This window comes from Pseudomonas baetica (genome assembly GCF_019733355.1).
Taxonomy (GTDB): domain Bacteria; phylum Pseudomonadota; class Gammaproteobacteria; order Pseudomonadales; family Pseudomonadaceae; genus Aquipseudomonas; species Aquipseudomonas baetica_A.
In genome coordinates this window covers 1-57,671 of record NZ_JAIHLQ010000030.1, presented here as the reverse complement: position 1 = coordinate 57,671, position 57,671 = coordinate 1, and the positions used below count along the sequence as shown (strand labels likewise).

Below are 57,671 nucleotides of genomic sequence, written 5' to 3'. Positions count from 1 at the left end.
GATCACCGTCACCGCATCGCCAATCTGGCGCAACGCGGTCACCGCTTGTCCCACCTGCTCGACACTGCCCTGCGCCTGACGATGGCTGTTGCCCATCGAACCCACCACATCCTGTGTGCCGTTCTGCAACTGCTCGATGACTTGACGGGTTTCCTCGACCGACTCTTGCGTGCGGCGGGCGAGGTTGCGTACTTCGTCAGCGACCACGGCGAAACCGCGTCCGGCTTCACCGGCGCGGGCGGCTTCGATGGCCGCGTTGAGTGCCAGCAAGTTGGTCTGTTCGGCGATGGCGCGGATGGTTTCCAGTACCGTGCCGATTTTCTCGCTGTTGGCGGCCAGGCCTTCGACCTGGACCATCGCAGCGCTCATGTCACTGGCGAGTGTGTCGATGCTCGCCGTGGTGCGGTCGATCACCGTCAGGCCCTCACGGGTTGCGCGATCGGCATCCTTGGCGGCTTCAGCGGCCTGGGCGGCGCTGCGGGCGACGTCCTGGGCGGTGGCGCTCATTTCATGGGAGGCGGTGGCGACCTGATCGACCTGACGGTATTGCTGCTCCATGCCGGCGCTGGTCTGGGTGGCGATGGCCGAGGACTGGTCGGCGGTGTTGCGCGCGTCCTGTACCGAGCGTTTCACTTCGGCAATGATCGGCTGCAACTTGTCGAGGAAGCGGTTGAACCAACCGGCCAGTTGACCGAGTTCGTCCTTCTTGTCGTACGCCAGGCGACGGGTCAGATCACCTTCGCCGCTGGCGATGTCTTCCAGCATGTGCGCCACGCCGAGGATCGGTTTGGTCACACTGCGCGCCATCAGCCACACCAACAACAGGCCGACCAGCGCGGCCAGCACGCCGAGGCTCAGTTCGATCAGCGTGCCCGAGGTGTTGCTCGCATCCAGTTGTTGTTTGAGCGCTTCGGCGCGGCTGACCAGGACTTTCTCCGGCACATCGAGCAATACACCCCACGACGGCCCACCTGGAATCGGCTGGAACGGCGACAGCACTTTCAACTGGCCTTTGCTGTGCAGGCTGCTGACGCTGCTGCTGGAGGCGAGCAGGCGCAGCAGTTCGGCGCCGCTGGTGGTGTCGACGGCGTCCAGGCGCTGGCTGAGTTTGCCGGCATCCGGACTGTAACCGGCGAGCAGGCCGGCGGGGCTGATGATGCTCACGGCGGTCTGGCCGTCATAGAGCTTTTTGCTCGCGCCCTGGCTGATCGCTTGCAGGCTGTTGAGGTTGATGTCCACCGACAGCGAGGCGATGACCTTGCCGTTGACCATCAGTGGGAAGACGATGCTGGTCATCAGCACCTTCTGGCCGTCGATCACGTAGAAGTACGGTTCGATCACGCACGGCTTGAGGGTCGTGCGCGGGCAGGTGAACCAAGCGTTGGCCGCTTGGCCACTGGGGCCGGTGCTGGTGTCGGCCATGTCGCTTTCCGGCAACGCCATCGACGTGACTTTGCCTGGCACAGGCTGCGACCAGTACAGGGCGAAGCGGCCCTTCTCGTTGCTGCCCAGTTCCGCTTGCCCGGCGAACAGTTCGTCCTTGCCGTCCAGCCCATTGGCTTCGAACACCAGCGACAGGCCAAGCAAATCCGGGTTGGCTTGCAGCGCGGACTTGACCTGACGGGTCATGTCTTCGCGCAGATCGAAGGCATCGAGAAAGCGCTTTTCTGCCTGTTCACGCAGGAACAACACCTGTCGCGAGAAACCGTGGCCGTATTGATAGGCGTCCATGAACTGCTGGCGAATGCCCGCCGCCTGCACTTCTCCCTGGGATTCGATGCGCGCCTGAGCCGACTCGGTGAGCATCTCCATGCTTGAAGCCTTCACCAGCTCGGAACTGTGCTCCATGCGATACAGCGAAAGACCGACCAACAGGGTCACGATACCGGCCAGGCAAAGCCCGGCGAGCAGGGTGATTTTCCATTGGATGGAAAGTTGTCTTAGCCACATGGAGACGTCCTTATTCGATAAATATCTGAGACTTTGCACTGTAGCGGCCTGACAGCAGCTTTCTTGAGCTGCAAGCAACAAGCTGCAAGCGGAAAACACAAAAGCTTGCCGCTAGTGACTTGCAGCTTGCCGCTGCTTCCTTCAAAGTGCGCGCCCTTCTAATAAGACCCTCTTTGCAAATCCGCCGGTGCTCCGTGGGCGGACTCAACCTGTCTGGCGGTGACTATTGCACCGCAGTGATTTTGAGGTAGTGAAATGAATGCAGTGATTGCAGCCGTCGGCGTGATGCTGATCCTGAGTCTGTCCCGCGTGCACGTAGTGATCGCTCTGATCGTCGGTGCGCTGGTCGGCGGTCTGTCCGGTGGTCTGGGCATTGATGCCACGCTCAAGGCGTTCAATAGCGGTCTGGGCGGCGGGGCGACGGTGGCGTTGTCCTACGCGTTGCTCGGCGCTTTCGCGGTGGCGATTGCCAAGTCTGGCTTGGCCCACGCGCTGGCCGACAAGGTTCTGGTAATGGTTGATCGCCAGCATTCGACCGGCGGCGGTAACGTCAAATGGGTGCTGATCGGCATGCTGTGGGTGGTCGCGATAGCCTCGCAGAACATCCTGCCAATCCACATTGCGTTTATTCCGCTGCTGGTGCCGCCACTTCTCTATGTACTGAGCAAGTTGCAACTGGATCGCCGATTGATTGCCTGCGTGATGACGTTCGGTCTGATCACCCCGTACATGTTTCTGCCGGTGGGCTTCGGCAACATCTTCCTCAATGAAATCCTGCTGGCTAACGTTGCCCGCAGCGGTGTCGACATCAGCGGCATCAATGTCACCCACGCCATGGGCATTCCGGCATTGGGCATGGTGTTCGGCCTGGCGATGGCTTTCATCAGCTACCGCAAGAAGCGCGTTTACGACCTGGCGAAAATCGAGCAGGTCGAGCAGGTGGCGGTGCAGTACAACCCGCTGAGTCTGATGATTGCCGGTGTGGCGATTGCGGCGGCATTCGTCGTTCAGTTGTTGCTCGACTCGATGATTATCGGGGCGCTGGCCGGTTTTCTGATTTTCTCGGCCTCCGGTATCGTCAAGTGGCGCGAGACCGATGACCTGTTCACTCAAGGCATGAAGATGATGGCGATGATCGGTTTCATCATGATCGCCGCCTCCGGGTTTGCCGAAGTGATGAAGGCCACCGGGCAGGTGCAGACCCTGGTCGAGTCGTCGGCGACGTGGATCAACCACAGCAAGGGCGTGGGTGTGTTGCTGATGCTGTTGGTGGGTTTGTTGGTGACCATGGGTATCGGCTCGTCGTTCTCCACCGTGCCGATTCTGGCGGCGATTTTCGTGCCGTTGTGTGTGCAATTGGGTTTCAGCCCTCTGGCGACCGTGTGCATTGTCGGTACCGCCGGTGCGCTGGGCGACGCCGGTTCACCGGCCTCGGACTCGACGCTGGGCCCGACCTCCGGCTTGAACATCGACGGCCAGCATCACCATATCTGGGACACCGTGGTGCCAACGTTCCTGCACTACAACCTGCCACTGCTGGCGTTCGGTTGGGTCGGGGCGATGGTGCTGTAACACCACAAATCCCCATGTAGGCGCGAGCCTGCTCGCGAAAGCGGTGTATCAGACACAGAATTGCTGACTGACACGACGCCTTCGCGAGCAAGCTCGCTCCCACAGGGGGTGGATTGAATCGTTTGCTCAACTTTTGATCTGGCGTGCCGTTAAAGCCTTTAACCACGCCAATAAAACCAAGAGAGTGAGCCCCCCATGCGCCTGAGTCTCAAGGCTAAAGTCCTTTCCCTTGCCGTTCTTCCGGTGTTGCTATTTGCGCTGGTGATCAGCCTGACCACGCTGTTCATCCTTCAGGACCAGGCCAGCAAGGAAGTCGAAGAAACCCGCCAGCGTCTGCTCAGCGATGCCAAAGCCACACTGCAAAGTTACGTCGCCGTGGCCATGACCGCGATCAAGCCGTTGTATGACGCCGCCGCTCCCGGCGATGAAGCGGCGCGGGCGCAAGCGATCAAACTGCTGTCGGGTATTCGCTACGGCAAGGATGGCTACTTCTTCGGTTACGACTCCGAGACCGTGCGCCTGTTCAAGGCCAATGATCCCGAAGGCGTGGGCAAAAGCTTCAAGGACAAACGCGATCCAAATGGCGTCTACGTCAACCGCGGTCTGGTGAGTGTGGCGAAGGACGGTACTCACTATCTGCAATACAGCTCACCGCTGCCAGGCAATGCCAAGGTACTGGTGCCGAAACTCGGCTACACCGAATACCTGGCGAAGTGGGACATGGCCGTCGGTTCTTCGGTCAACCTTGACGGCATCGAGGCGCAGGTGGCGGTGGTCGAAGCCAAGGTGCAGGAGCGTATGCAAGGCGTGGTGCTGAGCATCGTTGGCGTAGCCGTGGTGATGCTGCTGCTCATCGCCGTGGCGGGGATGTTGCTGGCCAACGCCATTCTGCGCCCGCTGAACCTGATGAAAGCCAATCTCGATGACATTGCGGCGGGCGAGGGTGACCTGACTCGCCGACTGAACATCACCAGCCAGGATGAACTCGGCGAACTGGCCGGCTCGTTCAACCGTTTCGTCGACAAGATTCATGGTCTGGTGCGCCAGATCACCGAGATGACTACGCAACTGACCGGGTTGGTGACACAGGTGTCCGATCAGGCACAGCGCTCGGATCAAGCGATGGAGCGTCAGCGCCACGAGACCGATCAGGTCGCCACGGCGATCAACGAAATGTCCGCTGCCGCGCAGGAAGTCGCCAAGAGCGCGCAGAACGCTGCCGTCGCTGCCCAGCAGACCGACGAAGAAGGCCAGAGCGCCAAACGCGTGGTGGCCGGCAGCATCAAACAGATTCATGCGCTGGTGGACGACATTCGCAGCAGTGGCGTGTCGTTGGACAGTCTGCAACAGGATGTGTCGTCGATTGTCGGCGTGCTGGGGGTGATCCGCTCGATTGCCGAACAAACCAACCTGCTGGCACTGAACGCGGCGATTGAAGCGGCGCGGGCCGGTGAGGCCGGGCGCGGCTTTGCGGTGGTGGCCGATGAGGTGCGGGCGCTGGCCAGTCGTACGCAGATCAGCACGCAGGAAATCCAGGGGATGATTGATCGCTTGCAGGCCGGGACGCAGTCGGCGGTCGAGGCCATGCGCCGTTCCAGTGAGGCAGGTGATGGCACCTCGGTGCAGGCTAATCAGGCCGGGGCTTCGCTGGATGCGATGGCTGAGTTGATTGCGACAATCAACTCGATGAACGCGCAGATTGCCAGCGCTGCCGAAGAGCAAACGGCGGTGGCCGAAGAGATCAACCGCAGCGTGCATCAGATTGCGGTGGCGGTGGATAACGTGGCGGATGAAACGCAGTTGGGGGCGCAGACTTCACGCAGCCTGGCGGATTTGGGCCAGCGGTTGGGCAAGCTCGTAGGCCAGTTCCGTATCTAGAACGCTACGCATAACCTGTGGGAGCGGGTTTGCTCGCGAAGGCGTTGTGACAGTCAGTATTTCTGTCTCTGACACACCGTCTTCGCGAGCAAGCCCGCTCCCACATTGGGTTTTGTGTGTGGCTTAAGGTCTGTCCCAATAGGGGATTTCGCCGAAGCATTCGATGAAGAAGTCGATGACTGTCCGCACCTTCACCGACAGCCGACGGCTCCCCGGCCACAGCACTGCAATCTGCTGCGGCTCCAGGCTGTTGGAGACCTGATATTCCCTCAGTACCGGTACCAGCCTGCCTTCGCGCACCGCCTCACCAATCAGCCAAGACGGAAACATCACCAGCCCCAATCCCTGCTCGGCGGCTTGCGTGAGGGTGTCGGCGTGGTTGCCGGTGATCGGGCCTTTGACCGAATACGGCGTCCAGTCTTGCCCGTCACGGCGAAAAAACCAGCGCTGTTGGCCGGTCGCGCCTTTGTAGGCCAGGCACTGATGCTGCGCCAGATCATCCGGATGTTGCGGGGTGCCGTGGCGTTTGAGGTAAGCGGGGCTGGCGGCGACGTGGAATCGATGTGGCGCCAGAGTCCGCGCTTGCATGCTGGAGTCGTGCAGCGGGCCGATGCGAAACAGCAAATCGGCGCCTTCCTGCAGCGGATCGACGTAATGGTCAGTCTGTTGAATATCCAGTTGCAGCTTCGGATAGCGCGCGCATAACTGACCGAGCCACGGCGTCAGATGGCGTTGGCCGAACACCACGGGGGCGTTGATTCGCACCAGGCCCGTGGGTTCGCTTTGCTGTTCCTGCAACGCCTGCTCGGCTTCTTCCAGTTGCACCAGCACCAGCCGCGCATGATGGCCGAGCATGCGTCCGGCCTCGGTTGGCGTGACCGCCCGGGTGTGGCGGTAGAGCAATTGCTGGTTGAGCGCCTGCTCCATCAACTGGATCTGCCTTGAGATCGAAGAGGGCGCCACGCCTTCGCGGCGGGCGACTTCGGAAAAACTGCCGTGGTCGAGTACGGCCACAAACAGCCTTAGCGCTTTGAATCCCAGTTCGTTAAGCCCGTGCATGCGATGTCCTGCTGTGCGTATTGCGCAAAAGTGTTGTCAGGATGCTCCCATTTATCGCACAGCGGCGCCAGCCGATAATCCGCGCCATCGTTTATTGGCCTGGATGTTTGTGATGCAGACGTTGGATGAAGTGAGTGTTGCGCCGCCGGCGGTTAAACCGGGGTTGCGCTTGTTGTTGCTGCCGCTGGTGATTTTGGCGGGGATGGGTTTGTCGGTAGAGGCCGGTTTGCTCGGGCCGTTGGGTGTGCAGGTCGGGCATTTGTGGGCGACGTTGAGCATTTTCGGCGTGGGCTCGGCGATTCTGTTTTTGCTCCTGTTGTTCAGCGGCCCGCAACAAGGGCCGGCACTGAACACATTGCCGCGCTGGCAGTTGATCGGTGGTGTTCTCGGGCCGATCTACGTGGTGGTGCTGACGCTGGCGACCCCGCACATTGGCATCGCCATGACCATGATCGCGATTCTCTCCGGGCAGGTTGGCAAGAGTGTGTTGATCGACCACTTTGGTTGGTTCGGCGCGGTTCGTAAAAAGGTCAACGGTGAACGTTGGCTGGCGCTGCTGCTGATTGTCGCCGCACTTGTCTTGATTGCTCGGGGTTGATGATGAATCTGATTATTTTGTTGGCCGTGGTGGTTGCGGCAGGCGCGGTGTTGAGTGTTCAGGCTGCGATCAATGGGCGTTTGGGTGAAACCGTTGGGGTTTTGCGCAGTAGTTTGCTGACGTTTGCCGTGGGTGCGCTGGTTACCGGGTTGCTGATTCTGTTCTTTGAACCGGCCCACGCGGTGAATTTGCTCGACGTGCCGAAATGGCAGCTCAGCGGTGCTTTGTTTGGCGTGGTGTACATGATCGTGATGGTTGGTGCGGTGCCACGGGTGGGGACGGCGGTGGCGACGGTAGCGGTGATTGTCGGGCAGTTGGGGATGGGGATGTTGATTGATAACTTTGGCTGGCTTGGCAACCCGGCTATCGATTTGTCTGCTAACCGGATTTTGGCGATGGTCTGTTTGGGGTTGGCTTTGGTGTTTATGTATCGCAGTAGTGTTCGGGGGGCTGACTGACTGGCTGTTTGATTGAGTGAATATCCGTTGCTGCGGTAACGGCTTCTTAAGGTTGCGCCCTGACGTTCGGCCCTCGCTGCTGGATTGATCCGGGGGCATTCGCCTGCGGTTTGCTTAGCTGCACCTCCTCTCGATGTGTTCGACTCCGTCGAACGGTCGCTGCGCTCCCACCACCGGATCAATCCCTGCTCTCAGCCTGCCGACGGGCCTTTGAGATCAAGAGCTTTACTCGAGCTAACGCTCATTGTGATGAGTGGTGGAAGAGCGTGCGGTCGGCTTTTGATTTTCTGTGGGGGCGAGCTTGCTCGCGAAAGCGGTCTGACAGCAGAGTAAAGGGGCTGCCGATTTCCCTGGAGCTGCCGAAGGCTGCGATCTTTTGATCTGCTTTGGCTTTGGCTTTGGCTCTGGCTCTGGCTTTTGATGTTGCTTTTGCTCTTTTGCCCCATCGGCAGGCCGAGCGAAGGTGTTCATCAGGGGGTAGGCGCGCAGCGCCTTGTGGCGAAGCCGCACACATCGAGAGGAGGTGCAGCGAAGCAAACCGGAGGCGATGCCCTCGGATGGACACCGTAGCGAGGGAACACTGAGCCTCAGCGAAGTGCCGTACGCCGGGGGCAAAGCCTTTTGCTTACTTTTCGGCGTTTGGAAAAGTGAGTCGCTGTAAAAGCGAAACCGCCAGCGGCAACACCCGCAGCAACGGATATGCCCCCAACCCAACCCCAATCCAAGCATTGCCCCCTCAGCAAGCCATGCATAGCCTTGCGCTTTCGAGGTTCTTCGGCACTAGCCGACGCTAAGAAGGGAACACTGAGCTTCAGCGAAGTGCCGTACGTCAGGGAGAAGACTTTTTGGTCACCTTTTCGGCGTCTGGTAAAAGTGACCCGCTCTAAGCGCGGAACCGCCAGCCGTAACCCCCAAAAAACGGACACTCACAAAGTCCACAAGAGCATGGTCGGCCCAACGGCCGCCAAGCCCAATCAAGCAAGAAAAACGCCGACAGATGTCGGCGCTTTAGTGATCGCTGAACGTATTACCAGTTGTAGGTCACGTCGGCGGTCATGGTACGGCCTTCGCCGTAGTAGCAGTCGAGGGTGCTGTTGCACGCGGCAACGTACTTCTCGTCGGTGAGGTTCTGCAGGTTGGCTTGCAGCTTCACGCCTTTGACGTGCAGCGGCGATTTTTCCAGGTCATAGGAGACCATGGCGTCATACACGGTGTAGGACGGGATCTGGAACGAGTCCGACTCGTAGTCCGAACCGTAGCTGCTGCGCACGTAGCGTGCACCCAGACCCATACCGAAACCGGCCAGGGCAGTGGAATTGTCGAAGTCGTAGTTGACCCAAGCGGACGCGGTCAGTGGTGGACGCATCGCCAGGGTGCGACCTTCACGACCGTCGTTGTCTTTCTCCCACTTGGTCTGGTTACGCGACACCGCCGCCATTACGCGCAGGTTGCGGGTGACATTGACCTTGCCTTCCAACTCGACACCACGCGAGCGGACGGTGCCGCTCTGGGTGCTGAAGCCCGGATTGTTGAGGTCCGAGGTGAGCATGTTGTCCTGGTCGATCTGGTAGGCCGAAACCTGAATGAAGCCATCGATGGACGTCGGCTCGTACTTGATACCGACTTCGTACTGCTTGCCGGTGGTCGGTTCGAATGCGCCGCCGCCCATGTCGGTACCGGTTTGCGGCAGGAACGATTCGGCGTAGCTCACGTATGGCGTGATGCCGTTCTCAAACTCATAGCCAAGGCCGGCACGACCGGTGAACTTCTCGTCCTTCTGGTTGGTGTGGCCGCGAGTCAGTGGTTGCTTGTTGTCTGTTTCAGCGAAGTCATAACGACCGCCAAGGGTCAGGAACCACTGATTCCAGCGCAGTTGATCCTGAGCGTACAGGCCGGTCTGCGTGATGGTGTTGTCCCATTTGTACGGCTGGCGGAAATTGATCTGGCTGCCATATACCGGGTTGTACAGGTCGATACCCGGCGCGGTGCGGTCGTAGAGGCCAAGGAACTGCGAGTTGAAGTGGTAGTAGTCCACGCCCAACAGCACGGTGTGGTCGATATCGGCAGTCTTGAACTTGGCCTGGGCGATGTTATCGATGCCGTAAACCTTGTTGTGCTGCGACCAGTCCACCGCGTATCGGTTCTGGTAGCTGTTGTCGTTAAGGCCGGTGACCGGGTTGGTCGGGAACGAATAACCGTGCAGCGGCGCCACGTACTGGTCGTTGACGTCGGCGTAACGAGCGTTCTGTTTCAGGGTCCAGACGTCGTTGAGTTCGTGGGCGATTTCGTAACCGAGGACGAACTGCTCGCGGTGGTACTTGTTCACGTCCGGCTCGCCAATGAACCGGCTGCGACTGATACGCCCGTTCGAGGTGCTCTTGACCGTGCCGAACGCAGGTAAACCCTGGGCTTCCGGTACGTCGTGGTCTTTCTGGTACTGGCCGAAGACAGTGATGGTGGTGCGGTCGTTCGGCAGCCAGGTCAGGCTTGGCGCCAGCAACATGCGGTTCTGGCTGGCGTAGTCGATGGCCGAGTTGCTGTCGTTGAACACGCCGGTCAGGCGATAGAGGAACTCGCCCTGATCGTCAATCGGACCACCGAAGTCGAAGGCTCCGTATTTGCGGTCATAGCTGCCGCCACCGATCTTCACTTCGTGCAGCGCAGTGGCGGTCGGACGCTTGCTGACCATGTTGACGATACCGCCAGGCTGGTTCTGGCCGTAAAGCACCGACGCGGGGCCCTTGAGCACTTCGACGCGCTCCAGGGTGTACGGGTCGATCTGCAGCGAACCGCCGGTGCTGCCGCCGCCATAAGGCATGTGCAGGCCGTCGAGGTAAAGCGGGGTAGGGGAAAAGCCACGGGAGGTTGGCTCGTCGAAAATCTTCACCCGGTCTGCAAAACCGCCGCCGGTCATGCCTGGCGTGTAGAGCAGGGCTTCGGTCACCGACTTCGAACCGCGCATCTTGATTTCGTCTTGTGTCACGACGTTGATGGTCTGCGGAATTTCCTTGATCGCGGTATCGGTTTTCGAACCCGAGGCGCTGCGCTTGGCGACGATCCCGTCGACCGGACCCCAGGCTGATTCCGCGGAGGCGGAAATGTTGGTCGGTGCCAGATCCAGGCTGGCGCCGTTGGCGTTGCGGGCGCGCAATGCGACGTTGTTGCCCTGCACGCTGTAGGCGATGTCGGTGCCATTGAGCAACTGGGCGATCGCGGCCGTTGGTTCCAGGTTGCCGTTGACGGCGGTGCTGCGCAGGCCACTCACTTCATCCGGGCTGTACAGCACCTGAAGGTTGGTCTGGCGACCGAATTCCTGCAAAGCGCTCCCCAGCGACTGCGCAGGAATATTGATCGCCACGGCGGCGGCCTGAGCCTGGCCTGCCAATGGCAGGGTCAGAGCCATGGCGCACAGCGCTGGCAACGTGGAACGTAAGGAGCTGCGGATCAGCAGAGCCTTGGCGAGCGGGTGGAGTCCGTGCGGTGCGGGCATTGTTCTTCTACTCTTCAAAGTGTTGACTGAGAACTATTTCTATTAACTGTAAGTAAGACGTTGAGCCTTCCGAAAACCGGAAAGACTCAACGCTTTTTTTTACAAATTTTTCACAATCAGGCGGGTTGAAGCTCGGTGACCACTTTGCCGGCGTTCATGCGCACCAGTTGGTCGGCGACATCAAAGTAACGATCGTCGTGGGAAATGACGATGATGGTTTTGCCCAGACGCTTGAGGTCAGGCAGCAGCTCGGTATAGAAAATACGGCGGAAGGTCGGGTCCTGGTCGGCGGCCCACTCGTCGAACACCAGTACCGGCCGTTCTTCCAGCCACGCGTTGATCAGGGCCAGACGCTTGCGTTGGCCGGTCGAGAGGTCGGTGGTAGTGAACGAGCCATCGCGCACGCTGACCTTGTGCGCGATTTCCAGACGCTCCAGATATTTGTTGGCATCTTGCGGAATGTGCGTGTCGCCCTGCACCACGTCGTCGAACAGGTAGTAGTCGGCGAAAATCGTGGTGAACAGTTGACGGTAATCGTCACGGGTGGTGGCGTCGATGATCTGCTCGTTGAGGCGGATTTCACCTTGCTGCGGCGCGTACAGGCCCAGCAGCAGTTTGATCAGGGTGGTTTTGCCGCAGCCGTTCTCGCCCACGATGAAGATGATGTCACCCTGTTCGATCTTCAGGTTCACCGGCCCGAGACGGAATGGGATCGCGCCTTGTACGGTCGGAAAGCTGTACGAGACGTCGGTCAGCTCCAGGCTCTGCACCGTTGTCTTTTCATGGCCTTGATCGTTGAGCAGCAGGTGCGGTTCGGGTGAGGAAAACTGCTCGGACAACTCGGCGATACGGCGGAACGCGATCTGCGCGCGACTGACAATCGGCAGCGCGGCAATGATGTGTTCGAGCGGGCCTTTCATATACAGCAGCACCAGTACAAAACCGCTCATGACCGCTTTATCGGCGCTCGGCCAAAGCGATTGCAGGCCCAACGCAAGACCGATCACGACGAAGAACAGCATCGAGCCGAGCGTCTTGGCGATCACGAATATGTTCACCGATCGCACCTGGGTGTCGCAGATCTTGTGCGCCGTGCCTTCAATGCCCGAGACAAACATGCGGTGCCGGCGCGGCCGATGGATGCGCAGCTCCTTGGCGCCCTCAGCGACGGCGTGGTAGCTCTTCTGCAATTCGTCTTCGTAGTCGCGGGCCTTCATGAATCCCTGCATGCCGCGCCCGCGAGCAATGTATTGAACAACCGTGCCGATCAGAATGGCGACCACCGTCAGCAGAAACATCGGCCACGACAGCATCGCCAGATAACCCATGCACCCGAGGGTCACGGTCATCGAAATCGCCAGCGGGGCGAATGCGAACGCGAAGTCGCTGATGGTATCGACGTCGTGGGTCAACACCGGAATCAGGCGATGGCTGCGGTAGCGCTCGATCTGCTCGATCGGCGCCGAGAGGACTTTCTCGCCCAGTTCCTTGCGCAGCTTGGCGATGATGTGTTGGCCGACATAGTTGGTGCCAATGTCGGAAAAAATCGAAGTGGTCAGGGCCATCAGGCACAGGCCGGCGAAGACCGCGACCATGGTGCCGGTCAGATCGCCTTCGCTGTGCAGCACGCTGTTGATGGTTGCCAGTAATGCGGTGACGCTCAGACCACCGACCATGCCGAGCAGGATCGCGCCGGTGACGATCAGCCGAAAGGGTTTGAGCAGGGCGAACAATTCATTGATCACCCCGCGTGTTGGTTTGCTCATGGAGGTTCCCTGCTTGAGAGAGCGGCGAAGGCCGGCATTGACTCGCGGGCTTCGTCTGGATGACGTAGAGGGCGGTGGCGCGCCGTGTCGGTTGGCGCCCACCTGTAAAACGACTGGCAGGACGGCTAATTTAGCCGGGCGATAGCGCTACAGATCGCGGGCGACGCGAAAGCCGATCCAGTCGCCACGCGTGTCGGTGTAGGTCGCGTTGCGATTGCCGGAGCGCGAGAACACTGGCGCCTCACCCCAGTCGTTGCCGCGTATGCGGCGTACTTCGCATTTGCCGCTCGACCAGGCACTGCCATCGCTGGGCGCACCGACGTAGTTTTCGTTGTAGCAATCGGCTGTCCATTCATAGATGTTGCCGTGCATGTCGTAGACGCCGAAGGCGTTGGCCGGGAAGCTGCCGGCCGGCGCAGTGAAGTTGTAGCCATCGGCGGCGCCGTAGGTGTTGGCGTGTTTGGCGATGCTGTATTCCTTGCCCTCATCGAACGGGAAGGGGAAGGGGCCGCTGCTGCCGGCGCGGGCGGCGTATTCACGCAGGGATTCGCTGACCAGTCGATATTGCTTGCCGGTTTTCTTCGACAGCCACGCCACGTACGCCTCGACTTCAGGGAAGTCCATGCACACCGCCGGATGCTTGTCGGTGTACTGTTTTTTCGGGTCGCTGCCCTGATAGTCGGGAATGCCGGCCTTGCAGGCGCGACCGGGGCGGGTGTCACCGTCGGGCATGTTGTAACCGGTGTCGGTGAGGTAGGCGTCCCACTGGCTCTTCAAAATCTGAAAGCGGCTGATCGCCAGCGGGTTGGTAAACGTCACCGGGTGCATCGGGCCTTCGTCAGGTTCGCGGCCGACTTCGTCATCCGGAGTGCCCATGGTGAACGTGCCGGTGGGCAGTACGACCATTTCCGGGCAGTCCTTGCAGTCCTTGAACACCTTGCCCGGCGCAGGTGGCGTGGCGGCGTGGGCAGCGCCTGGCAGCAGGCTGATGGCGAGGGCGGTGAGCATCAGCGCCGGCATGGCCTTCAAGGAAAAACGACGCAGTTCACTGTTCATTGCGGGGTCTCGCTAAAAGGAAAAAGGGATCGCGCGGGATCAAAGGGCTTGGTCGAGCACGGCCAGCAGTCGGTCGATTTGGGCTTCGTCGTTGAGCAGCCCCGGAGCTGTGCGGATGACCGGGCCGACATCGCGGTTGACGGCATCGGCCACCACACGATTGGTCATCAGGTGCGCAGCGATCTTGTCGCTGTCCTTGCCCTTGACCCGGAAGAACGTGAAGCCGGCGGACAGCTCAGGGCTCAATGGCGTGACGAGTTCAATTGACGGGCGTTGTTGCAGGCGTTTTTTCAGGTAGCTGTTAAGCGCGTGAATGCGCGCCTCGACCTCTGCCTTGCCCAATTGCAGGTGTAACTTGAACGCTTCGTCCAGCGCCCAACGGTGTTCGAACGCGTGATAGCCACCGGGGGTCATGGTGGTGGAAAACGTTGTCGCTTCGGAGAACGTTGGAATGATCGGTGTGATGTACCTGACCTCTTCGAAACGGCTGCAAATGAGGCCGGTGCCGCGCGGGCCGAACATCCATTTGTGGGTGCCGGCGATAAAAAAATCGCAGTTCATCTGCTTGAAACTCAGGTCGTCCACGCCAAATCCGTGAACGCCATCCACCACATAAATGATTCGGTTAGCGTCACTGCGCCCACGGTTGTGTTTGTCGACGAGGGCGCCGATCTCGCCGATCGGCAGTTTCAGGCCGCTGCCCGAATGCACCCAGCACATCCCCAGCACGCGGGTTTCGGGGCGAATGGCGCTGTCGATGGCGGCCAGGATTTCAGCTTTGCTGGCGCGGTGCACATCTTTGAACAGAGGGATTTTGCGCACCCGCGTGCCGTCGCGTTCGGTGCGCAAAGCGAGGATGGTGTGAGTCGCGTAATGCTCGTGGACGGTGGTGAGGATTTCCTGATCGGCGCGCACATGTGCGCCGCCGTAAATCGTCGCCAAGCCTTCGGTGGTGCTGCCGGTCAGCGCGATCTGCTTCGCGTTGACTTGCAGGTAACGACCCGCCCAGACCCGCACGTTTTCTTCGCGCTGTTCGATCACACCCAGATCCCAGTCCATCGCCAGGCCTGGGTTTTTGTCGAGGGCGGCGCGGTGCTTTTCGATGGCGTCGCGCACGGGTTTGGGGTGCGAGGTGACCAAAAAATTGGAGAAGTGCAGGTAATCCGGATCCTGATCGAACAGTTGCTGCAACTGCGCCCACTTGTTGCGTGGCAGCGGCGCGGCTGCTGAGGCACTGGCGACACTCGGCAGGCTCGCCCCCAGTGGCAGCGCCGCCGCGAGAATCCCCGCCTGCTTCAGAAAGTCACGACGATTGCTCATGGCTTGGCGGTTTCCTGCGCCGTGGCCAGCGAAGGTTTCGCGGCTTTTTCGACCTGATCCCAGACTCGCAGGAAATTGCCTCCCCAGAGCTTGGCGATGTCGGCTTCGGAATAACCACGCGAGATCAGTTCGGCGGTGACGTTGCGGATCTCTGCCACGTTCTCGAAACCTTTGACGCCGCCGCCCTCGTTGAAATCGGAGCTGATCCCAACATGGTCGATACCGATCTTGCGCACCGCGTAATCAATGGCGTCCCCCAGATCCTTGAGGCTGGCTTTCGGCTCTTGTTCGAGGATCCCGTAGAGGCGGCCGGCGTACTGGCCGAACTTTTGCTCGGACCAAGCGGCAATGATCGGATCACCGGGCATCAGCGCCATGGCCAGGTTCGGCAGTGGCGGCAGATCAAAGTCTTTGCGCATTTCGTTGAGCTTGTTCTGGGTTTCCTGGGTCAGCGGACGCAGGTACTGCGAGAACGCGACGATCTGTACGACGCCGCCGCTGTTCTTGATCAGCTGCATTTCCTTGTCGCTGAGGTTGCGCGGGATGTCGACCATCGCGCGCGGCGCCGAATGCGAAGCCACCAGTGGCGTGCGGCTCAGTTGCGCGACTTGCTCAAGAGCCTTGGTCGACATCTGCGATACGTCGATGATCACGCCCAGATCGTTCAGGCGCTTGACCGCTTGCCTGCCCAGATCCGAGAGACCATCGAGAGCGTCCGGCGAGTCATTGAGGAACGGCAGCGGACGCGACGAATCGGCCCAGTCGTTGTTGCCGATGTAGCTGAAGCCGAACATGCGCATGCCGCGTGCCGTCCACATGTCCAGCAGGCTCAGGTCGTGGCCCAGTGGATAGGCGTTGAGCATGCTGATGAAAATCACGAACTTGCCTTCGCCGTGCAGGCGCCGGAAATCGTCCGGGGTGTAGGCGATGGCGACCTGATTGGGATAGTCACGGACCATGCCGGAAATGATCTTGAAGCGGATCTCCTGCTGGTTGCGCGCCTCTTCGACGAAGCCGGGCGTCGGTTTGTGAGGAGCATTCGGGCCGTTCCACATTTCCGGCCAGCCGAAGATGGTCAGCGCAGCGCCCGACAGACGTCCACGGTTGGCCTTGGCCAGATCGAACTGGCCGTCACCGTCCTTGTCGGCTTCGTGGCCGTCGGTGCCGAAATTTTGCGTCAGGCTGACATGGCTGTCGAAGGAGAGCATGCGTTCGTGCAGCTCATCGGCCTGTTTCATGACTTTGACCGGGTAGCCGAGGTCGTCCTTGAACCCGAGTTGCCAAACGGCAAAGCCTGCGCCGGCGCTGATTGCCAGGGCCAGTGGCAGGCCGATGAATAGAGCCTTTTTCGAACGTGGTTTTGTCATTGCCATCTCAGTCAGGTTCGCCATCGAGGTGCAGGCGCGGGGGCCTTTGCTATCTGGGAAGAACGAGCAGTCGGCAGGGAAATTTAGGCGCGTGAACCTCTGGCAAAAGCGGCGCCTTAAATTTGCCGCAGCAACAAACGTTCTAGCTTGGATAAAGCCTGCTTCATGGCTGACACAGGTAGGGCAATGAAGATTTCTCGACGATGGTTCATGGCGGGCCTGGCGCTGACGGGCGCTGCCGTGCCGGCGGCTTATTTTGGGCATCGTGAATGGACGAAGCCGGACCCGACGATCACGCCTGGCGAAGCGTCATTCGACGTCGCCGACAGGGCCGGGCAACGCTTGGCGAATGCGTTGCGCGGGGTTTGGGACATCCGTTTCGAAGGTCGTGACGCAGGTCTTGAAGGCTTGCCGCTGAAGGGGCTGCAAGTGTTTCTGGACATTGGCCAGAAGGGCCGAGGCGTGTGCGGCTTTCTCGATACGCCCGAACGCTTGCGCTCTGGTGATGGGCCTCGTTACCGAGTTCTTGGCGATCTCGCCGGGGCCGATGCCGCGAAGTTGAGTTGGCGGCTGATCGGCGCTGATGGCCAGATCAGCTATGAGCTGGAAATGATCCTCGATGAAGTCTGGGCCGACTTCGGCAATGCCGGCAGTGGCACCCTCAGCGGCAAAGCGCTACGACTTGATCGGGCGTTGAGCCTGCCAGCGCAGGACAACCGCTTCGTGGCGGTCAAACGCCTGTTTCCCGAATCGCGCGAGCGCACACCGTTGAACGCGACGTTGCTGGCCTGGCTGATCTCTCCTGAACATCGCCTGTTCCACCAGTTGTGGCATGCAACCCGGGACAAGTGGCACAAGCTTCCCGAAGACAAGCGCGAGGCCTTGCGCGGCATTGGCTGGCAACCCGGCCCGCGTGACAAGGAGCGTGATGCCCGAGGCCCGCGCAAGGATCGCAACGGTTCGGGCGTGGACTTTTTCTTCATGCACCGGCACATGCTCGGGACGGCGCGATCGATGCAGGATCTGCCCTCCTGGGAATACTTCCCGCTGCCGCAGCCGGAGTTGATCCGCGACCGCATCGGTTTTGCCCGTTACTTCGATAATCATGACGGCACGGCTTTGCCACCGACGTGGACGGCCACAGGCGATGACGAGTTCAGTCAATGGGTTAGCGACATCAAGACCGCCGAAACTTACGAAAGCAATTTCCAGGTCTGGGAGTCGCAGTACCGTGATCCGGCGTATCTGGCAAAACTCACGCTGGGGCAGTTTGGCTCGGAAGTCGAGTTGGGCCTGCATGACTGGCTGCACATGCGTTGGGCTTCGGTGCCGCGCGATCCCTCCAATGGTCAGCCGGTGCCGTTTGCCCGCGATCCGGCGGACTTCGCCGCACGCTGGTACAGCGCCGAAAACGACTTTCTTGGCGATCCGTTCTCGTCCCACGTCAATCCGGCGTTTTGGCATTTTCATGGCTGGATCGATGACCGGATCGAAGACTGGTTCCGCGCCCACGAGCGTTTCCATCCGGGTGAAGTTACGCGCCTGCAAGTCAACGGCGTGCACTGGTTCGCACCGGGGCGCTGGGTCGAGGTCGATGATCCGTGGCTGGGGCCGATCACCCATGGTTGCAGCACCACGCCGGGATTGCAGAGGGGCAAAACCGTCGAGATGGACCCGGAAACCATGAAACTGGCGCTGCGCATCACCTTCATCACCGACGAGGACAAGCTCGCCGGCCTGTTCCGTCGCGTGCCGCAACGACCGTGGTATGCGCGCAATCTGAAGCCTAAAACCAGCCCGGCTTGAGGGCTGCGTCATGGTTAATTCGCGAGCAGGCTCGCTCCCACATTTGATCGTGTTCCTTCAGCAGGAATGCAATTCCATGTGGGAGCGAGCCTGCTCGCGAAAGCGGTCTGGCAGGCCGCGAAATTACAGCGCCTGCCACCCACCGCCAAGTGCCTTGTACAACGCAATGCTCGCCTGCACCCGCGACAGCCGCAGTTGTACGTTCTGATCCTGCGCCGCATACAACGTGCGCTGGGTTTCCAGCACCGTCAGCAAGTCTTCGGCGCCGGCCTGATAGCGGCTTTGGGCGATGTTGAAGGCGGTCTGCGCCTGGCTCAATTCTTCGTTCTGCCACAACCGCTGCTCATCAAGGCGCCGAATGCTGTTGAGGGCTTTCTCCACATCAGCGAAGCCATTGATGATCGCGCCACGATAGTTCTCCAGCAGTTCTTGCTGGCGTGCCGTGGCCTTGTCGCGTTCAGCGCCGAGACGGCCGTTATTGAAAACGGGCGCGACCAATCCGGCGGTGAGGTTATAGAACGGGCTGCGGAACAGGTCGTCGAACTGGTTGGCGCCTGAGCCGAGCTGAGCCGTCAGGGTCAGCGCCGGCAGCATGGCTGCACGGGCGACTTTGACGTCGGCCTCGGCGGCGGACAGTTGTGCTTCGGCGCGAGCGATGTCCGGGCGGTGGCTGAGCAACTCGCTGGGTACACCGGCAGCGATATCTGGCCATTGCAGGTGATCGAAGGGCTCTTTTGGCGAGAGTTGTTGCACCGGTTGGCCGAGCAGCGCAGCCAGGCTGATCAGCGCGTCTTGCGCTTGCTGCTGCACACGCGGCAATTGCCATTGCTGAGCGGCCACCAGACTTTTTTGCTGGGCCAGTTCCAATGCCGTCGCCGAGCCTGACTCATAACGCGTCTGCACCAGCTTCAGCACGCTTTGTGCGTTGGCCAGATTCAGCTCGGCGATGCGGCTTTGCTCGCGCAGCGACAGGGTTTGTGCATAGGTATTGGCAACGCCGCTGAGCAGTGTCAGCTCCACGGTCGCACGATCGAATTCACTGGCCTGCAGGGTGAATTGCGCACTGTCGCGGGACGCGCGTTTGCCGCCCCAGAAGTCGATTTCGTAAGTGGCACTCAGATTGGTATCGAAGTAATCCACGGCCTTGTTGCTGCTGTTGGCGTCCAGTTGGCTATAGCCGTTACCGCGCAGCAGTTTTTGCCGATTGGCGTTGAGCCCTGCTTTGGCTTCTGGCAGCAATGAACCGCCGGCGATCACCGTGTCGGCCTGCGCCTGACGCACCCGGGCAACGGCCGCCGCGAGGTCGAAGCTGCCGACTCGTGCCTGTTCGATCAGGCTGTCGAGTTCAGGGCTGCCGAACTGCGTCCACCACTGTGCATTGTTGCGGGCGACGCGGGCGGCTTGTGGCGATTGCCACGTCGCCGGTGGCAGCAGGCCGCTGTCCGGGCGCTGGACGGGATTGGCGCAGGCGCTGAGGATCAGGCACACGGTCAACAAACTGAGGCGCGGTTTCATAGATCGATCATTCACTGGTAAGGGCCGTGACCGGGTCGAGCCGGGCAGCTTTGCGGGCCGGCATGAAGCCGAAGACAACACCGGTGATCAGGGCGCAACCGAAGGCGCCAAGCACCGCGATCAAGGAAAACGCCACGGCGACTTCGCTGAGCACCAGCACGCCGCCGACGATCAGCGCCAAGGCGATGCCGGCGATGCCGCCGACCACCGAGAGCATCACCGCCTCGGTGAGGAACTGGCGCAGGATGTCGCGCTGCCTGGCGCCGGTGGCCATGCGGATACCGATCTCGCGAGTGCGTTCGCGCACAGTCATGAGCATGATGTTCATCACGCCGATACCGCCCACCAGCAGCGAGATCGCGGCAATCGAACCGAGCATCAGTGACAGTGTGTTCTGCGTGCGCGCCTCGGCCTGGATCATCGCGGCGTTGTTGGTCAGTTCGAAATCTTTCTTGCCGTTGTGCAGGCGCAGCATCAGTTGTTCGATGGCCTGTTCGGCTTCCTTGACCCGGCGGGCGTCGGTGGCAGCGATGGCCACGTATTCGGGATCGCGGGTGCCGAACAGGCGCACGCTGGCCGCCGAATAGGGCACGGCGATGCGGTCGTCGCTGTCGGAGTCGCCGGAGCTGGCACCTTTTTCCGCCAGCACGCCGACCACCTGGAAGGGCACGTTCTCGATCAGGATGTATTGGCCGATGGGGTTGCTCACACCCTTGAGCAATTTACTGCGGACCTTGTGGCCGATCACTGCAACGGCCGCTGCGCTCGCTTCGTCGGCGTCGGTGAAATAACTGCCTTGCACCACGGGCCAGTTGAAGATTGCCGGGAAGTTTGTGTCGTTACCGCCGACATAACTCATATGGTCGACGTTGCCGTAACGTACGCCGGCCTCGGCGCCATTGACGGGCATGATTCGCTGCACTTGCGGCAGGCTCGCCAGTGCATGGACGTCGTCGAGGGTGACGATTCCCGGCGGCGTGCGCGGATTGGGCGCGGAACCGCTCAGATAAATGATGTTAGAGCCGAATGCGCCCATTTGCGCCATGACCTGGCGCTTGCTGCCTTCGCCTACCGCCAGCATTACCACCACTGACGCCACGCCAATGATGATCCCGAGCAGGGTCAGGGCGGTGCGGAAGCGGTTGATCCACATCACCCGCCATGCCGCGTGCAAGGCGTCCACCAGTTCACCTTTCCAGGAGCCGGTGGCCTCGGCGCCCTCGGCCAGACGCTTGCGCAAATCCACCGCCTGCAAGGCGCCGGGGTTGGCCGTGGTCTGTGCCTCGGGATTGTCTCGGGCGCTGTCGCTGATGATCAGACCGTCGCGGATTTCGATGATGCGTTTGGCCCGCGCCGCCACTTCGCGATCGTGGGTGATGAGGATCACCACATGACCCAGGCTCGCCAACTCGTCGAGCAGCGCCATGACCTCTTTGCCGCTGTGGCTGTCGAGGGCGCCGGTGGGTTCGTCGGCGAGAATGATATGGCCGCCGTTCATCAAGGCGCGGGCGATCGAGACCCGCTGCTGCTGGCCGCCGGAGAGTTGATGGGGGCGGTTGCCCATGCGTGAAGCGAGGCCGAGACGATCAAGCAGGGCGGCGGCGCGGGCATGGCGTTCGGCGGCGGGGGTGCCGGCGTAGATGGCCGGCATCTCGACGTTTTCCTGAGCCGAGCCGGACGGAATCAGATGGTAGCCCTGAAACACGAATCCGAAGGCCTCGCGGCGCAGCCAGGCCAACTCATCGCTGTCCAGGTCGGCAACATGTTCTGCGGCGAAGCGATACTCGCCTGACGTTGGCCTGTCCAGACAGCCGAGGATGTTCATCAGCGTCGATTTGCCGGAGCCGGAAGCGCCGATGATCGCCACGAACTCGCCGGCCTGGATCGACAGGTCGATGCCGCGCAACACATGGACTTCAGGCGCGTCGCCGCCGCCGTAGGATTTGCGGATGTCCTTCAGGTCAATCAGAGGCGTTTGCATTCAGTCTCCGCTGCCGACAGCGGGGCCGATCAGCAAGTGATCACCTTCGCTCAAACCATCGAGAATCTGCACCTTGAGCCGGTCGCTGATGCCAGTGCGCACCTCGCGGGATTCAATGTTGCCGTTGGCGGCGACTATCTGAGCGGTCTGCAGGTTGGCCGTGTCGCTGCCTTGCAATGCCGCGACCGGTGCAGTGAGGACATCTTTGGCTTGATTGGCGACGAAGAATACTTGGGTGGTCATCTCGGCCATCAAGGCGTTGTCGGTGTTGTCGACGTCGAGCAGCACGGTGTACAGCACGACGCGGGCGCTGCCGCTTTTGCTGCTGGCCGGGCTGCCGCCGCCCTGGCTGGTCTGATCCAACGGTTTGGGTGGCACCGGCAGAATCTGCCGCACAATGCTGCTCCAGCGCCGGTGGCCGCCGCTGAGGGTGGTGAAGTACGCGCTCATGCCCGGTTTGACATGACCGATGTCGGCTTCGGACACCTCGGCCCACACCGTCATTGGCGAGAGCTTGGCGATGCGCAGGATCAACGGTGTCTGTTGCTGGGCATTGAGGGTCTGGCCTTCGCGCGCATCGAGAGCGACCACGGTACCGGCCATTGGCGCATAAATGCGGGTGTAGCCAAGTTCGGCCTGATCGCTGCGCAGGCTGGCTTGGGCCTGACGGATCTGCGCCTGGAACATGTCGATGCGGGCCTGAGTGGCTTTCAGCTCGGCGCGGGCGGTCTGTACGTCTTCTTCACGGGTCGCACCGCCGGCGGCAAGATTTTGCTGGCGCTGGTACTTCTGTTGCGCCAGTTCATGCTGGGCGCGTTGTTCCTGTAATTGCGCCTTTAGATTCTCGACGGAGAAGCGCCCGGCATCGAGCTTGGCCCGCTGCGTCGACGGGTCGATTTCCACCAGCAACTGGCCTTCCTTGACTACGTCGCCGACTTCCACGTGGATCTTCTGAATCTGTCCTGAAGCTTGTGCGCCCACATCAACATAGCGACGTGGCTGCAGGGTGCCGAGCGCAGTGACGCTGCTTTCGATGTCGCCGCGTGTGACTTGCACGGTGGCAAATTTATCCCGCCCTGGCGGCATGATCTGCCACGCGGCGTAAGCGACAACGGGGATCAGACAAAGGACTGCGAGCAGGGCGCGTCGGGCGGGGCGGGGACGTTTCATGCAGGGTTCCGGCCAGTGGAAATCGGCCCGTCGTTCGGCTGGCACACGGATTCGGGCAGCGCTGAACGCTGTCGCAGGGCGCGACAGACACGGGGAGCTGTCCTGTAAACGAGGAAAGTGCAGGGGAATTTAAGCGCTGACACACCCAGTAACAGCTATAGAACAGGACTATTTATCGGGCAAAGACAAACGCTACTTTAAATCTATATGAGAATTACTATAAATTACGCACCTCACGTTGCCACTATCTTGCTACCGCTCATCGCGGGGTGATCGATCAGTGTGCTCAAGGACAGAAACCGCACCTTTTGCGGCCGGGAGTCATGTTGGAAAACTACTATCGCGAGCTGGTGTGTTTCCTGAACGCCAAGCTGGGCAACCGTCAGGTTGCCGAGGATGTGGTGCATGACGCTTATCTGCGGGTGCTGGAGCGTTCCAGCGACACACCCATCGAGCAACCCCGGGCCTTCCTTTATCGTACGGCGTTGAATCTGGTCATCGATGATCATCGACGCAACGCGCTGCGCCAGGTCGAGCCGCTGGAAGTGCTCGACAACGAAGAGCGCTATTTCACGCCTTCCCCCCATGGCACCCTCGATCACGGCCAGCGTCTGGACATGCTCCAGCGTGCGCTGGCTGAACTGTCGCCCGCCTGCCGCGACAGTTTTCTATTGCGAAAAATCGAAGGCTTGTCGCACCCGGAAATCGCTGCACAGCTCGGTATTTCCAAGGCTCTGGTGGAAAAGCACATCGTCAATGCGATGAAACATTGCCGTCTGCGGATCAAACAATGGGATGCCCATTGAGCCATCGTCGGTAAATTTTATTTCACTGTCCTCGTTCCTACTCAACAGACGACCTGCTGTCCTGCTCAAGGCCGGTCAGGTCACTTAGGCTTTCCTTTCCCCGCTGTTGAGGGGTTCATCCAGAGGACACTGGAAATGACACAGGCAATTGCACCGCCCATCGTTCACGACCTGATCGGCGTCGGTTTCGGCCCTTCGAACCTGGCGCTGGCCATCGCCCTGCAAGAGCGCGGCCCGACCCAGGGCGAGCTGGATGTGCTGTTCCTCGACAAGCAGGCCGACTACAGCTGGCACGGCAATACCCTGTCGACCCAGAGTGAGTTGCAGATTTCCTTCCTCAAGGATCTGGTGACCCTGCGCAACCCGACCAGCCCGTACTCGTTCGTCAATTACCTGAAGTATCACGGCCGCCTTGTGGACTTCATCAACCTCGGCACCTTCTACCCGTGCCGCATGGAGTACAACGACTACCTGCGCTGGGTCGCCGGGCAGTTCACCGAGCAGAGCCGTTATGGCGAAGAAGTGCTGACCATTGAGCCTGTGCTGCACAACCATCAGGTCGAAGCGCTGCGCGTGATTTCCCGCGACAGCCAGGGGCAGCAACATGTGCGGACTACCCGTTCGGTGGTGGTCAGTGCCGGCGGCACGCCACGTATTCCGCAAGCGTTCAAGGCGCTGAAGGGCGACACCCGCGTGTTCCACCATTCGCAATACTTGTCACAGATGGCCAGGCAGCCGTGCGTGAACAATCAGCCGATGAGCATTGCGATCATCGGCGGCGGGCAGAGCGCGGCGGAAGCCTTCATCGACCTGAACGATTCGTTCCCATCGGTGCAGGTCGACATGATCCTGCGCGGCTCGGCCCTCAAGCCAGCCGACGACAGCCCGTTCGTCAACGAAGTGTTCGCACCGGAGTTCACCGACCTGGTGTTCCAGCAAAACAGCGCCGAGCGTGAGCGTCTGGTCAACGAGTACCACAACACCAACTACTCGGTGGTCGACATCGATTTGATCGAGCGCATCTACGGCATCTTCTATCGTCAGAAGGTCTCCGGGATTGCCCGCCATGCCTTCCGCACCCTGACCACCGTCGAGAACGCCACCGCCACCGAAAACGGTATCGAGCTGACCGTGCGCAACAACGCCACCGGCGAGGTGACGGTGCGCCTTTATGACGCTGTGGTGCTGGCCACCGGTTACGAGCGGCAGATGCACCGCAAACTGCTGGCGCCGATGGAAGAATACCTGGGCGAATTCGAGGTCGATCGCAACTACAAAGTGATCACCGATGAGCGCTGCAAGGCAGGCATCTACATGCAGGGTTTCTGCGAGGCCAGCCATGGTTTGAGCGACACACTGCTGTCGGTGTTGCCGATCCGTGCCGATGAGATTGCCGGCTCGTTGTATGAGCATGGCAAGCATCGTGGACACAGCCGTTCGATGGCGGATCTGTTGTTGGCGACTGCCAGCTAAAATCTGCGGCGCCTGATACATCGCCTTCGCGAGCAAGCCCGCTCCCACACTGTTTTTCTGTGTACGCAGGAGAAAATGTGGGAGCGGGCTTGCTCGCGAAGGGGCCATTTGAAGCAACACAAATTCTGAATCCTGAACCCTTCCTGAAGAGCCCTGTAATTCCCCGACACACCTTCTTTTGCCGGTTTACTCTCCAGATATCGGGGCGTAAGCTTCGCGCGTTTTCATCAATAGCGGAGACCCACAGTGGGTACTTGTTCGAGTGACAGTTGTCGGCCGGTCTTGGTAACCGGCAGATTCTCGGCAAGATAACGCGCCTCTTTTGTGCCGTTGTCTCGCCGTAAATGCGAGCAGCGGCATCCCGTGCATGGCCCGTCCTGGGTCATGTCTGGACGTTCCTTCTCATCGACGCTGAACAGAGCGTGATTTCGACTCATCGTCGAGATCGCAGCCCTATCGACACGCCTGTCTTTTCTGACTGGCGCGCCAAGCCTTGCCGTGCCGGTTTTTCCGGCGGCACAGGCGCGGACGTACCTGCTTGACGGTTTCCCGGCTGACCATAGGGGCAACAGCCATGAAACTTACGCTCAAGGAATTTTTCGCAGGCTTTCTGCGGACCCGCCACTTCGCCCGGCACTTCCGTCGCCTGGCGTTGCTGGATTCCATCAACGACACCACGGTCAGCCGTGAAGTCCCCCCCACTCTGGCCAATACGCTAGTCGATGCTGCCCATTGCGACAGTGGGGCATTGCTGTCTTCACTGGGCACGCATTGCGACGGCCTCACCGACTTCGAAGTCGATGCGCTGCGTGCGCAATACGGCCTCAACGAAGTCGAACACGAGCAGCCTCTGCCATGGTGGACCCACCTGTGGCACTGCTACAAAAATCCGTTCAACCTGCTGCTGACACTGTTGGCGGTGATCTCGTGGCTGACCGAAGACCTCACAGCCGCCGTGGTGATTTTCTCCATGGTGGTGCTGTCGACGCTGCTGCGCTTCTGGCAGGAAAGCAAATCCAACCAGGCGGCTGATGCGCTCAAGGCGATGGTCAGCAACACCGCCACCGTCATGCGCCGTGATGAGCCACGCACTGAAGTGCCGATCAAACAACTGGTGCCCGGCGATCTGATCGTGTTGTCGGCCGGTGACATGATTCCTGCCGATTGCCGCGTGCTCAACGCCAAAGACCTGTTTGTCAGTCAGGCGGCGATGACCGGCGAATCGATGCCAGTGGAGAAGTTTGCGCGTCAGGCTGATCGCGACACGCGCAACCCGCTGGAGCTGGACAACATTTTGTTCATGGGCACCAACGTGGTCTCGGGCACGGCGGTTGCGGTGATTCTCACCACGGGTAACAGCACGTATTTCGGTGCGCTGGCGCAACGCGTGGGCGCGACGGATCGGGCCGTCACCTCGTTCCAGCAAGGCGTCAACAAAGTCAGTTGGTTGTTGATCCGCTTCATGTTCGTGATGGCGCCGCTGGTGTTGTTCATCAACGGTTTCACCAAGGGCGACTGGACCGAAGCGCTGCTGTTTGCGCTATCGATTGCCGTGGGCCTGACTCCGGAAATGCTGCCAATGATCGTCACCTCGACGTTGGCCAAAGGCGCGGTATTCCTGTCGCGCAAAAAAGTCATCGTCAAACGCCTCGATGCGATCCAGAACTTCGGCGCCATGGACGTGCTGTGCACCGACAAGACCGGCACCCTGACCCAAGACAAGATCTTTCTGGCGCGCCACGTAGACGTCTGGGGTGAAGACTCGGACGACGTGTTGGAAATGGCTTATCTCAACAGCTATTACCAGACCGGCCTGAAAAACCTGTTGGATGTGGCGGTGCTGGAACACGTGGAAGTCCACCGTGAACTCAAGGTCGGCACGGCATTTCGCAAGGTCGATGAGATCCCTTTCGACTTCGACCGTCGGCGCATGTCTGTGGTGGTCGAAGGGCGTGGTCAGGCGCATCAATTGATCTGCAAAGGCGCGGTGGAAGAAGTGCTGGCGGTGTGCACTCGTGTGCGCCACGCCGACGTCGATGAAGCCTTGAGCGATGAATTGCTGACTCGGATTCGTCAGGTCACCGCAGGATTCAACGCTGAAGGCTTGCGCGTGGTAGCGGTGGCAGCCCGCTCGATGCCTGAAGGTCGCAACACCTATAGCCTGGCTGATGAAGCGCAGCTGACGCTGATCGGCTACGTGGCGTTCCTCGATCCACCGAAAGAAAGCACCGCGCCAGCGCTCAAGGCCTTGGCTGAACATGGCATCGCCGTGAAGGTGCTGACGGGCGACAACGAACTGGTGACCGCAAAAATCTGCCGCGAAGTCGGCCTGGCGCAACAGGGCCTGTTACTGGGCAACGACGTCGAGCGCATGAGCGATGCCGAACTGTCGGTGGCCGTCGAGACCACCAACGTCTTCGCCAAACTGACGCCGTCGCACAAGGAACGCATCGTGCGCATCCTCAAAGGCAATGGTCATGTGGTTGGTTTCATGGGCGACGGCATCAACGATGCGCCAGCACTGCGCACCGCTGACATCGGTATCTCGGTGGACAGCGCGGTGGACATCGCCAAAGAGGCAGCGGACATCATCCTTCTGGAGAAAAGCCTGATGGTGCTGGAGGAGGGCGTGCTCGAAGGGCGCCGAACCTTCGCCAACATGCTCAAGTACATCAAGATGACCGCCAGTTCGAACTTCGGCAACGTCTTCTCGGTGTTGGTCGCCAGTGCGTTCATTCCGTTTCTGCCGATGCTGCCAATGCATCTGCTGGTGCAGAACCTGCTCTACGACATTTCGCAGATCGCCATCCCGTTCGACAACGTCGATGAGGAGATGCTGAAAAAACCGCAACGCTGGCAGCCGGGCGACGTCGGGCGTTTCATGCTGTTCTTCGGCCCGATCAGTTCGATCTTTGACATCACCACGTTCGCCTTGATGTGGTACGTGTTCGATGCCAACACCCCCGATCACCAGACGCTGTTCCAGTCCGGCTGGTTCGTGGTCGGGCTGCTGACCCAGACGCTGATCGTGCACATGATCCGCACGCCGAAGATTCCGTTCCTGCAAAGCCGTGCAGCCATGCCGCTGCTGGTGATGACCGGGATCATCATGGCGGTCGGCGTCTTCCTGCCGATGGGGCCGTTGGCGCATTACTTCAAACTGCAGGCGCTGCCATCGCTGTACTTCGTGTTCCTGCCGGTGATTTTGCTGGCGTACATGGCCCTGACCCAGGCGGTCAAAGGCTTCTACATCCGCCGGTTTGGCTGGCAGTAACACCACCGTACCTGTGGGAGCGGGCTTGCTCGCGAAAGCGGAGTGTCAGTTGAACGTATTTGACTGACACGACGCCTTCGCGAGCAAGCCCGCTCCCACAGGAGGGATGCGTTCTCAAGGAGGACTTCATCATGCAAGCCATCAACAACCTCAACCTCACCTCGCTGCTCGACACTCTCGTCAGCCTCAGCGCGGCTTTCATTCTCGGTGGCCTGATCGGCTTCGAGCGCCAGTACCGGCAACGCACCGCCGGCCTGCGCACCAATGTGCTGGTCGCCGTTGGCGCGGCAATTTTCGTCGACATGGCCAACCGTCTCGCCGGCGCTGAAGGCGCGGTGCGCGTGGTTGCCTACGTGGTGTCCGGTATCGGTTTTCTCGGTGCCGGGGTAATCATGCGCGAAGAGGGCAACGTGCGTGGCCTGAACACCGCCGCGACCCTGTGGACATCGGCTGCGGTCGGCGCCTGCGCCGGTGCCGATCTGCTGGCCGAAGCGGTGCTAGGAACGCTGTTTATCCTCGCCGCCAACACCTTGCTGCGACCGATCGTCAACAACATCAACCGTCAGCCGCTGGACGTGGTCTCGGCCGAAGTCACCAACATCGTCTACGTCATCGCCCGACGCTCGCAGCAAAAAGCCGTATTTGCCTTGCTCGAAGCGGAGCTTGAACGCAGTAACTACCCGGCCAGCGATGTAGACGTGCATGCCTTTGGCGCCGATGAAATCGAGATCGAGGCGACGCTGGCAACCACCTCGGTCGACGGTGACGAGCTGGACGCACTGGTGGCGCGGATCTCGACGTCGACGCTGGTGGTGCAGGCTTTCTGGAGTCCGAGTACAACCGATTAGCGCTGGGAAATATCCTACATTTCGGAGGGAAAAAACTTACATTTTCACGCGTAGGCATCACTCATTATTTTCCCCGGAGCAGAGATGCCCTGCGTCCTGAATAATCAGTGAGGCATTACTTTTTTCACAACTGTTGGGCCAGGAAAATACCGGCGGCGATGGCCAAAAGTATGGGGGCTTCAGTTGTCGGAATAAGCCATGGTTTATTTGTTACAGCGATAAGCCAGATTGCCGCTCGTGAGTTATTTGGGAAGCCAGGCCGCTGGGCCTGATAAATAACTATCCCTAGAGATGCCTACGATGAATAAGTTTTTCGCTGTGACTACCGCTGCTGTTGCCATGAGTCTTGCTTCTTTCGCCAATGCTGCGCCAGCAACCGGCAACCCAGGCACCGTGCGTTTTATCGGTGAAATCGTTTCCGGTGCATGTGGTATCGACGCCAGCTCCCTTGATCAAACTGTTTCGCTGGGTCAGGTCCCATCGAACCGTTTCAAGGCTACGGGTGATCGCTCCGACCCGGTCAAGTTCGACATCGTCCTGACCGACTGCGACACCACCACCCAGAAGAACGCCCGCTTCACCTTCAGCGGCGTGCAGGATCCATCGGTTCCTGCACTGTTCGCCACCACTGGCCTGGCCCAGAACGTCGGCATTCGCCTGCAGGCAAGCGCCGGTGAAATGCTCGATAACGGCAAGGAGCAGGTTGCGCCAGTCGTTCTGCAAGACGGCAACAACACCGTGACCTTCGCGGCGATGTACGAAGCCACCGCGGCTGCTGTGACCACCGGTGAAGCGGACAGCGTTGCCAACTTCACCGTTGCCTACAACTGATACGCCCGTATTGATTGTTTTAAGAAAAAGGGGCGATAGCCCCTTTTTTCTTATCTGTCAGAGCACTGTTTAAAGGGTATTGCCCGTGTACTGCCGCACACTTTTCGTGTCTTGCGTATTGATCCTCTCTGCGCGCTATTCAAATGCCGTGGAGTTCAATTCGGAGTTTCTGAATATTGATCGTAAAGACAATATCAGCCTCGGACAGTTTACCCATGCCCAATACACAGTACCCGGCAGTTACTTGCTGGACATTACTGTCAATCAGCGTTACTTCGGCAGCCGTTCCATAGAATTCAAAAGTGCTGACGATCCGCAGGAAAGTTACGCCTGCCTGCCGGAAGAACTGGTGGCGATGTTCGGTTTGAAACCGGAGGTGTTGAAGGGCCTGCCAAGGCTGGCTGACGGCCAGTGCGTTGATTTGCGCGGGATCGACAACGCCAGCATCAAGTACATCAAAAGTCTGGGCCGACTTTCGATCAGTCTGCCGCAGGCGACGTTCGAATATGACGATCCCAATTACATTCCCCCGGCTGCCTGGAGCGAGGGGCTGGACGGTGCATTGCTCGATTACCGGGTGATCGCCAACAGCCGCCAGTCCACGGCGTCCGGTGATTCCCGCTCGTTGCAAAGTTACGGCACCGCCGGGGTGAACATTGACGCCTGGCGGATTCGTGCCGATTACCAGGCCCGGCAAGAGTCCGGTCAGCAGAGCGGTGACATCAACAGCAAAGCGTTCCAGTTGAACCGTCTCTATGCCTATCGCGCCTTGCCGGCCATTCGCTCGAAGCTATCGGTGGGCGAAGATTATTTGAACTCCGATGTGTTCGATACGTTTGCCCTGCGTGGAGCCACGTTGAGCAGCGACGACCGCATGTTACCGCCCAGTCTGCGCGGTTATGCGCCGTTGATCAGTGGTTTGGCGCGGACCAACGCGACCGTGACCGTGTCGCAGCAGGGCCGAGTGTTGTACTCGACCACGGTCACGCCTGGCGCATTCAGCCTTCAGGATTTGAACAGCAGCGCCCAGGGCACGCTGGATGTCACCGTGCGCGAAGAGGACGGTACCGAACAGACCTTCACGGTCACCACGGCGGCGGTACCGTTTTTGTCCCGCGAGGGCGAGTTGCGCTACAAGGTCTCGGCCGGGCAGCCGCGGCTCAACGGTGCCGGCGGCACCGAGCCCGGGTTTATTGCTTCAGAGTTGGCCTACGGTTTGCCACGGGACTGGACGGTGTATGGCGGCGTGCTTGCAGCCTCGGATTACCTGTCGGATGCCATCGGCGTCGGCAAGGATCTGGGCGTGTTCGGCGCGTTGTCGGCAGATGTCACCACCTCGCGGGCCAAGTTGCGCTGGAGTGGCGAAACGGTGGTGGGTAACTCGTACCGGATCAACTATTCCAAGCGTTTTGATGCCATTGGCACAGACCTGCGGTTTCTCGGTTATCGCTTTTCAGACAAGACGTTTACCAACTTCTCGCAGTTTGTCGGCGACCCTGATTCCTACTCGCTGAACTCGGGTAAACAGCGCTATTCGGTGACGCTGGCCAAGCATTTTTCCTGGCTGTCGACGAGTGTCTCCTACGACCATTCCACCTATTGGGACGCGGCGCCCTCCGAGCGTTTCGGTCTGTCGCTGGCGCGCAGTTTTTCAATCGGCAACGTCAAGAACATCAATGCCAACCTGTCCGCGTATCAAACCCGCAATACGCGGCAGAACGACTCGCAGATCTATCTCGGGGTTTCCATTCCGCTGGGCGGTAACTCGATGCTGTCGAGCAACATGCAGCGCTCGGGGACCGGGGCGTCGTCGGGCAACGTCGGGTATAGCCACGACGACGGCGATGGCCTGAATTATCAGGTGTATGGCGGGATCGGTGATAACCGCTACGTCAATGCTTATGTCGGCAAACGAGCATCCACCTATCGGGCCAACGCTTCTGCTACCACCGATGGCAGCACCTACCGTTCGCTGACCGGCGAGTTCGACAGTTCGCTGGTCGCCACCCGCTATGGCGTGTCGGCCCATGGCAACGGTTCGAATGGCGATACCCGTTTGCTGGTATCGACCGATGGCGTGCCGGACGTGGCGTTCAGTGGTCAGACACGCTCCAACCAGGCCGGTTACGCGGTGATGGACGGTTTGCCATCGTTCCAGGCCTATGAAGCGCGGATCAACATGGAAAAATTGCCGCTCAACACCGAAGTCTCAAACCCGATCCAGCGTCTGGCGCTGACCGAGGGCGCTATCGGCTATGTGAATTTTTCCACCGCCCGTGGGCATAACGCCTACGTGACGTTGACCCGATCTGATGGCAAACCGGTGCCTTTCGGCGCGTCGGTACAGGACAAACACACAAACAAGGAAGTGGGCATCGTCGGTGAAGGCGGGGTGACTTATCTGCTGGGCGTCAAAGCGCAGGCTGAGTTGGTCGCGGTGTGGGACGACGTCAATCGTTGTGCCTTGGCCGCACTGCCTGAAGAAGACGTCGTGACCAACATCGCCAAACCCGTGCGCTGCCTTTAATCCGGGCCTGAACCTGACCCGGCCTTTATCCTTGCGGAGAACCTTTATGCAATCTCTTTCATTGTCCACAACCCGTGGCCTGTTCAATCGTTTGGGCCTCATTGCAGGCCTGTGTGTTCCGTTATTGGCCAACGCGGCGGTGGTGCCGGACCGAACGCGAATCGTGTTCGAGGAGAGCGCGCCGTCAGTCAGCGTCACGCTCAGTAACAAGAACGCGCAGTTGCCTTTTGTCGTGCAGTCGTGGATCGAAAACGAAGCCGGCCAGAAGGTCACGTCGCCGTTCATGGTGCTGCCGCCATTGCAGCGCATTGAACCCAGTGAAAGCAGTGTGTTGCGCATCGTGAAACTGCCTGAGCTGGCGTTGCCCAAAGATCGCGAATCGGTGTTTTACCTCAACGTGCGCGAGATTCCACCCAAGACTCAGGCTGTCAATTCGATGCAGATCGCCTTGCAGTCGAAGATCAAGCTGTTCTATCGCCCGGCCTCGGTCAAACGCGAGCGTGGAGATGATCTGGCGCTGGGCTTGAAGCTGAAAATCGATCCGGGCACTAAACAGCTTTCGGTGGAGAACCCGACGCCGTTTCACATCACCGTGGTCGGGCTGCTGGCCGGTGAGCAAAAGACCCGGATGCCGATCGACACGATCATGATCGCGCCCTACGCCAACGCACGCTTTCCGTTGACCAGCACGGCGTTCACCTCGCTGCGGGTGTCGAACATGAACGACTTCGGAGGGCAGACCGATTCGCTGTTCAAGTGCGTGGCAAACGTCTGCACGGGCGTCAAGCCATGAAGCGCACGCCGCTCAGGCTTTGTCTGGCGATGCTGTTGCTGATGTTTTCTCAGGCGTCCTGGGCGATGTTGTGCAAATCGCTGAATGACGGCTCGTACCTGAGTGAATACATCGGCCCGGTGTCGGTGCCCGATACGGTGCCGGACGGTACGATCATCTGGCGCTCGAAAACGCATGTGGTGCCCGCCAAGTGCTGGAAGGTTCACGACATCCATTTTGCCGAAGACGACCCGATCTATTTCTACGGCAACCCGGCTGGATTGAACGCGACACCCTGGGGTATTGAATTTGGTCTGGTGTACAAGGGGGTGACAGCCTGGGACGGTGACTGGAGCGCCAACCCGACCCAAGGGGTGAATACCGGTTTTGTTTCACGGGGCTGCCCCTCGGCCTCCAATGATGCAGAGATGTTGCCGTGTTCGTTGGTCAGTCCGAGCATCGCGTTTCAGGTGGTCATCCGCAAACGCGGGCTGTTACCGCTGCAGCGGCCCTCACAAGATACGTACGACGTCTTCCAGTTCGACGGGTTATATGGACTCAACGGCGGGCCAGGCAATCCGTTTGGCAATTTCCGTTTTCAACTCAGCGGCCTGCAAAACATTGTCGGCACGGCTTGCAGTGTTGATGTGACCGTAACCCCTGAGCCGGGAATCGTCGATTTCGGGGTCATCCAGAAAACCGCCAACGGCCTCTCACCGCCCAATCCGACCCGGCCTTTCAGCCTGGCGCTGGAGAAACGATGCAGCACGGCGATCAACCTGGGCGCCACATTGGTCACCACTCAGCAGCAGGGTGATTACACCATCGTGCCGGCCAGTGATAGCCAGTTCGGCATTCAGGTGCGCGATTCACGCAACCAACTGGTACCGATCAACGAACCCTTTCCGCTGGTCAATTTCCCGGCGGACGTGACTCATATCGACGTGCCGTTCAGCGCTTCGGTCGTATCGTTGGGCGATCCCAAGGTCGGGCCTTTCGAGGCAATCATGGTGGTGCAGATCATCTATTACTGAGGCACGCCGCCGGCGCCAACGGCGGCATTTTTTTGCAGGCGTTATCTCTGGGAAATTTCCTACATGACTGTCGGATAAGTCCTTCGCAGCACGCTTTTGGCTATCGCCAATATGCCTGCTCTCAGCTCGATTAAGCGATGAATTGACGATGGCTTCCCCGCGTATTCTAGTGTTGGAAAATCAAGGTTTTGCGCGCAGCGTGCTGGTCAAGATGTTGCAGCGCCTGGGCGTACACGACGTGGTCCAAGCCACAGATGGCGAACATGCGATGGTGCAGATGCACCTCTATGGCGGCGTCGACATCGTGCTGTGCGACCTGACTGATCGCGGACTCGATTGCCTCGAGTTTCTGCGGCGCGCCAGTCAAAGCGGCATGGTGCGCGCGGTGGTGCTGTGCAGCGAATTGCAGCCGGAGTTGCATCGTGCGCTGGGGCACATGCAATCGTTGGCCGGGCTGCAACTGCTGGGGATACTCCGTCGACCGATTCAACTGCGCTCGGTGCATCGTTTGTTGCACCGCTACAGCCGCGCGCGGGCAGTTCCGGTGCCGAACATGCTGCGCAGAGAGCTGCCTACTGAAGAGGAAGTGCGGCGTGGGCTGGCGTTGGGCGAGTTCCGTGCCTGGTTTCAACCGCAGGTCGAACTTCAGACCGGCGCAGCCGTCGGCGTCGAAGCGCTTGCGCGATGGCAGCATCCGGCGCGGGGTGTGTTGCTGCCCAGTGAATTCCTGGCGGCGGTGCTGGCGTATGACTTGATTGACCAGATGTTCAAACACCTGCTGGAACAGGGTTTGAGCCTGATGGGGATCTTGCGTCGCCAAGGCGTCAACCTGACGCTGGCGTTCAACCTGCATGCCTCGCAACTGGCGAACGGTGAACTGATCGAGCACATCAAACGGGCACTCGAGCGACATGCCTTCAAGGGCTCGACGCTGATGTTCGAATTCGCGGAAAACGGCTTGCTCGACAGCGCCCCCGGCATCCATGAAAACCTCCTGCGATTGAGACTGTTGGGCTGCGGTTTGTCGGTCGATGACTTCGGGGTGGGCTTCTCTTCGCTCAAGCTGCTCTGCCAGCTACCGTTCAATCAGATCAAGCTCGATGGACGCTTCGTCCAGCGTCTGGATCGCCAGCGCAATCGTGCCATGGTGACCTGCACGCAGGGGCTGGCGCAGTCGCTGGACATGAGGCTGGTGATTGAGGGGGTCAGTAGTCCGCGGATTCGCGAGGGGCTGCTGGAACTGGGGTGTGAGACCGGCCAAGGGTTTCACCTGGCCAGGCCCATGAATGGGCACGATTTGTTGCAGTGGCTGAAAACGCTGGAAAGCGCACGGTGAACTTTTCACCGTTTGCTCCGATATGGCTGCAGAATTTTCCTACACTTCATTCGCGCTCGTGTATTTTTGCCGCACGCACCGAATGGCTTGCTGTCCCACTCACACTCATGGCCTTGACGATGTCGGTTGCCGGCGTGCTCTCCAGAGGTTTTTATGCTTAAAGCGATAGTTGTGGACGATCATCCGTTCATTCGCTCTTCGGTCAAGATGCTGCTCAAACAGGAACAGTTCGACGTCGTGGCCGAGGCGGACAACGGCGCCGACGCTGTGCAACTGGCCCGTGAACACGCTCCGGACCTGATTATTCTGGATATCGCCATGCCCAAGCTCGATGGGCTGGAAGTGATTTCGCGTATCAGTGCACTGGGGCTGTCGAGCAAGGTGCTGGTGCTGACCTCGCAATCGGCGCTGTTCTATTCCATGCGCTGCATGAAGGCCGGCGCCGCTGGCTATATCTCCAAAACCAACGATCTTGATGAGCTGATCAAAGCCATCAAGGCTGTGATGGACGGCTATACCTTCTTTCCCAATCTGGCCACCAGTTCGGTGCGGCGAAGCGATGTTGATGCCACCGATCTTGAACTCATCCAGAGCCTGTCCGATCGTGAGCTGACGATCCTGCAACAGTTATCCAACGGGCTGAGCAACAAGGAAATTGGTGAAGCGATGTTGCTGAGCAACAAAACCGTCAGCACTTACAAGACCCGGCTGATCGAGAAGCTCAAGGTCAAATCGGTGGTGTACCTCGCCGATTTTGCCAAGCGCAATAACCTTGTCTAGATGAATACTTCTTTCAGAAAGTGCTTTGCGGGGCTGTTGCTGTCTGGCTTTCTGCTAGCCGGCAATGCTTTTGCCGCTGAGCCTGAAACGTTGCAATTGCTTGGGCGTTCGACGGTCGATGAATATGCGGTTTCACTCGACGAGTCGGACTGGAGCTGGTTGCGGCATCGCAAAGCATTGTTGCTGGGCGCTTCGGCTCCCGATTACTCACCGTTTGGCATTACCACCAATGACAATGACTACGAAGGTCTGACGGCCGACTATGCGCAGTTGATCGCTCAGTTGCTGCATATCAAGGTCGAGGTGCGCCGGTTTGAGTCGCGCGACGAGGTGCTGGCTGCGCTTAAAAACGGTGAGATCGATTTGCTTGGCACCGCCAATGGTTACGAGGCAGTTGATCCCGACCTGGCAGTGTCCAGGCCCTATGCCGACGATCAGCCGACGTTGCTGACCCGCATCGGCGAGAACCAGGATCTGCCGGTGGATCTGGCTGGCAAGCGTGTGGCGATGCTCTATCACTATTTGCCACCAGAAGTGGTGAAGGCGTTCTATCCCAAGGCCACCATCCAGTTGTATCCCTCAACTTTGAGCGCTATCGGTGCGGTGGCGTTCAGTCAGGCGGACGTGTACCTGGGCGACTCGATCAGCTCCAACTACCTGATCAGCAAGAATTACCTCAATAACGTGCAGCTCAGTGATTTCTCGCGGCTGGAAGTGCAGCCATTCGGCTTTGCTGTGTCTCGTGGCAACGACCGACTGTTGCGTATCCTCAATGCAGCGCTGGACACGATTCCCACCACTGAACGCATGAGTATTTTGCGCCGATGGAGTGCGGGGGGCGCGACCATGCCCGGGCGACAGACCCTGCACTTCAGCGTCAGCGAGCAACGCTGGCTGGAGCGTCACCCCAGGATAAACGTGGCGATCAATGAGAACTTTCTTCCGCTGACGTTCTTCGACAATGAAGGCAATTTTCGTGGCATCAGTGCCGATGTGCTGGCCAAGATCAGCCTGCGCACCGGCCTGAAGTTCGACGTACAACGGGCCGAGTCAGTCGCTGACCTGGTCGATCTGGTGACCAGCGGCAAGGCTGACATGCTCGCCGCGTTTACCCCCAGTGCCGAGCGTGAAGGTGCCTTGCGTTTTACCCGACCTTATCTGACCAACCCGTTCGTACTGGTTACGGCCAGCGGCGAGGGCGCTCCCCAGACCCTGGACCAAATGGCCGGCAAGCGTCTGGCGTTGATTCGCGGCAACGTGTTGCGCGAATACCTTGTGGAGCAGTTTCCCCGGGTGCACCTGGTGACGGCGCAAAATGCTGCCGATGCGATGAACATGGTTGCCAAGGGCGAGGTCGATGGTGCGATCAATTCCTTGCTCAATGCCCGTTACTTGATCTCCCGCCAGTATCGCGGCCGGCTGCAAATCACCAGCACCGTAGGGACCCAGCAGGCGCGTATAGCGCTGGCGACCGATCGCGGTGCGCTGGAGTTGTACTCGATTCTCGACAAGGCGCTGTTGAGCATTTCCCCTGAAGAAATGGATGAGCTGACCAACCGCTGGCGCACTGAAGTGGTGGTCGACGACAGTTATTGGCTGCGCCATCGCAGCACGATCATTCAAGGGTTCGTCATCGCCGGTGTGTTGTTGCTGGTGGCGTTCGGCTGGATTGCTTACCTGCGCATGCTGATGCGCAAGCGGCGCCAGGCTGAAATCGCCCTCAACGACCAGATGGAGTTCATGCGCGTGTTGATCGACGGCACGCCGCACCCGATCTATGTGCGCGACCGCGAAGGACGGCTGGTGACGTGTAACAGCGGTTACCTGCAAGTGTTTGGCGTTGAACGCGAAGCCGTGATCGGTAAAACCGTGACCGACGGCGTGCTGAGTGACGCTATCGAGGCGCAGGGCTATGCGAACGATTACCGGCAAGTCATGGATGAAGGCGTGCCGCGAGTTGAGGATCGCAAGCTCAGTCTGGCAGACGGTCGTCTGCTGACTATTTATCACTGGATGCTGCCTTACCGTGGCAGTGATGGCGAAGTCAGCGGGATGATTTCCGGCTGGATCGACGTCAGCGAACGCCAGCAACTGTTGCACGAGTTGCGCATCGCCAAAGACGGCGCCGACGATGCCAACCGCGCCAAGACCACGTTCCTGGCGACGATGAGTCATGAGATCCGCACACCGATGAATGCCGTGATCGGGATGCTTGAACTGGCCATGAAAAAAGCCGATCAGGGCGTCATGGATCGTTTCGCCATTGAGGTGGCCTCGGGCGCGGCGCGGGGCTTGCTCGATCTTATTGGCGACATTCTCGACATCGCACGGATCGAATCCGGCCGGTTGTCGCTGGCTCCGGAGCGGGCCAATCTGCGTGAGCTGATCGAGTCGGTGGTGCGGATATTCGAAGGCTTGGCGCGACAAAAACAACTGCGCCTGCAACTGGATCTGGATGCGCTGGCCAACGTAGACGTCTTGATTGATCCGCTGCGCTTCAAGCAAGTGCTGTCGAACCTGTTGAGCAATGCGATCAAGTTCACCGAGGTGGGTCACGTCGTATTGCGTGTGCGGGTAGAACCTGCGATTGACCAGGATCGGTTGGCGCTATGTCTGCGGGTCGAAGACAGTGGTCGCGGGATATCCGTGGAAGACCAGCAACGGCTGTTCACGCCGTTCACCCAGGCTGGCAACCATGGCCAGTCTGTGCAGGGCGGTTCCGGGCTGGGTCTGGTGATCAGCCGCACCTTGTGCGAAATGATGGGTGGCTCGCTGACGATGCACAGTGCGCTGGGGCAGGGCACACAGATTGAGGTGCGCCTGAGTTTACCCACCTTGCAGCCATTGGCCCGCGTTGCGGTGGCCGAGATTGAACCGGTTACGGTCAGTCGGGCGCTGAATATCCTGGTGATTGATGACTATCCGGCCAACCGTTTGTTGTTGTCCCAGCAACTGACTTATCTGGGGCACCGGGTCACGGACGCTGAGGACGGCGCCCATGGTTTGCGGGCGTGGCGCAATGAGTCTTTTGATGTGGTCATCACCGATTGCAACATGCCGATCATGAACGGCTACGAGCTGGCGCGGGCGATACGCGACGAAGAAACCGCACGAGCGTTGCCACGCAGCCTGGTGCTGGGCTTCACCGCCAATGCACAGGCCGAGGAGAAGTTGCGTTGTGCAGAGGCGGGCATGGACGATTGCCTGTTCAAGCCCATCAGCCTCAAGGATCTGAACGCGCGATTGGCTTCGATAACGCCTCATGTCCGACCTGTAACCGAAGAAGAGGATACCGGCAACGCGGAGGGTGGCATTGATTTTGACGTGAGCAGTCTTGAGCAACTGACCCGCGGTGACCGGGCGTCAATCAAGAGTCTGCTGACGGATCTGGCCACCAGTAATGACGACGACATGGCCAAACTCATGCGACTGTTCACGCAGCATGATTTGCCAGGGTTGGCTGACCTTGCACACCGGGTCAAGGGTGGCGCGCGGATCATCAAGGCGCAGTCGCTGATTCAGGCCTGTGAGGCCTTGGAAACCGCCAGCGAAGGTCTGGATTCGGCGGTGTTGACCGAGGCGGTGGACGCCCTGCAGCAAGCCATGGAACACCTCGCCGCGCAATTGGAAACCTACCTGGCGAACTGATCGCGGTTCGCTGGATCTTTTTCGTTTTGAACGTCGATATTTGCGAATTTTCCTACATTCGCCAATGACCCTCCCTCGTTAACGTGCAGTGGACTCAGCGTAAGGCTGATTCAGACAACGGGCGATCAACAGGGGCCATCAGCGCAACGCTGACGGCCCCTGTCGAAGCGCCGTACGCAACGAGCAGGGGCACTGATTCTCGGTAACGCCGACTCCCCTTCGCGCTGCGTGTCATCCCACTTTTATTGTTTGGAGCAGTTGATGAACCTTCAACATCTGTCTTCCCGTGCGCGACTGTCGGTCAGCGTGCTGGTTGTAGCGGCAGCTTTGAGTGCCTGTGCCAGCGCACCGATTCCGGAGCAACAGATTTCGCTGTCCAAAGAGGCGGTCAATCGTGCCGTTTCGGCAGATGCGACCCAATATGCCCCACTGGAAATGAAGGCGGCGCAGGACAAGATGTTCCTGATGGAGCGCGCCCTGGGCGAGAAAAATTACCCGCAAGCCAAAGTGCTGGCCGAGCAGATCGAAGCTGACGCCAACCTGGCCGAACGCAAGGCGCGAGCTGTGAAGTGGCAGAAGCAATTGACAGACGCCCGCAGCGGCATCCAGGTGCTCAAGCAGGAAATGCTGCAAGACCCGGTTACCGGTTTCAATCCGCCTGCCAGTGCTCAATAAGGAAAAGCCCCATGCAGACTTTCAAATTACTGCCAGCCGTTTCCCTGTTTGCCCTGATGCTCGCCGGTTGCGCCACACCGCCGGAAAACCCGCAATTGCTGCAAGCCCGTGCGCAATTCGCCGCGCTGCAACAAAAAGCCGAGTCAAACACGCTCGCGGCGATCGAAACCAAGGACGCGTTCACTGCGCTGAACAAGGCCGATCAGGCTTCCCTCAAGGATCGCAAGGCGCCAGATGTTGATCAGTTGGCTTATCTGGCCAGCCAGAAAATTGCTGCGGCCGAGCAGACCATTGTCGGTCGCCAAGCGGAGGCCGGCCTAAAGAAAATCGACGCCGAACGCACTCAGGTGCAGCTCGATGTCCGTACCCAGCAGCTCAAGGCCCTGCAAGCACTGAAAGCCAAGAAGACGGATCGGGGTGAGGTGGTGACCTTCGGTGACGTGCTGTTCGACACCGGCAAGGCTGATTTGAAGTACGGCAGCCAGCGTCAGTTCCAGCACCTGGCCGACTTCCTGGCCAGTAACCCGGAGCGCAAAGTGCGGGTGGAGGGCTTCACCGACAACGTCGGCAACGAGGCCGCCAATCAGGTGTTGTCCGAGCGCCGCGCGTCTTCTGTCGCCAGTGCGTTGTCGCAATTGGGGGTGGATCGTCGGCGTATCGTGACTCAGGGCTTTGGCGAGGAATTCCCGGTGGCCGATAACGGCAGCGCGGCAGGACGCCAGCACAATCGGCGGGTCGAAGTGATTCTGTCCAATGGAGCAGAGGTGGTGGGCGCGCGCCACTGATTGCACCCGTAAAGCCGGATACCCGCTCTCTCGTGAGGAGAGCGGGTTTGCTGCAAGTGTTGTACTTACGCTAGACGAATGCTTGTGATACCGCTCATTTGCTTCGGAAATTTCCTACAAATGTAGGGAAATTTCCTACTCAGCAAGTTCTCTTCGATCTCTAAATTACAGACCTCAACTGAGCCGCCGGCCTTCCATCAGTCGCCGCTCAGCCCCTATGCCATTGGCATTTCCACTGTCGACCCGGCAGTAAGAACGAGGTACTGAACATGAAGACGATCAACTCCAAACAGAACCCTGCACTGACGCTTTCGCCCCTTGCGCTGGCTATCTTCCTGTTGCTGCCGGTACAGGCGAACGCGTTCACTTCAACCGTCAACAACGGCGCGGTAGTCGATGGTGAAACAGTGGTCGGTGGCACGCAGAATATTGGCACCAACGGTACGGCCAACAACACGTTGATCGCAGTCACCGGGAGTCAGACGGTTTTTCAGAACGGCGTGTCGAATGACGCCACTGTCAACGGCGTCCAGAACGTTCAGAGTGGCATTGCCAACCGCAGCATCGTTAACGCCAGCGGCTCACAGGTGGTGGGCATCTCCGGTGTGGCCAACGACACTATTCTGAACGGTGGCGCACAGACGGTGCAAACCACGACAGGGCGGGCCAACCGTACCGTGATCAATCAGAATGGCGTTCAGACTCTGACTGTCGGGGGCACTGCAACTGACACCGTCATCAATAGTGGCGGGCTGCAGGTGTTGACCAATCAGGGCGTGGCGCGAGACACCCTGATCAACAGCGGTGGGGAGCAGAGTCTGCAAATAGGCATGTTCGGCGGCACGGTGGCAACCGGTACACGCATCGACGGTGGCTTGCAGAGTGTCTATGACACCGCCACGGTCAACAACAGCACCGTGAGCAATGGCGGGCGAATCAATCTGTACAAGGGCGCGCAGGCCAACGGGCTGGTCGCGGACGCAGGCGGTACCGTTAATGTCATGGAGAACGGCGTGAAAACCGTTGACTCCCTGACGCTCAATGGCGGCAGTGTTGCCTTTGTGCCAAGTACGGATGGCAGCTTCAAGACATTCACTGTCAATGCATTGTCCGGCAGCGGCAACATCCTGATGAACACCGATATCGCCAATCAGCAAAGTGATTTGCTGGTGGTGCAGGGGGCTGGCCTGGCGAGTGGCGATCATACGTTGATCGTGGGCGACTCCGGTCATGAACCCGCGGCTATTGACGGGCGTCTGGTGCTGGTCGATACCCAGGGCGGCAGTGCGAAATTTGGACTCTACGGTGGCCATGTCGATGCCGGCGCGTTCCGCTACACCTTGCAGCAACAGGGTGATGACTGGGTGCTGGCCAGTGGCAGCAGCGATCCCGTCGTTCCGGTCACGCCTGCCGATCCAGAACAGCCTGTCGCCCCGGTAACACCTGTCAATCCAGTGACGCCTGTCAATCCAGCAAAACCACTGGATCCGGTGACGCCGCCGACGCCAGTCAACCCACGGCCGGAAAACCTCTCAAAGGGCACTAACGCCGCCATCGCCGCGCACACGGCTGGCGCCAGTCTGTGGAGTGCGCAAATGAATGCGCTGGTCAAACGTCTGGGTGAATTGCGCATGGGGCAGGACGACGGTGGTATCTGGACGCGTGCCATCGGTAAGCGCTTCGATGTCAGCGAGAACTCCAGCCGTGCTTACACCCAGGACGTTAGTGGTCTGGAAATCGGTGCCGACAAGGCATTCGCGATCGACAGCGGCAAAGTCTATGTCGGTGCCATGGTCGGCACGGCCCGTTCGGACCTGAACTTCGGCGAGGGCGCCTCGGGTGAGATCGATAGCCGCATGTTCGGCCTCTATGCCACCTATTTGAACGACAACGGCGTCTATGTGGACAGCGTGTTGAAGTACAGCCGCTTCGATAACGACATCAAAACCCCGAGCAATCTGGGTAATTCGGTAAAAGGTTCCTACAGCACCAATGGTGTGGGTGCCGACATCGAGATCGGCAAACGCATCGCGCTCAAAGATGGCTGGTTCGTTGAGCCGCAGGTGGAAATCACGGCCACTCAGACTCAGGGCGCGAGCTATACCGCCAGCAACGGTCTGCGGGTCAAGACCGATAATCTGAATTCGCTGCAAAGTCGTGTCGGTTCGCTCTTTGGTCGCAGTCTGGAACTGAGTAACGGTATGAAGGCCCAGCCATACGTCAAAGCATCCTTCATTACCGAGCACGCGGGCAGCAGCAAGGTCACCGTCAACGGCAATAAATTCGATGCGGAATTGCCGGGTAGCCGTGTGGAAGTCGGGTTCGGTGGCGTGTTGCAAGTCACGGAGAAAAGCAAGATTTCTCTGGATGCCGAGTACGCCAAGGGCAACGGTATCGAACAACCGTTCGGTGTCAGCTTGGGTTATCGCTATCTCTGGTAAGAAAAAAGGCAGCGCCGGGTAGTCCCGGCGCGTCTTTATTAAGGGAATTCGTATGCGTCTTGGGCGATTTTCAGAACTTTCTTACATAGATCGTCGAGCCTTTTGATTAGCGTGATCTACCTTCACGCCATTGTTGAAATCACATGCCCTACAAATGCTGGCGAATCCTGATCGTCGAAGATCAGCCTTATCTGCGTAGCAGAATCGAGAAGTCTCTCAAGGAGCTGGGTTGCCGCAGGCTGACTCCCGCGCAGTCCTTTCGGGAGTTGCTGGGCTTGACTCATTACTCGCACGATCCTTTCGAAGGCTTTGAACTGATGATCATCAATGGCGAACTGTTAGCGGCTACGGGGATTGATCCGGTGCGATTCTTCCTCAGCAACCCGCAGATTCGCCACGGTGTGATCTATGACGCACGTCGGGGTCAGTTAAGGGCTGAGATGATCCATGCCAGCCAGCGACGTCAATTGAGCCTCATACAGACGCCTGACCGGCAGTCCCTGGACGCCGTGCTGATGTCTCTTGGCGCTTAGGAAATTTCCTACGCATTTTGGGATCTTTCTTAGAGTATTCAGGCCTCTGATTCCACAAAATTGTGTTGCCCCTCAACAGATGAGTCGATCGCCATGCCCACTTTGCCGCTCCGTGTCCTGGTTCTAGAAGATCACACCTTCCAGCGTTCCGTAGCGGTGAGCATGCTCCAATCGCTGGGATGCCGAGAGGTGTTCGAGGCCAGTGACGGCGCCCAGGCCCTGGCGGTGCTGGAAACCGTCGGGCCGGTGGATGTTGCCCTGTGCGACTTACAAATGGAGGGCATGGACGGCCTCGAGTTTTTGCAGCGGGTGGGCGCGTCGGGGCAGGTCAAGTCGGTCATCATCAGCAGCTCGTTGTCGGCGGATCTGCGTCGGGCGGTGCATCAAATGGTGACGTTGCTTGGACTCGAGTTGTTGGGTGATGTGGGCAAACCATTGCATGTGCAGGTGTTGGAGGATTTGTTGAGAAAGGCCCTCGTCAGGCCGGTCAGTCAGCAGCCACCGATCAGCGCCAACACGCTGGCCAACGAAGACGCGGTCCGCGAGGCCTTGGCTGAGCGGCAGTTACAAGCCTGGTATCAACCCAAATTCAATCTGCTGACCGGAGAAGTCAGTGGTGTCGAAGTCCTGTGCCGCTGGCAGCATCCGACGCAGGGGATCATTTCGCCGGCGGTTTTCATGCCTGTGCTGGAGCGCTGCGGCTTGCTCGACGAGTTGTTGTTTTGCCAAATAAATGAGGCGTTGACGTTGCAGTGCAGCGCGAGGGCGCAAGGCTTTGTGTTGAACATGGCGTTCAATCTGCAGGCCTCTCAACTCGCCAGCAGCGATTTGACGGCAACCATCCGGAACATACTGGCCAGTCACGCGGCTCCCGGTTCAAATCTGACCTTCGAACTGACCGAAAGCGGCCTGCTGGAAGCACCGGCCACCAGCCTGGAAAGCCTGGTGCGCTTACGAATGATGGGCTGTCGCTTGTCCATTGATGACTTCGGTGCCGGATTCTCCTCACTGCAACGCTTGTGTCAGTTGCCCTTCAACGAGATCAAGCTCGACGCTGATTTCATTCGTAACCTTGAGCACGAGCCACGTTGCCGGGCGGCGATCAGCAGCACGCTGGCGCTGGGCGAAACCCTGGGCATGACAGTGGTGATCGAGGGCATCGAGACCGATGTGCAGCGCCGTGAACTGCTGGCACTCGGTTGCGCGCAAGGTCAGGGCTACTGGTACGCACGGCCGATGGCAGGGGCCGATTTGTTGAGGTGGCTGCAGCAGCGCAGCGTGGTGCAGAGCTCGGAAAAATGAGCGGTTTTTTAGGAAATTTCTTACAGATAACGTCTCGGGGCTTGCGTAGGCTTGCCGCCTTCAGAAACCGTCACCACCAGGAGATCGAGCATGATCAATAAAACCCTGCGCATCTTGATCGCCGACTCGCAGCATTTTCACCGGATGAACGTCGAACGTCTGTTCAATGGCCTCGATTACTACCGTGTTGCCCCTGTGCAGAGCCTTGTCGAGTTGCTGACCCTTGTGGAGTACGGCTGTGAACCGTTTGATGTGGTCGTCATCAATGCCGAACTGACGGCCGGCTCACTGGACCTGCCGGGTTTTCTGCTGGAAAACCCGCAGGTCCGTCACGCGTTGATATACAACGATCCTTCGGCGCCGCTGCAGGTGGCTTCGGGGTTCGCCCAGGAAAATGTCCAGGTCAGTCACGCGGCGTTACCCAATGCACAAGCGATCAAGCACTTGATGTCGCGGGTCGAGGCATTCGCCGAGCATCAATCGTCAGCCTGGAACCAGGATCAGTTTGTGCGAAGTCGAGCTCACGCATAAAAAAATGTTTGCCGCAACTGTCAGGTCTGACAGGTGATTCGCTTTCCGTTCCGTGCAACAGTCGCTGCGCAACCACTGAGTCTGGATCAGCCCATGCCGGTGGTCCTATCGCCAGATTTTGCACTGGGAGTGGTTATGAAGTCAGCGCTGATCGTCGACGATCATCCGGTGGTGCGCGCCGCCATCCGAATCGTGCTGCAAACCGAGGGCTTCAAGCAGATCTACGAGGCGTCCAGTGGCAACGAGGTGCTGCCATTGATCCGTGAGCACAAACCCCGACTGGTCGTGCTAGACCTGCGTTTGCCGGTGCTTGACGGGTTGGATGTACTGGCGCGAATCAAGGCCAGCGACCTTGACTGCCGAATTCTGGTCTTCAGTTCCCACGATCCCTTGTTTTACCAGGAGCGTTGTCTGCGTGCGGGGGCGATGGCCTACGTGACCAAGACCAACCAGTTGCAACAATTGCATAAAGCCATTCAGGCGGTGATGTCGGGCTACACCTATTTTTCCGCGCTGCCGGACAATGTCAGCGCACTGAACGCCGTGCAAACCACGGAAAAGCAGATGGTCGATCAACTCTCCGACCGGGAGTTGAGCATTTTTGTACAACTGGGGCAGGGCAGAGCCAACAAGACGATTGCCGAGGACATGCACCTGAGTCACAAGACCGTCAGTACCTACAAAACCCGTCTGATGAAGAAGCTCGGGGTCAGCTCGGCGGTGCACTTGCGCGATTTCGCCAAGCGCAATCATTTGCTCTGAGCGCCCGGTCATGAGGCCGGTATTACGGATTTTCTGGTTGTGGCTGAGCCTTGTGGCCACCAGTTGGGCGAGTGAACCGCCACAGTTGCTGGAGGTGCTGACCCGCACCGCTCTGGAAAGGGTCCAGCTTCCTCTGGACGAGCAGGATCGGCAATGGCTGCGTCAGCACGCGGTGTTGCGCATGGGCGTTTCCGGGCCTGATTATCCGCCGTTCGAGATAACCCGCAATCAACATGAGCTGGAAGGACTCACGGCCGATTACGCCGATCTGCTGGCGCAACTGCTCGGCATCGGCATCGAGGTCCGGCGCTATGCCAACCGCAATGCTGTGATGGATGCGCTCAAACGCGGTGATGTCGATCTGTTGGGCACCTCCAACAGTTTTGAGGTCGCTGACCCGAAAATCATTCTGTCTCGGGCCTATGCTGACGACCAGCCGATGCTGGTGACCCGGCTCGGTGAAACCTTGCCGGTGAACCTGGCCGGCAAGCGTGTCGCCATGGTCGAAGACTATCTGCCGCTGGCGAACGTGCAGGCGTTTTATCCCGAAGCGCTCGTGCAGCGCTACCCTTCGGCGATGGATGCCCTCGGTGCAGTGGCGTTTGGCGCAGATGACGTTTATCTGGGCGACTTCATCAGTGCCAACTACTTGATCAACACCAATTATCGCAACGACTTGCAATTGGCTGGGCCGTCGGGGCTCGATGCCAATCCGTTCGGCTTTGCGCTGTTGCGAACCGATGTGCGCCTCAGACGCCTCGTCGACAAGGCGTTGGCGAGCATTCCCATGGAGCATCGTCTGCGCATAGAACAGCGTTGGAGCGCGGGTCTCGCCGAGATGGCCGAACAGACGCAGGTGCAACTCAGTACCGCAGAGCAGCAATGGCTGGGCCAACACCCTGTGGTGCGAGTCGGCGGCATCGAAGATTTCGCCCCGCTGACGTTCTTTGATGCAAACGGCCGTTTCAGTGGGCTTTCGGCGCAATTGCTGAACTTGATCAGCCAGCGTAGCGGGCTGCATTTCGAGATCGTGCGCGGGGGCTCGCTGGACCGTCAGATCGAGCAACTGAAGATGGAGGCGCTTGACGTGTTGCCCGTGGTGACACCCAGCAGCGAGCGTGAAACCGAACTGCAGTTCACCCGGGCCTATCTGAACAATCCCTTTGTGCTGGTCAGTGCGGCCACAGCGCAGAGCCCTCGCGATCTCGACGATTTGGCGGGGAAGCGCCTGGCTATTTATCGTGGTCACCCATTGCGCGCTTATCTGCTGGGACGCGTACCCGCCATTCACCTGGTCGAAGTCAAAAGTCCCGCCGAAGGTATGGCGCTGATCGCCAAAGGCCAAGTGGACGCGACGGTCAGCTCGTTGCTGGTGGCGCGTTATCTGATTGCCCGCCAGTACCGCTCGCGTCTGCGCATTACCGGTACCGTGGGTGATCAACCCGCCCGTATCGCGCTGGCCACTTCGCCGCAGGCGCCAATACTGCATTCGATCCTGAACAAGGCACTGCTGAGCATCGCCCCGCAGCAGGTGGACGAACTGGTCGAGCGCTGGGGGCATGATGTGGTGGTGGAGGATAGCTATTGGCTGCGTCATCGCCGCATGATTGTCCTGGGATTTGTCGCTGCGGCGAGCCTGCTGTTGCTGGCATTGGTCTGGATCGGTCTTCAGCGCAGGCAAATCCGCCAGCGTCAGCAATGGTTGCAGCAATTGCAGGAAGCCAAGGACGTTGCGGACGACGCCAATCGGGCCAAGACCACTTTTCTGGCGACCATGAGCCACGAGATCCGCACACCGATGAATGCGTTGATCGGCATGCTCGAACTGGCGCTGAAAAGGGCCGATGAAGGCGTGACTGATCGCTTGGCGATTCAGGTGGCCTCCAACGCCGGGCAACAATTGCTGGCCCTGATCGGCGACATTCTCGACATTGCACGTATTGAAAACGGGCATTTGTCCCTGGCCCCCGAACGGGCCAATCTGCGTGAACTGGTGGTGTCGGTATGCCGGGTTTTTGAAGGGCTGGCGCGGCAGAAGCGCTTGCTGTGGCAGATCGAGCTTGATGCCGGCAGTGACGTCGATGTGTTGATTGACCCGACGCGCTTCAAGCAAGTGCTGTCGAATCTGCTGAGCAACGCGATCAAATTCACCGAGGAGGGCGAGGTGCGTTTGTGGCTTGCGGTGACAGCAACATCGGCCGAGCGACTGGCAGTGAGAGTGGTCATCGAAGACAGCGGGATCGGTATCAGCGCGCAGGATCGGCAACGGCTGTTCAGCCCGTTCGTTCAGGCCAGCAATAACGCGCAATCGGTGCGCAGCGGTTCCGGGCTGGGCCTGGTGATCAGTCGTAGCCTCTGCGAAATGATGGGCGGCGCGTTACGGCTAGACAGCGAACCCGGCCACGGAACGCAAGTTGAAGTCAGTCTCGAGTTGCCGCTGCTGACCGCGCTCGCGCAGAACCCGGCGACCGCTCAAACCCTGGGCGCGCCGGAACACGCCCTGAGCGTTCTAGTGGTGGACGATCATCCGGTGAACCGATTGTTACTAGGCTGGCAGTTGAGTGAGCTGGGGCATGTCACGGTCGATACCGAGGACGGCCATCAAGCACTGGAGTGTTGGCGGGCACAGCCGTTCGATGTGGTGATCACCGACTGCAACATGCCCCGGCGCAACGGCTATGAACTGGCACGATCAATCCGTGACGAAGAAGCCGCGAGCGGCCGTGCACCTTGCCTGATTCTGGGTTTCACCGCCAACGCGCAGGTCGAGGAGAAGGTTCGCTGTCTTGAAGCCGGCATGGACGAATGTCTGTTCAAACCGATCCGTTTGCACGATCTGCAGCAGGCCCTGAATGGCGCGAGCCAATGCGCGAGCGATGTCGATTCGACCGAGCATATTGCCCTGACAGAAATCGACTTGAGCACACTGGAGCAAATGGCCGGCGATGATCTCGCGTTGATCGAGCGCCTGCGTGAAGAAGTGTTGAACAGTCTGCATCACGATCTGCAACGACTTGACGATTTGAACGCCGAGGACGACCACGCTGGGCTGCGCGAGCTGGCCCATCACATCAAGGGCGGAGCACAGATGGTGGGCGCGGAGCGGGTGGTGTCGGCGTGCGCTGATCTTGAACAGGCTTGTCGAGAGGCCGAAGCCGTCGTCATCATCGTGGCGATCAATGCGTTGCGCGCGGCCATGCACGGCCTCGCGCAACGTCTTCAGGCCTGAGCCGGTTAATCCCAGTCGGGCGCAATGCCTTTGGGGCTGGTCAGGCGATGGCCGCGATCCAGTGTGGCGATTTTCGCCATGTCGGCGTCGCTCAAGGTCAGCGTGGTTGCGCCGAGGTTGCTTTGCAGGTTGGCACGCTTTGTCGATGACGGGATCACCGCATACCCCGATTGCATGGCCCAGGCGAGCGTGACTTGCGCCGGGGTGGCGTGCAGGCGTTCGGCAATTTGTTGAATCACGGGATCCTTGAGCACTTCGCCGTAAGCGAGGGTCATGTACGACGTGATGTGAATGCCTTGGCTGTTGGCGAACGCGGCCACTTTGCGGTTTTGCAGGTAGGGATGCATCTCGATCTGGTTGGTTGCGATGTTCTCGGCGCCGACGGTAGCAATCGCTTGTTTCATCAGGTCGATGGTGAAGTTGGAAATGCCGATCTGCCGGGTCAGGCCCAGACGCTTGGCTTCAAGCAGTTCGCCCATGAACACCTCGACCGGTACTTGATCGTCCGGCGAAGGCCAGTGGATCAGCGTCAGGTCGAGGTAGTCGGTCTGCAGTTTTTGCAGGCTTTCCTTGAGGCTGTCGATCAGGCGATCCTTGGCGAAGTTGGCGACCCAGATCTTGCTGGTGATGAACAGTTCTTCGCGTGCGATGCCGCTGGCAGCGATGGCTTGGCCGACGTCGGCTTCGTTTTCATAGATCTGCGCGGTGTCAATCACCCGGTAGCCGAGCTCAAGTGCGGTACTCACCGAATCAATGACCACCTGGCCTTGCAGGCGAAACGTACCAAGACCGAAAGCGGGAACAGACATGAAGGACTCCAGGGTTGCAGTGGGGATGGACAGGAGTATCGGCGCCTGCATCCATGAGAAAAACCGTTGGTGGGACAAAGCACCTTTGACCTCAGGTCATGAATCTTTTCGGATGTTTGTGTTGTCTGGGCCTTTCGCCAGCGCATCGTTCAGGAGGTAGAACGCTGAGGCCGATTTTTGCCGTCTAGTGCATTAATGGTCATGGATTTAAGCTTAATCCATCGCCTCACTCACCCTATTGGAGCCCTCCATGAAAAACATCATCGGTATCTACACCAGCCCTCGGGGCCATTGGGTCGGCGATGGTTTTCCGGTTCGTACACTGTTTTCCTACGACAGCATGGGCAAACACATCAGCCCGTTCCTGCTGCTCGATCATGCCGGTCCCGCCGAATTCACTCCGACCACCGAGCGACGCGGCGTCGGCCAGCATCCTCATCGCGGGTTTGAAACCGTGACCATTGTTTACGACGGCGAAGTGCAGCACCGCGACTCGACTGGCAGCGGCGGCACCATAGGCCCCGGCGATGTGCAATGGATGACGGCTGCTTCCGGGATTTTGCATGAGGAATTCCACTCCGAGAATTTCGCCAAAACCGGCGGCAATCTGGAGATGGTCCAGTTGTGGGTCAACCTGCCGGCCAAAGACAAAATGGCCGCGCCGGGTTACCAGACGATTCTCGATAGCGAGATCCCGAACATCGCGCTCAAGGACAACGCCGGCAGCCTGCGCCTGATCGCCGGTGAGTTCGAAGGCCATCAAGGCCCGTCGCGTACCTTCACGCCAATCGACGTGTGGGACTTGCGTCTGAACGCCGGCAAGTTGCTGACGCTCGATCTGCTCGAGGGCCGTAACACCGCATTGGTGGTGTTGAAAGGTTCGGTGCAAGTCAACAGTCTGCAAGCCGCGTGCGAAGGGCAGTTGGTGCTGTTGGAGCGCCACGGCCATCAACTGACCCTCGAAGCCAGCCAGGACGCGGTGGTGTTGCTGCTCAGCGGCGAGCCGATCGACGAACCGATCGTCGGCCATGGCCCGTTCGTGATGAACACCGAGCAGGAAATTCATCAGGCCTTTGCCGATTTCCAGTCCGGACGGTTTGGTCGAATGCACGCTTGACGCCTTAATCGCCAAAAATTTTGTGGGAGCAAGCTTGTTCCCACAGGTTTTCTTGTTGTCAGTGAAGTCGTGCTCATTTTCTGAAATCAATGACTCCTACACTGTCCCCAATCTGTGCGATCTTCTCGCGATTGGCCCCCCGTCGGAGTTGTTTGATGCTGTCTCTGCTGACCGAACACCCTTTGTTTTGCGCGTTGATCCTGATCCTGCTCGACCTCGGGCTGTGGCGTCTGATCAGCGCCCGTGGCAGTGAGTGGAAATTGCTGGTGCGGGTGCTGATTTTCAGCGTGTTCAGTGTGTTGTTGTTCAACGAAGGCCTGAGCCCCATGGAGCCGGCACCCTGGGCAGACGATGTACCGTTGCACATGGCGGCGACTGCGCTACAGATTGCCTGGTGGCTGTTCGGCGCACGCACCCTGACGGTGTTGATCGGCGCGGTGATGATGCAGAGGGTCGGGCACACTGGGCGTTTGCTACAAGACTTGTTGGGTGCCGTGATCTTTCTGATCGCGATCATTGCGGCGTTGGCCTACGTGCTGGATCTGCCGGTCAAAGGTGTGCTGGCGACGTCTGGCGCTTTGGCAATCATCGTCGGTCTGGCCTTGCAGAGCACGTTGAGCGATGTGTTTTCCGGGATCGTCCTCAACACCACCAAGCCATATCAACTCGATGACTGGATCTCCATCGACGGCACCGAAGGTCGGGTCACCGACATCGACTGGCGCGCCACCCGCCTGCAAACCAGCCAAGGCAACATGGCGGTGATTCCCAACTCGCTGGCGGCCAAGGCCAAGATCATCAACTTCAGCCGGCCGAGCAACATGTTCGGCGTGGCCGTCAGTGTGCAAGTCAGCCCGCATGCGCGACCGAGCACGGTGATCGATGCGCTGGAGCGCGCGATGCAGGGCTGTCGTCAGCTTCTGGACACCCCAGCGCCGAGTGTGGCGCTCAAAAACGCTGGCAGCGATGGGGCAGAGTACGAAATCAATGGTTTCGTCGCGTCGATGGGCGAGAAACGTGTGGTGCGCAATCAACTGTTCGACCTGGCGTATCGGCACTTGCAGGCATCCGGGGTCAATCTGCTGTCGAGGGCCGAGCCTGCCGTGCCGGGCAATCTCTCGCGGCCGCGGGCGTTGCTCGACAGCTCACCGATTTTCTCGACGTTGCGTCAGGAAGAGAAAGACACCTTCAGCCAGAACATGACCCTGCAATCCTTCCGCGCCGGCGAGCAGATTCTGGGCGCAGGGGAGGTCAGCGATCACCTGTACATCATTGAATCCGGCGTGGTCACTGTGGCGCTGACCCGCCATGGCGCACCGTTCGAGTCCGCACGCATGGGGCCGGGCGAAGTGATCGGCGAGGCCGGCATTCTTTCCGATTCGTCGGTGCCCGCCACGTTTACCGCCAAGACCTTTTGCGCGTTGTACCGCATCGAGAAGACTTACCTGAAACCGTGCCTGGATGCCCGCCACGACATCAGCGACGCGATGCAAACCTTGCTCGATTACCGTCTGTACAAAGCGCAATCCCTGACCGAGGACGCGCCGGTCATCGTGCCGAAAAAAGGCTTTTTGCAATGGTTGCGTAATCGCGCCTGAGTGGCTTGGCACTGGTGCGATTGCCTGCGGTATTTGTGTCTCAAGGATTGCCTCGGCATCTTTTGGGGTTATTTTAGTCAGCCATCGGCGGAGCTATCCGCAGCCATATGCAAAAGGACTGGGCAATGAGCGAACCACGCCTGACAAATCTGAAACGCTACCTGCGACGTCTCGGCTTCGATGCTCCACCCGCGCCGACGCTGGAGACCCTGCGCCAATTGCAGTTGCGCCACACGGGCGCGTTTGTCTTCGAGAACCTGTCGACGATCGGCGGTGAACCGGTGTTGATCGACCTTGCCTCTGTAGAGCAGAAAGTCCTGCACGATGGCCGTGGCGGTTACTGCTACGAACTCAATCACCTGTTTTTTGCCCTGTTGCTTGAATTGGGCTTCGATGCCCGGGCCATCAGTGGGCGAGTGGTGATGAATCAGCCTGAAGGTACTTGGACCGCACGTACGCACCGTCTGAGTCTGGTGACGTTGGATGGCGTGCGCTACATCACCGATGTCGGCTTCGGTGGCATGGTGCCAACTGCACCGTTGATGCTCGACACAGAGGCCGAACAAACCACGCCACACGAACCGTATCGCATCGAAAACCGTGTCGATGGCTACATGCTGCGCGCCAACGTTGCAGGTGAATGGCGCCCCATGTACCTGTTTGACCTGCAACGCCAGGAAGACATCGATTACACCATCGGCAACTGGTACGTCTCGACCCACCCGGAATCGCCGTTCTGCCAACGCCTTATGGTCGCGCGCACGGGTAACGGCTGGCGCAAGACGCTGAACAACGGCAGTTTCGCGATCCATCGCATGGGCTCCGCCAGTGAACGGCGGGAGGTGACGGATGTTGATGAGTTGATCGAGTTGTTGCAGCAGGAATTCGATCTTCGCCTGCCTCAACAACCGCGCCTGAGCCACGCGCTGGGGCGGATGATTGTCCCCGCCTGAAGCCTAGGGCTTCGCCTCTGGCTCCAGTACCCGGCGTATCTCCCCGACGGCCGCCGACAGCTTTTTCTCAAGACTCTTGAGGTCGGCGGCGGTAATACCTTTCTTGAACTGCCCGCAGTGGCCTGACTCGGCCGGGCCCTGACTCTCTGTGCCATTGAGCAAGGCGTGGCGCAGGGTGTTATTGATCACCGTCTGATACCCAAACCCCTCGTTTTCCGCCACGGTGCGAGCGGCCTCGATGACCGCGTCGTCGAGCATGATGGTGATGCGGGTTTTACCCTTGGTGGACGCCACGGCGCCGCGTTTGCCTTGAGAGAAGTCAAATTCGTCTTTCATCGATCAAGCCTCTAAAGAATATTGGCGACGCTCGCTTGGGGTGGCGACACGCGCAGAAATAATTCGAATGACATTGGCTTCGCGGTAACTGTACGCAACGACCAGCAACCGTCCCTTACCGTCGAGGCCCAGGGTGATCCAGCGTGGCTCTGCATGGTCGTTGTCCTCAATCGTCAGTGCGCATTCGTCGTGAAAGACCGGTTCTGTCTCGGCGAGGCTGACACCTTTGTGCTTGAGTTTGTTGGCTGCGTTCTTGCTTTTGTCGTACTGAATGTCGAATGACTTCATTATGCATACTTTATATGTATAAAAAAGAGCGCGACCACACCGTCGGTCGCCATGAGCACTTCAGCCTAGTGGGTGATGACGCAAGGTCAGACGGGGATGTGTTGCCGGATTTGTGAGGGGATGCGAGCAGGGGGATAGAAGGTTGGGTGGCTACCTATCCATTATGTGACTGGTAAGTTGTATACAACTCTATGGACATTTGTCACAAGTATTGAATACAGTGTGCGCATAACAAAAACCAGGGACCCCCCCACCATGAAAACGCCCCATGTTTCACACCAACGGCCCGAGGACGAAAATCTCGGGGTCGGCGCGAATATGGCTTACGGCCTGCAACATGTTCTGACCATGTACGGCGGTATCGTTGCGGTGCCACTGATCATCGGCCAGGCAGCCGGGCTTTCGCCGGCAGACATTGGTTTGCTGATCGCTGCTTCGTTGTTTGCGGGGGGGCTGGCAACACTGCTGCAAACCCTGGGTCTGCCGTTCTTTGGCTGTCAGTTGCCGCTGGTACAAGGTGTGTCGTTCTCCGGCGTTGCGACCATGGTCGCGATCGTCAGCAGTGGCGGGGAGGGTGGCTTCCAGTCGGTGCTTGGCGCTGTGATTGCCGCATCCTTGATCGGCCTGCTGATTACTCCGGTGTTCTCGCGAATTACCAAGTTCTTTCCTCCCTTGGTGACCGGCATTGTGATCACCACTATCGGCCTGACGCTGATGCCGGTGGCCGCACGCTGGGCCATGGGCGGCAACAGCCACGCGCCGGACTTCGGCAGCATGCAAAACATCGGGCTGGCGGCGGTTACGCTGGTGCTGGTGTTGCTGTTGAGCAAGGTGGGCAGCTCCACAATCTCGCGTCTGTCGATCCTGTTGGCCATGGTGATTGGCACGGTACTGGCGGTATTCCTTGGCATGGCGGACTTCTCCAGCGTCACTCAAGGCCCGATGTTCGGCTTCCCGACGCCATTCCACTTCGGCATGCCGACGTTCCACTTCGCCGCGATTCTGTCGATGTGCATCGTGGTCATGGTGACGCTGGTAGAGACATCGGCGGACATCCTCGCGGTCGGTGAGATCATCGGCACCAAGGTGGACTCCAAGCGCCTGGGCAACGGTCTGCGTGCGGACATGTTGTCGAGCATGTTTGCGCCGATCTTCGGCTCCTTCACGCAAAGCGCCTTCGCCCAGAACGTCGGGCTGGTGGCGGTGACAGGAATCAAAAGCCGTTTTGTGGTGGCCACTGGCGGTGTCTTCCTGGTGATCCTCGGCCTGTTGCCGTTCATGGGGCGGGTGATTGCGGCAGTACCGACATCGGTGCTCGGCGGCGCAGGTATCGTGCTGTTCGGCACCGTCGCGGCGAGCGGTATCCGCACCCTGTCGAAGGTGGATTACCGCAACAACGTCAATCTGATCATTGTTGCCACCTCAATCGGTTTCGGCATGATCCCGATTGCCGCGCCGAACTTCTACGATCACTTCCCGAGCTGGTTCGCGACCATTTTCCACTCGGGCATCAGCTCGTCGGCGATCATGGCGATCGTGCTCAACCTGGCGTTCAACCACTTCACCACCGGCAACTCGGATCAGCAATCGGTGTTTGCGGCGGCGGAAGAGCGCACCCTGCGCTATCGTGATCTGGCGGCGCTGCGTGAAGGCGATTACTTCAGCGACGGCAAACTGCATGACTGCGATGGCAAGGAAGTGCCAGTGATCGAGCCTGATGCGGAGCATGACCATGGCCAAGGTTCGCCGGAGGTGCAGGCGAAAAGCAGCGAGCATGTCTGACCGCTGACTGAATGCATAAGGCCGATCTGGAGACAGATCGGCCTTTTCGTTTCAAGGGAAAAAGATATTTTCGAGCGCCATCGAGTAGGAGGCGGATTCACATCCGCCGTCCTCTCACACCACCGTACGTACGGTTCCGTATACGGCGGTTCAGGTTATACGGTTAAGTCGGTTTATCGTGTCCAGTATCGAGACCAGGCCGAGGTTGTCCCATC

General features: G+C 59.4%; 41 protein-coding genes and 2 pseudogenes (1 of these 43 running past the window's edge). 29 read left to right on the top strand and 14 right to left on the bottom strand.

Features of this window, described 5'->3' with window-relative positions; genetic code table 11:
• Positions 1 to 558: the 5' portion of a methyl-accepting chemotaxis protein gene (locus K5E40_RS35720; protein WP_401135172.1), read on the bottom strand. Its footprint begins 198 nt before the window's first position; 558 of the gene's 756 nt are visible here — the first part of the coding sequence; it begins with the start codon at positions 556 to 558; its stop codon lies off the left edge, out of view.
• Positions 559 to 660: 102 nt separating this feature from the next.
• Positions 661 to 807: pseudogene (locus K5E40_RS35715) on the bottom strand (HAMP domain-containing protein); the annotation flags it as partial.
• A 1,398-nt stretch (positions 808 to 2,205) separates the two neighbouring features.
• Here K5E40_RS35715 and K5E40_RS24135 point away from each other — a divergent pair.
• From K5E40_RS24135 to K5E40_RS35705, 3 genes and pseudogenes are all read left to right on the top strand, one after another.
• The gene (locus tag K5E40_RS24135) at positions 2,206 to 3,522 is read left to right on the top strand and encodes a Na+/H+ antiporter family protein (protein ID WP_221732953.1); all 1,317 of its coding nucleotides are present in this window, start codon (positions 2,206 to 2,208) and stop codon (positions 3,520 to 3,522) included.
• A gap of 195 nt (positions 3,523 to 3,717) precedes the next feature.
• A pseudogene (locus K5E40_RS35710) lies at positions 3,718 to 4,494 on the top strand (cache domain-containing protein); the annotation flags it as partial.
• An 84-nt stretch (positions 4,495 to 4,578) separates the two neighbouring features.
• Positions 4,579 to 5,400, top strand: a complete 822-nt coding sequence (locus K5E40_RS35705; protein WP_401135169.1) for a methyl-accepting chemotaxis protein — start codon at positions 4,579 to 4,581, stop codon at positions 5,398 to 5,400.
• 123 nt (positions 5,401 to 5,523) lie between these two features.
• Here the strand turns inward: K5E40_RS35705 and K5E40_RS24125 are convergent, their stop codons facing one another.
• Complete coding sequence (locus K5E40_RS24125) at positions 5,524 to 6,459, bottom strand: LysR family transcriptional regulator (RefSeq protein WP_221732951.1); 936 nt, start codon at positions 6,457 to 6,459, stop codon at positions 5,524 to 5,526.
• Between the two features lie 112 nt (positions 6,460 to 6,571).
• Between K5E40_RS24125 and K5E40_RS24120 the strand changes: the two genes are divergently transcribed.
• Positions 6,572 to 7,057: a DMT family transporter gene (locus tag K5E40_RS24120; RefSeq protein WP_221732950.1), complete on the top strand. Its 486-nt coding sequence runs from the start codon at positions 6,572 to 6,574 to the stop codon at positions 7,055 to 7,057.
• The gene (locus K5E40_RS24115) at positions 7,057 to 7,515 is read left to right on the top strand and encodes a DMT family transporter (RefSeq protein ID WP_221732949.1); all 459 of its coding nucleotides are present in this window, start codon (positions 7,057 to 7,059) and stop codon (positions 7,513 to 7,515) included. The genes K5E40_RS24120 and K5E40_RS24115 overlap by 1 nt, the downstream gene beginning before the upstream one ends.
• Before the next feature lie 1,027 nt (positions 7,516 to 8,542).
• Here the strand turns inward: K5E40_RS24115 and K5E40_RS24110 are convergent.
• From K5E40_RS24110 to pvdM, 5 genes are all read right to left on the bottom strand, one after another.
• A complete protein-coding gene (locus K5E40_RS24110; protein WP_221732948.1) occupies positions 8,543 to 11,005 on the bottom strand; it encodes a TonB-dependent siderophore receptor in 2,463 nt (820 codons plus the stop codon).
• Positions 11,006 to 11,121: 116 nt separating this feature from the next.
• Positions 11,122 to 12,771 (bottom strand): cyclic peptide export ABC transporter, encoded by a 1,650-nt coding sequence (locus tag K5E40_RS24105; RefSeq protein ID WP_221732947.1) that lies wholly within the window; start codon positions 12,769 to 12,771, stop codon positions 11,122 to 11,124.
• 147 nt (positions 12,772 to 12,918) lie between these two features.
• A complete protein-coding gene (locus K5E40_RS24100; RefSeq protein WP_221732946.1) occupies positions 12,919 to 13,827 on the bottom strand; it encodes a formylglycine-generating enzyme family protein in 909 nt (302 codons plus the stop codon).
• 39 nt (positions 13,828 to 13,866) lie between these two features.
• A complete protein-coding gene (locus tag K5E40_RS24095; protein ID WP_221732945.1) occupies positions 13,867 to 15,147 on the bottom strand; it encodes an aminotransferase class V-fold PLP-dependent enzyme in 1,281 nt (426 codons plus the stop codon).
• A complete protein-coding gene (gene pvdM / locus K5E40_RS24090) occupies positions 15,144 to 16,514 on the bottom strand; it encodes a pyoverdine-tailoring dipeptidase-like protein PvdM (protein WP_221732944.1) in 1,371 nt (456 codons plus the stop codon). Before pvdM ends, K5E40_RS24095 begins: the two co-directional genes overlap by 4 nt.
• A gap of 186 nt (positions 16,515 to 16,700) precedes the next feature.
• Between pvdM and K5E40_RS24085 the strand changes: the two genes are divergently transcribed.
• Entirely contained in the window at positions 16,701 to 18,320 is a 1,620-nt protein-coding gene (locus K5E40_RS24085; RefSeq protein ID WP_221732943.1) for a PvdJ/PvdD/PvdP-like protein, read from the top strand.
• Positions 18,321 to 18,443: 123 nt separating this feature from the next.
• On the opposite strand, the gene K5E40_RS24080 is transcribed toward K5E40_RS24085, so the two are convergent.
• From K5E40_RS24080 to K5E40_RS24070, 3 genes are read right to left on the bottom strand one after another with little or no spacing between them, the layout of a single operon-like run.
• Complete coding sequence (locus tag K5E40_RS24080; protein ID WP_221732942.1) at positions 18,444 to 19,835, bottom strand: efflux transporter outer membrane subunit; 1,392 nt, start codon at positions 19,833 to 19,835, stop codon at positions 18,444 to 18,446.
• A gap of 7 nt (positions 19,836 to 19,842) precedes the next feature.
• Positions 19,843 to 21,816, bottom strand: coding sequence for a MacB family efflux pump subunit (locus K5E40_RS24075; protein WP_221732941.1), 1,974 nt, complete (start codon positions 21,814 to 21,816; stop codon positions 19,843 to 19,845).
• Complete coding sequence (locus tag K5E40_RS24070; RefSeq protein WP_221732940.1) at positions 21,817 to 22,986, bottom strand: efflux RND transporter periplasmic adaptor subunit; 1,170 nt, start codon at positions 22,984 to 22,986, stop codon at positions 21,817 to 21,819.
• Between the two features lie 323 nt (positions 22,987 to 23,309).
• Here K5E40_RS24070 and K5E40_RS24065 point away from each other — a divergent pair, with 323 nt between their 5' ends.
• The 19 genes from K5E40_RS24065 to K5E40_RS23975 all read left to right on the top strand — a co-directional run bounded on the left by K5E40_RS24065 (position 23,310) and on the right by K5E40_RS23975 (position 50,573).
• The gene (locus K5E40_RS24065) at positions 23,310 to 23,792 is read left to right on the top strand and encodes a sigma-70 family RNA polymerase sigma factor (protein ID WP_311775979.1); all 483 of its coding nucleotides are present in this window, start codon (positions 23,310 to 23,312) and stop codon (positions 23,790 to 23,792) included.
• 135 nt (positions 23,793 to 23,927) lie between these two features.
• Entirely contained in the window at positions 23,928 to 25,265 is a 1,338-nt protein-coding gene (locus tag K5E40_RS24060; RefSeq protein WP_221732939.1) for a lysine N(6)-hydroxylase/L-ornithine N(5)-oxygenase family protein, read from the top strand.
• A 574-nt stretch (positions 25,266 to 25,839) separates the two neighbouring features.
• Positions 25,840 to 28,539 carry a magnesium-translocating P-type ATPase gene (gene mgtA, locus K5E40_RS24055; RefSeq protein WP_221732938.1) on the top strand — a complete coding sequence of 900 codons (2,700 nt, stop codon included), beginning with the start codon at positions 25,840 to 25,842 and terminating at the stop codon, positions 28,537 to 28,539.
• A 131-nt stretch (positions 28,540 to 28,670) separates the two neighbouring features.
• Positions 28,671 to 29,387 (top strand): MgtC/SapB family protein, encoded by a 717-nt coding sequence (locus K5E40_RS24050; RefSeq protein ID WP_123533034.1) that lies wholly within the window; start codon positions 28,671 to 28,673, stop codon positions 29,385 to 29,387.
• Between the two features lie 300 nt (positions 29,388 to 29,687).
• Positions 29,688 to 30,218: a fimbrial protein gene (locus K5E40_RS24045; protein ID WP_221732937.1), complete on the top strand. Its 531-nt coding sequence runs from the start codon at positions 29,688 to 29,690 to the stop codon at positions 30,216 to 30,218.
• 85 nt (positions 30,219 to 30,303) lie between these two features.
• A complete protein-coding gene (locus K5E40_RS24040; protein WP_311775978.1) occupies positions 30,304 to 32,745 on the top strand; it encodes a fimbria/pilus outer membrane usher protein in 2,442 nt (813 codons plus the stop codon).
• A gap of 46 nt (positions 32,746 to 32,791) precedes the next feature.
• Positions 32,792 to 33,538, top strand: coding sequence for a molecular chaperone (locus K5E40_RS24035; protein ID WP_221732936.1), 747 nt, complete (start codon positions 32,792 to 32,794; stop codon positions 33,536 to 33,538).
• A complete protein-coding gene (locus K5E40_RS24030; RefSeq protein ID WP_221732935.1) occupies positions 33,535 to 34,551 on the top strand; it encodes a fimbrial protein in 1,017 nt (338 codons plus the stop codon). Before K5E40_RS24035 ends, K5E40_RS24030 begins: the two co-directional genes overlap by 4 nt.
• Positions 34,552 to 34,699: 148 nt before the next feature.
• Positions 34,700 to 35,887, top strand: a complete 1,188-nt coding sequence (locus K5E40_RS24025; protein WP_260455988.1) for an EAL domain-containing protein — start codon at positions 34,700 to 34,702, stop codon at positions 35,885 to 35,887.
• 153 nt (positions 35,888 to 36,040) lie between these two features.
• Positions 36,041 to 36,667, top strand: a complete 627-nt coding sequence (locus K5E40_RS24020; RefSeq protein ID WP_221732934.1) for a response regulator transcription factor — start codon at positions 36,041 to 36,043, stop codon at positions 36,665 to 36,667.
• The gene (locus K5E40_RS24015; protein WP_221732933.1) at positions 36,668 to 40,315 is read left to right on the top strand and encodes a transporter substrate-binding domain-containing protein; all 3,648 of its coding nucleotides are present in this window, start codon (positions 36,668 to 36,670) and stop codon (positions 40,313 to 40,315) included.
• Positions 40,316 to 40,576: 261 nt separating this feature from the next.
• Positions 40,577 to 40,990 (top strand): DUF4398 domain-containing protein, encoded by a 414-nt coding sequence (locus K5E40_RS24010; protein ID WP_221732932.1) that lies wholly within the window; start codon positions 40,577 to 40,579, stop codon positions 40,988 to 40,990.
• Between the two features lie 11 nt (positions 40,991 to 41,001).
• Positions 41,002 to 41,775: an OmpA family protein gene (locus tag K5E40_RS24005; protein WP_221732931.1), complete on the top strand. Its 774-nt coding sequence runs from the start codon at positions 41,002 to 41,004 to the stop codon at positions 41,773 to 41,775.
• A 269-nt stretch (positions 41,776 to 42,044) separates the two neighbouring features.
• The gene (locus tag K5E40_RS24000) at positions 42,045 to 44,216 is read left to right on the top strand and encodes an autotransporter outer membrane beta-barrel domain-containing protein (RefSeq protein WP_221732930.1); all 2,172 of its coding nucleotides are present in this window, start codon (positions 42,045 to 42,047) and stop codon (positions 44,214 to 44,216) included.
• Positions 44,217 to 44,359: 143 nt separating this feature from the next.
• Entirely contained in the window at positions 44,360 to 44,749 is a 390-nt protein-coding gene (locus K5E40_RS23995; protein ID WP_221732929.1) for a hypothetical protein, read from the top strand.
• Positions 44,750 to 44,842: 93 nt separating this feature from the next.
• Complete coding sequence (locus K5E40_RS23990; RefSeq protein ID WP_221732928.1) at positions 44,843 to 46,051, top strand: EAL domain-containing protein; 1,209 nt, start codon at positions 44,843 to 44,845, stop codon at positions 46,049 to 46,051.
• A 90-nt stretch (positions 46,052 to 46,141) separates the two neighbouring features.
• Entirely contained in the window at positions 46,142 to 46,582 is a 441-nt protein-coding gene (locus tag K5E40_RS23985; RefSeq protein ID WP_221732927.1) for a chemotaxis protein CheY, read from the top strand.
• Positions 46,583 to 46,717: 135 nt separating this feature from the next.
• Positions 46,718 to 47,344 carry a response regulator transcription factor gene (locus K5E40_RS23980; protein ID WP_221732926.1) on the top strand — a complete coding sequence of 209 codons (627 nt, stop codon included), beginning with the start codon at positions 46,718 to 46,720 and terminating at the stop codon, positions 47,342 to 47,344.
• Positions 47,345 to 47,354: 10 nt separating this feature from the next.
• Complete coding sequence (locus K5E40_RS23975; protein WP_221732925.1) at positions 47,355 to 50,573, top strand: ATP-binding protein; 3,219 nt, start codon at positions 47,355 to 47,357, stop codon at positions 50,571 to 50,573.
• A gap of 5 nt (positions 50,574 to 50,578) precedes the next feature.
• On the opposite strand, the gene dkgB is transcribed toward K5E40_RS23975, so the two are convergent.
• Entirely contained in the window at positions 50,579 to 51,382 is an 804-nt protein-coding gene (dkgB, locus tag K5E40_RS23970) for a 2,5-didehydrogluconate reductase DkgB (RefSeq protein WP_221732924.1), read from the bottom strand.
• Between the two features lie 250 nt (positions 51,383 to 51,632).
• On the opposite strand from dkgB, the gene K5E40_RS23965 reads away from it, so the two are divergent.
• The 3 genes from K5E40_RS23965 (at position 51,633) to K5E40_RS23955 (ending at position 55,050) form a co-directional block, all read left to right on the top strand.
• Entirely contained in the window at positions 51,633 to 52,499 is an 867-nt protein-coding gene (locus tag K5E40_RS23965) for a pirin family protein (RefSeq protein WP_221732923.1), read from the top strand.
• 155 nt (positions 52,500 to 52,654) lie between these two features.
• Positions 52,655 to 54,097, top strand: a complete 1,443-nt coding sequence (locus tag K5E40_RS23960; RefSeq protein WP_221732922.1) for a mechanosensitive ion channel family protein — start codon at positions 52,655 to 52,657, stop codon at positions 54,095 to 54,097.
• A 125-nt stretch (positions 54,098 to 54,222) separates the two neighbouring features.
• Positions 54,223 to 55,050, top strand: coding sequence for an arylamine N-acetyltransferase (locus K5E40_RS23955; protein ID WP_221732921.1), 828 nt, complete (start codon positions 54,223 to 54,225; stop codon positions 55,048 to 55,050).
• Between the two features lie 3 nt (positions 55,051 to 55,053).
• Here K5E40_RS23955 and K5E40_RS23950 read toward each other — a convergent pair whose 3' ends face one another.
• The gene (locus tag K5E40_RS23950; protein WP_221732920.1) at positions 55,054 to 55,386 is read right to left on the bottom strand and encodes a BrnA antitoxin family protein; all 333 of its coding nucleotides are present in this window, start codon (positions 55,384 to 55,386) and stop codon (positions 55,054 to 55,056) included.
• A 3-nt stretch (positions 55,387 to 55,389) separates the two neighbouring features.
• Complete coding sequence (locus K5E40_RS23945; RefSeq protein WP_221732919.1) at positions 55,390 to 55,674, bottom strand: BrnT family toxin; 285 nt, start codon at positions 55,672 to 55,674, stop codon at positions 55,390 to 55,392.
• A 255-nt stretch (positions 55,675 to 55,929) separates the two neighbouring features.
• Between K5E40_RS23945 and K5E40_RS23940 the strand changes: the two genes are divergently transcribed.
• A complete protein-coding gene (locus tag K5E40_RS23940) occupies positions 55,930 to 57,456 on the top strand; it encodes a nucleobase:cation symporter-2 family protein (RefSeq protein ID WP_221732918.1) in 1,527 nt (508 codons plus the stop codon).
• The last annotated feature ends 215 nt before the right edge of the window (positions 57,457 to 57,671 follow it).

Bases quoted from the DNA above. Each gene is read 5' to 3' on its own strand.
- K5E40_RS24045 (WP_221732937.1), top strand. From the start codon at position 29,688: ATGAATAAGTTTTTCGCTGTGACTACCGCTGCTGTTGCCATGAGTCTT.
- K5E40_RS24080 (WP_221732942.1), bottom strand. From the start codon at position 19,835: ATGAAACCGCGCCTCAGTTTGTTGACCGTGTGCCTGATCCTCAGCGCC.
- K5E40_RS23995 (WP_221732929.1), top strand. From the start codon at position 44,360: ATGCCCTACAAATGCTGGCGAATCCTGATCGTCGAAGATCAGCCTTAT.
- K5E40_RS23965 (WP_221732923.1), top strand. From the start codon at position 51,633: ATGAAAAACATCATCGGTATCTACACCAGCCCTCGGGGCCATTGGGTC.
- K5E40_RS35705 (WP_401135169.1), top strand. From the start codon at position 4,579: ATGACTACGCAACTGACCGGGTTGGTGACACAGGTGTCCGATCAGGCA.
- K5E40_RS23940 (WP_221732918.1), top strand. From the start codon at position 55,930: ATGAAAACGCCCCATGTTTCACACCAACGGCCCGAGGACGAAAATCTC.
- K5E40_RS24125 (WP_221732951.1), bottom strand. From the start codon at position 6,459: ATGCACGGGCTTAACGAACTGGGATTCAAAGCGCTAAGGCTGTTTGTG.
- K5E40_RS24030 (WP_221732935.1), top strand. From the start codon at position 33,535: ATGAAGCGCACGCCGCTCAGGCTTTGTCTGGCGATGCTGTTGCTGATG.
- K5E40_RS24100 (WP_221732946.1), bottom strand. From the start codon at position 13,827: ATGAACAGTGAACTGCGTCGTTTTTCCTTGAAGGCCATGCCGGCGCTG.
- K5E40_RS24075 (WP_221732941.1), bottom strand. From the start codon at position 21,816: ATGCAAACGCCTCTGATTGACCTGAAGGACATCCGCAAATCCTACGGC.
- K5E40_RS24085 (WP_221732943.1), top strand. From the start codon at position 16,701: ATGAAGATTTCTCGACGATGGTTCATGGCGGGCCTGGCGCTGACGGGC.
- K5E40_RS23975 (WP_221732925.1), top strand. From the start codon at position 47,355: ATGAGGCCGGTATTACGGATTTTCTGGTTGTGGCTGAGCCTTGTGGCC.
- K5E40_RS23960 (WP_221732922.1), top strand. From the start codon at position 52,655: ATGCTGTCTCTGCTGACCGAACACCCTTTGTTTTGCGCGTTGATCCTG.
- K5E40_RS24025 (WP_260455988.1), top strand. From the start codon at position 34,700: ATGGCTTCCCCGCGTATTCTAGTGTTGGAAAATCAAGGTTTTGCGCGC.
- K5E40_RS24035 (WP_221732936.1), top strand. From the start codon at position 32,792: ATGCAATCTCTTTCATTGTCCACAACCCGTGGCCTGTTCAATCGTTTG.
- pvdM (WP_221732944.1), bottom strand. From the start codon at position 16,514: ATGACAAAACCACGTTCGAAAAAGGCTCTATTCATCGGCCTGCCACTG.
- K5E40_RS24115 (WP_221732949.1), top strand. From the start codon at position 7,057: ATGATGAATCTGATTATTTTGTTGGCCGTGGTGGTTGCGGCAGGCGCG.
- K5E40_RS24020 (WP_221732934.1), top strand. From the start codon at position 36,041: ATGCTTAAAGCGATAGTTGTGGACGATCATCCGTTCATTCGCTCTTCG.
- K5E40_RS24065 (WP_311775979.1), top strand. From the start codon at position 23,310: ATGTTGGAAAACTACTATCGCGAGCTGGTGTGTTTCCTGAACGCCAAG.
- dkgB (WP_221732924.1), bottom strand. From the start codon at position 51,382: ATGTCTGTTCCCGCTTTCGGTCTTGGTACGTTTCGCCTGCAAGGCCAG.
- K5E40_RS24105 (WP_221732947.1), bottom strand. From the start codon at position 12,771: ATGAGCAAACCAACACGCGGGGTGATCAATGAATTGTTCGCCCTGCTC.
- K5E40_RS24095 (WP_221732945.1), bottom strand. From the start codon at position 15,147: ATGAGCAATCGTCGTGACTTTCTGAAGCAGGCGGGGATTCTCGCGGCG.
- K5E40_RS24110 (WP_221732948.1), bottom strand. From the start codon at position 11,005: ATGCCCGCACCGCACGGACTCCACCCGCTCGCCAAGGCTCTGCTGATC.
- K5E40_RS23945 (WP_221732919.1), bottom strand. From the start codon at position 55,674: ATGAAGTCATTCGACATTCAGTACGACAAAAGCAAGAACGCAGCCAAC.
- K5E40_RS24120 (WP_221732950.1), top strand. From the start codon at position 6,572: ATGCAGACGTTGGATGAAGTGAGTGTTGCGCCGCCGGCGGTTAAACCG.
- K5E40_RS24015 (WP_221732933.1), top strand. From the start codon at position 36,668: ATGAATACTTCTTTCAGAAAGTGCTTTGCGGGGCTGTTGCTGTCTGGC.
- mgtA (WP_221732938.1), top strand. From the start codon at position 25,840: ATGAAACTTACGCTCAAGGAATTTTTCGCAGGCTTTCTGCGGACCCGC.
- K5E40_RS24005 (WP_221732931.1), top strand. From the start codon at position 41,002: ATGCAGACTTTCAAATTACTGCCAGCCGTTTCCCTGTTTGCCCTGATG.
- K5E40_RS24010 (WP_221732932.1), top strand. From the start codon at position 40,577: ATGAACCTTCAACATCTGTCTTCCCGTGCGCGACTGTCGGTCAGCGTG.
- K5E40_RS23980 (WP_221732926.1), top strand. From the start codon at position 46,718: ATGAAGTCAGCGCTGATCGTCGACGATCATCCGGTGGTGCGCGCCGCC.
- K5E40_RS24000 (WP_221732930.1), top strand. From the start codon at position 42,045: ATGAAGACGATCAACTCCAAACAGAACCCTGCACTGACGCTTTCGCCC.
- K5E40_RS24050 (WP_123533034.1), top strand. From the start codon at position 28,671: ATGCAAGCCATCAACAACCTCAACCTCACCTCGCTGCTCGACACTCTC.
- K5E40_RS24135 (WP_221732953.1), top strand. From the start codon at position 2,206: ATGAATGCAGTGATTGCAGCCGTCGGCGTGATGCTGATCCTGAGTCTG.
- K5E40_RS23955 (WP_221732921.1), top strand. From the start codon at position 54,223: ATGAGCGAACCACGCCTGACAAATCTGAAACGCTACCTGCGACGTCTC.
- K5E40_RS24060 (WP_221732939.1), top strand. From the start codon at position 23,928: ATGACACAGGCAATTGCACCGCCCATCGTTCACGACCTGATCGGCGTC.
- K5E40_RS23985 (WP_221732927.1), top strand. From the start codon at position 46,142: ATGATCAATAAAACCCTGCGCATCTTGATCGCCGACTCGCAGCATTTT.
- K5E40_RS23990 (WP_221732928.1), top strand. From the start codon at position 44,843: ATGCCCACTTTGCCGCTCCGTGTCCTGGTTCTAGAAGATCACACCTTC.
- K5E40_RS24070 (WP_221732940.1), bottom strand. From the start codon at position 22,986: ATGAAACGTCCCCGCCCCGCCCGACGCGCCCTGCTCGCAGTCCTTTGT.
- K5E40_RS23950 (WP_221732920.1), bottom strand. From the start codon at position 55,386: ATGAAAGACGAATTTGACTTCTCTCAAGGCAAACGCGGCGCCGTGGCG.